Source organism: Polaromonas sp. DSP2-3-2b2, from assembly GCF_049895905.1.
In the GTDB taxonomy this organism is placed as follows: Bacteria; Pseudomonadota; Gammaproteobacteria; order Burkholderiales; family Burkholderiaceae_C; genus Polaromonas.
Map to the genome: position 1 here is coordinate 1 of NZ_JAFCTH010000013.1, position 57671 is coordinate 57671.

47 protein-coding genes, 1 tRNA gene and 1 pseudogene (1 of these 49 running past the window's edge) are annotated in these 57671 nt (G+C 62.3%); 22 read left to right on the top strand and 27 right to left on the bottom strand.

The genetic code is table 11. The features are described from left to right. A pseudogene (locus tag ACP7AD_RS12060) lies at positions 1-221 on the top strand (IS3 family transposase); the annotation flags it as partial. 6 nt (positions 222-227) lie between these two features. Here ACP7AD_RS12060 and ACP7AD_RS12065 read toward each other — a convergent pair. Then, positions 228-659 carry a hypothetical protein gene (locus ACP7AD_RS12065; RefSeq protein WP_426147825.1) on the bottom strand — a complete coding sequence of 144 codons (432 nt, stop codon included), beginning with the start codon at positions 657-659 and terminating at the stop codon, positions 228-230. A gap of 76 nt (positions 660-735) precedes the next feature. Between ACP7AD_RS12065 and ACP7AD_RS12070 the strand changes: the two genes are divergently transcribed. Beyond that, positions 736-924: a hypothetical protein gene (locus tag ACP7AD_RS12070; RefSeq protein ID WP_426147823.1), complete on the top strand. Its 189-nt coding sequence runs from the start codon at positions 736-738 to the stop codon at positions 922-924. Between the two features lie 180 nt (positions 925-1104). On the opposite strand, the gene guaA is transcribed toward ACP7AD_RS12070, so the two are convergent. Next, a complete protein-coding gene (guaA, locus tag ACP7AD_RS12075; RefSeq protein WP_426147821.1) occupies positions 1105-2727 on the bottom strand; it encodes a glutamine-hydrolyzing GMP synthase in 1623 nt (540 codons plus the stop codon). Between the two features lie 84 nt (positions 2728-2811). Further along, positions 2812-4281: an IMP dehydrogenase gene (gene guaB, locus ACP7AD_RS12080; protein WP_426147819.1), complete on the bottom strand. Its 1470-nt coding sequence runs from the start codon at positions 4279-4281 to the stop codon at positions 2812-2814. A gap of 143 nt (positions 4282-4424) precedes the next feature. Here guaB and ACP7AD_RS12085 point away from each other — a divergent pair, with 143 nt between their 5' ends. Then, on the top strand, positions 4425-4952 hold the full coding sequence (locus ACP7AD_RS12085) for a DUF4124 domain-containing protein (RefSeq protein WP_426147817.1): 528 nt from the start codon (positions 4425-4427) through the stop codon (positions 4950-4952). A 21-nt stretch (positions 4953-4973) separates the two neighbouring features. On the opposite strand, the gene ACP7AD_RS12090 is transcribed toward ACP7AD_RS12085, so the two are convergent. Together ACP7AD_RS12090 and ACP7AD_RS12095 are read right to left on the bottom strand one after the other, a co-directional pair. Further along, positions 4974-5339 carry an RnfH family protein gene (locus ACP7AD_RS12090; protein WP_426147815.1) on the bottom strand — a complete coding sequence of 122 codons (366 nt, stop codon included), beginning with the start codon at positions 5337-5339 and terminating at the stop codon, positions 4974-4976. Beyond that, entirely contained in the window at positions 5326-5772 is a 447-nt protein-coding gene (locus ACP7AD_RS12095; RefSeq protein WP_426147813.1) for a type II toxin-antitoxin system RatA family toxin, read from the bottom strand. The genes ACP7AD_RS12090 and ACP7AD_RS12095 overlap by 14 nt, the downstream gene beginning before the upstream one ends. A 71-nt stretch (positions 5773-5843) precedes the next feature. On the opposite strand from ACP7AD_RS12095, the gene smpB reads away from it, so the two are divergent. Next, positions 5844-6404 carry an SsrA-binding protein SmpB gene (smpB, locus tag ACP7AD_RS12100; RefSeq protein ID WP_426147811.1) on the top strand — a complete coding sequence of 187 codons (561 nt, stop codon included), beginning with the start codon at positions 5844-5846 and terminating at the stop codon, positions 6402-6404. Positions 6405-6583: 179 nt separating this feature from the next. Here smpB and ACP7AD_RS12105 read toward each other — a convergent pair whose 3' ends face one another. The 12 genes from ACP7AD_RS12105 to ACP7AD_RS12160 all read right to left on the bottom strand — a co-directional run bounded on the left by ACP7AD_RS12105 (position 6584) and on the right by ACP7AD_RS12160 (position 23209). Beyond that, positions 6584-7717 (bottom strand): enoyl-CoA hydratase/isomerase family protein, encoded by a 1134-nt coding sequence (locus ACP7AD_RS12105; RefSeq protein ID WP_426166150.1) that lies wholly within the window; start codon positions 7715-7717, stop codon positions 6584-6586. Continuing rightward, positions 7714-8589, bottom strand: coding sequence for a DMT family transporter (locus ACP7AD_RS12110; RefSeq protein WP_426147807.1), 876 nt, complete (start codon positions 8587-8589; stop codon positions 7714-7716). The genes ACP7AD_RS12105 and ACP7AD_RS12110 overlap by 4 nt, the downstream gene beginning before the upstream one ends. Before the next feature lie 268 nt (positions 8590-8857). Next, on the bottom strand, positions 8858-10681 hold the full coding sequence (typA, locus tag ACP7AD_RS12115) for a translational GTPase TypA (RefSeq protein ID WP_426147805.1): 1824 nt from the start codon (positions 10679-10681) through the stop codon (positions 8858-8860). A gap of 35 nt (positions 10682-10716) precedes the next feature. Beyond that, a complete protein-coding gene (gene truB, locus ACP7AD_RS12120; protein WP_426147803.1) occupies positions 10717-11766 on the bottom strand; it encodes a tRNA pseudouridine(55) synthase TruB in 1050 nt (349 codons plus the stop codon). Between the two features lie 87 nt (positions 11767-11853). Next, positions 11854-12222 (bottom strand): 30S ribosome-binding factor RbfA, encoded by a 369-nt coding sequence (rbfA, locus tag ACP7AD_RS12125; RefSeq protein ID WP_349281455.1) that lies wholly within the window; start codon positions 12220-12222, stop codon positions 11854-11856. A 77-nt stretch (positions 12223-12299) separates the two neighbouring features. Next, positions 12300-15293: a translation initiation factor IF-2 gene (gene infB / locus ACP7AD_RS12130; protein WP_426147800.1), complete on the bottom strand. Its 2994-nt coding sequence runs from the start codon at positions 15291-15293 to the stop codon at positions 12300-12302. A gap of 29 nt (positions 15294-15322) precedes the next feature. Continuing rightward, complete coding sequence (nusA, locus tag ACP7AD_RS12135; RefSeq protein ID WP_426147798.1) at positions 15323-16843, bottom strand: transcription termination factor NusA; 1521 nt, start codon at positions 16841-16843, stop codon at positions 15323-15325. A 22-nt stretch (positions 16844-16865) separates the two neighbouring features. After that, positions 16866-17474 (bottom strand): ribosome maturation factor RimP, encoded by a 609-nt coding sequence (gene rimP / locus ACP7AD_RS12140; protein WP_426147796.1) that lies wholly within the window; start codon positions 17472-17474, stop codon positions 16866-16868. A gap of 203 nt (positions 17475-17677) precedes the next feature. Further along, positions 17678-19282 (bottom strand): ABC transporter ATP-binding protein, encoded by a 1605-nt coding sequence (locus tag ACP7AD_RS12145; RefSeq protein WP_426147794.1) that lies wholly within the window; start codon positions 19280-19282, stop codon positions 17678-17680. Beyond that, positions 19279-20334 (bottom strand): ABC transporter permease, encoded by a 1056-nt coding sequence (locus tag ACP7AD_RS12150; RefSeq protein WP_426147792.1) that lies wholly within the window; start codon positions 20332-20334, stop codon positions 19279-19281. The genes ACP7AD_RS12145 and ACP7AD_RS12150 overlap by 4 nt, the downstream gene beginning before the upstream one ends. A 2-nt stretch (positions 20335-20336) precedes the next feature. After that, positions 20337-21371, bottom strand: coding sequence for a microcin C ABC transporter permease YejB (locus ACP7AD_RS12155; RefSeq protein WP_426147790.1), 1035 nt, complete (start codon positions 21369-21371; stop codon positions 20337-20339). A gap of 11 nt (positions 21372-21382) precedes the next feature. Next, complete coding sequence (locus ACP7AD_RS12160; protein WP_426147788.1) at positions 21383-23209, bottom strand: extracellular solute-binding protein; 1827 nt, start codon at positions 23207-23209, stop codon at positions 21383-21385. A gap of 113 nt (positions 23210-23322) precedes the next feature. On the opposite strand from ACP7AD_RS12160, the gene fabI reads away from it, so the two are divergent. Together fabI and ACP7AD_RS12170 are read left to right on the top strand one after the other, a co-directional pair. Next, positions 23323-24120 carry an enoyl-ACP reductase FabI gene (fabI, locus tag ACP7AD_RS12165; RefSeq protein WP_029524815.1) on the top strand — a complete coding sequence of 266 codons (798 nt, stop codon included), beginning with the start codon at positions 23323-23325 and terminating at the stop codon, positions 24118-24120. An 85-nt stretch (positions 24121-24205) separates the two neighbouring features. Continuing rightward, positions 24206-25084: a DNA ligase gene (locus tag ACP7AD_RS12170; protein ID WP_426147829.1), complete on the top strand. Its 879-nt coding sequence runs from the start codon at positions 24206-24208 to the stop codon at positions 25082-25084. Positions 25085-25171: 87 nt separating this feature from the next. Here ACP7AD_RS12170 and ACP7AD_RS12175 read toward each other — a convergent pair whose 3' ends face one another. Continuing rightward, positions 25172-27460, bottom strand: coding sequence for an Orn/Lys/Arg decarboxylase N-terminal domain-containing protein (locus tag ACP7AD_RS12175; RefSeq protein ID WP_426147786.1), 2289 nt, complete (start codon positions 27458-27460; stop codon positions 25172-25174). Between the two features lie 310 nt (positions 27461-27770). On the opposite strand from ACP7AD_RS12175, the gene ACP7AD_RS12180 reads away from it, so the two are divergent. From ACP7AD_RS12180 to ACP7AD_RS12200, 5 genes are all read left to right on the top strand, one after another. Further along, positions 27771-28199, top strand: coding sequence for an NfeD family protein (locus ACP7AD_RS12180; RefSeq protein ID WP_426147783.1), 429 nt, complete (start codon positions 27771-27773; stop codon positions 28197-28199). A gap of 72 nt (positions 28200-28271) precedes the next feature. Further along, positions 28272-29183 carry an SPFH domain-containing protein gene (locus tag ACP7AD_RS12185; RefSeq protein WP_426147781.1) on the top strand — a complete coding sequence of 304 codons (912 nt, stop codon included), beginning with the start codon at positions 28272-28274 and terminating at the stop codon, positions 29181-29183. 41 nt (positions 29184-29224) lie between these two features. Beyond that, positions 29225-29599 (top strand): DUF2237 family protein, encoded by a 375-nt coding sequence (locus ACP7AD_RS12190; RefSeq protein ID WP_426147779.1) that lies wholly within the window; start codon positions 29225-29227, stop codon positions 29597-29599. Between the two features lie 65 nt (positions 29600-29664). After that, positions 29665-29754 (top strand) — tRNA-Ser (locus tag ACP7AD_RS12195). A 285-nt stretch (positions 29755-30039) separates the two neighbouring features. Beyond that, complete coding sequence (locus tag ACP7AD_RS12200) at positions 30040-30234, top strand: Arm DNA-binding domain-containing protein (RefSeq protein WP_426147777.1); 195 nt, start codon at positions 30040-30042, stop codon at positions 30232-30234. A gap of 418 nt (positions 30235-30652) precedes the next feature. On the opposite strand, the gene ACP7AD_RS12205 is transcribed toward ACP7AD_RS12200, so the two are convergent. The 4 genes from ACP7AD_RS12205 to ACP7AD_RS12220 all read right to left on the bottom strand — a co-directional run bounded on the left by ACP7AD_RS12205 (position 30653) and on the right by ACP7AD_RS12220 (position 34263). Beyond that, positions 30653-31783 carry a branched-chain amino acid ABC transporter substrate-binding protein gene (locus ACP7AD_RS12205; protein ID WP_426147775.1) on the bottom strand — a complete coding sequence of 377 codons (1131 nt, stop codon included), beginning with the start codon at positions 31781-31783 and terminating at the stop codon, positions 30653-30655. Positions 31784-31961: 178 nt separating this feature from the next. Next, positions 31962-32279, bottom strand: coding sequence for a hypothetical protein (locus ACP7AD_RS12210; RefSeq protein ID WP_426166153.1), 318 nt, complete (start codon positions 32277-32279; stop codon positions 31962-31964). Between the two features lie 26 nt (positions 32280-32305). After that, positions 32306-32746 carry a DNA polymerase III subunit chi gene (locus tag ACP7AD_RS12215; protein WP_426147771.1) on the bottom strand — a complete coding sequence of 147 codons (441 nt, stop codon included), beginning with the start codon at positions 32744-32746 and terminating at the stop codon, positions 32306-32308. Beyond that, positions 32743-34263 carry a leucyl aminopeptidase gene (locus ACP7AD_RS12220; RefSeq protein WP_426147769.1) on the bottom strand — a complete coding sequence of 507 codons (1521 nt, stop codon included), beginning with the start codon at positions 34261-34263 and terminating at the stop codon, positions 32743-32745. Before ACP7AD_RS12220 ends, ACP7AD_RS12215 begins: the two co-directional genes overlap by 4 nt. Before the next feature lie 65 nt (positions 34264-34328). Between ACP7AD_RS12220 and lptF the strand changes: the two genes are divergently transcribed. From lptF to ACP7AD_RS12250, 6 genes are all read left to right on the top strand, one after another. Further along, positions 34329-35450, top strand: a complete 1122-nt coding sequence (gene lptF, locus ACP7AD_RS12225; RefSeq protein ID WP_426147767.1) for an LPS export ABC transporter permease LptF — start codon at positions 34329-34331, stop codon at positions 35448-35450. Further along, entirely contained in the window at positions 35447-36598 is a 1152-nt protein-coding gene (lptG, locus tag ACP7AD_RS12230; RefSeq protein WP_426147766.1) for an LPS export ABC transporter permease LptG, read from the top strand. The genes lptF and lptG overlap by 4 nt, the downstream gene beginning before the upstream one ends. A 52-nt stretch (positions 36599-36650) precedes the next feature. Further along, entirely contained in the window at positions 36651-37058 is a 408-nt protein-coding gene (locus ACP7AD_RS12235) for a sirohydrochlorin chelatase (RefSeq protein ID WP_426147764.1), read from the top strand. 73 nt (positions 37059-37131) lie between these two features. Next, the gene (locus tag ACP7AD_RS12240; RefSeq protein ID WP_426147763.1) at positions 37132-38076 is read left to right on the top strand and encodes a CysB family HTH-type transcriptional regulator; all 945 of its coding nucleotides are present in this window, start codon (positions 37132-37134) and stop codon (positions 38074-38076) included. A 2-nt stretch (positions 38077-38078) separates the two neighbouring features. Continuing rightward, a complete protein-coding gene (locus ACP7AD_RS12245) occupies positions 38079-39278 on the top strand; it encodes a pyridoxal phosphate-dependent aminotransferase (protein ID WP_426147761.1) in 1200 nt (399 codons plus the stop codon). Between the two features lie 90 nt (positions 39279-39368). Beyond that, positions 39369-39527 carry a DUF3309 family protein gene (locus ACP7AD_RS12250; RefSeq protein WP_084181217.1) on the top strand — a complete coding sequence of 53 codons (159 nt, stop codon included), beginning with the start codon at positions 39369-39371 and terminating at the stop codon, positions 39525-39527. A gap of 157 nt (positions 39528-39684) precedes the next feature. Here the strand turns inward: ACP7AD_RS12250 and hrpA are convergent, their stop codons facing one another. Both hrpA and ACP7AD_RS12260 read right to left on the bottom strand, forming a co-directional pair. Then, the gene (gene hrpA / locus ACP7AD_RS12255; protein ID WP_426147759.1) at positions 39685-43593 is read right to left on the bottom strand and encodes an ATP-dependent RNA helicase HrpA; all 3909 of its coding nucleotides are present in this window, start codon (positions 43591-43593) and stop codon (positions 39685-39687) included. A 26-nt stretch (positions 43594-43619) separates the two neighbouring features. Beyond that, entirely contained in the window at positions 43620-43838 is a 219-nt protein-coding gene (locus tag ACP7AD_RS12260; protein WP_426166156.1) for a hypothetical protein, read from the bottom strand. Between ACP7AD_RS12260 and argA the strand changes: the two genes are divergently transcribed. The 3 genes from argA (at position 43822) to ACP7AD_RS12275 (ending at position 48194) form a co-directional block, all read left to right on the top strand. Continuing rightward, complete coding sequence (gene argA / locus ACP7AD_RS12265; RefSeq protein WP_426147756.1) at positions 43822-45171, top strand: amino-acid N-acetyltransferase; 1350 nt, start codon at positions 43822-43824, stop codon at positions 45169-45171. The genes ACP7AD_RS12260 and argA overlap by 17 nt on opposite strands. 240 nt (positions 45172-45411) lie before the next feature. Next, entirely contained in the window at positions 45412-46116 is a 705-nt protein-coding gene (locus ACP7AD_RS12270; protein ID WP_426147754.1) for a dienelactone hydrolase family protein, read from the top strand. A gap of 14 nt (positions 46117-46130) precedes the next feature. Continuing rightward, positions 46131-48194 carry an erythromycin esterase family protein gene (locus tag ACP7AD_RS12275; protein WP_426147753.1) on the top strand — a complete coding sequence of 688 codons (2064 nt, stop codon included), beginning with the start codon at positions 46131-46133 and terminating at the stop codon, positions 48192-48194. A gap of 8 nt (positions 48195-48202) precedes the next feature. Here the strand turns inward: ACP7AD_RS12275 and ACP7AD_RS12280 are convergent, their stop codons facing one another. The 3 genes from ACP7AD_RS12280 to ACP7AD_RS12290 all read right to left on the bottom strand — a co-directional run bounded on the left by ACP7AD_RS12280 (position 48203) and on the right by ACP7AD_RS12290 (position 55798). Next, positions 48203-49600, bottom strand: a complete 1398-nt coding sequence (locus ACP7AD_RS12280; RefSeq protein ID WP_426147752.1) for a TIGR03862 family flavoprotein — start codon at positions 49598-49600, stop codon at positions 48203-48205. Positions 49601-49820: 220 nt separating this feature from the next. Next, positions 49821-53093: a UvrD-helicase domain-containing protein gene (locus tag ACP7AD_RS12285; protein WP_426147750.1), complete on the bottom strand. Its 3273-nt coding sequence runs from the start codon at positions 53091-53093 to the stop codon at positions 49821-49823. Further along, entirely contained in the window at positions 53090-55798 is a 2709-nt protein-coding gene (locus ACP7AD_RS12290) for a PD-(D/E)XK nuclease family protein (RefSeq protein WP_426147749.1), read from the bottom strand. The genes ACP7AD_RS12285 and ACP7AD_RS12290 overlap by 4 nt, the downstream gene beginning before the upstream one ends. Positions 55799-55966: 168 nt before the next feature. On the opposite strand from ACP7AD_RS12290, the gene trxA reads away from it, so the two are divergent. Both trxA and rho read left to right on the top strand, forming a co-directional pair. After that, a complete protein-coding gene (gene trxA, locus ACP7AD_RS12295; RefSeq protein WP_196864622.1) occupies positions 55967-56299 on the top strand; it encodes a thioredoxin TrxA in 333 nt (110 codons plus the stop codon). Positions 56300-56574: 275 nt separating this feature from the next. After that, positions 56575-57671, top strand: partial view of a transcription termination factor Rho gene (rho, locus tag ACP7AD_RS12300; protein WP_029524947.1) — the 5' portion only. Its footprint extends 166 nt past the window's final position; 1097 of the gene's 1263 nt are visible here — the first part of the coding sequence; it begins with the start codon at positions 56575-56577; the stop codon falls past the right edge of the window.

The window sequence follows — 57671 nt, forward strand, 5'->3', positions numbered from 1 at the left end:
ATCGCCACAGCGCCATCGGCTTCGTGACGCCGGCGCAGCGCCATGCCGGGCTGGACCGGGCCCTGCTTGAGGAGCGCGCGCTCGTTTATGAACGGGCACGCCAGAAAAATCCTCAACGCTGGTCAGGGCAAGCTCGCCAGTGGGCGCATGTCGATGTCGTTCACCTCAACCCAGAAATCCCACAAATAAAGGAGCTTCGAAACACGCAAAAAGCAGCCTGACTCACTTCACTTCAGGCGACAACTTCCTTGACAGCCACCGGAACGTAAGACCGTATTCGCATTGAGTCTGAGAGCATCCATGCTTTGAGCAAAAAGCTGCCGACTCCAACTTTCACTCGCAGCAGCAGTTGATGCGATTGTGAGTGCGCCCGATTTCCGCACAGCAACTCTCTTCCCCAATGTCTTTCGTGTCAGTACGCCGAATGGAAGAAGCAGAGTCGTATTTACCCCTTGGAGCGCGAAAATGTCTGCGATCTCCTCGCTAAATTTAGTTCCATAGACGAGCGCTACACCTACATCAGCTTTCAACTGCGCCAGTTCTGCCGAAATTGCTCGAAGTGCATGGAGTTCGCGCTTCCCCGGATTACGTGATGGCAGAAGCGCAATCCATTTGCGCAATAGGGTTGCAGGCGACTCCTCGGCCTGGAGCACCTGCATGGCGGTGCAGCGCTTCCTGAAAGAAAACCAAGGGCAGCTCGCACTGCCGCTAAGGCTCCAAGCAAGTACATCACCAATGAACAACGACATCATCCTCTGCGAGCTCGGACGACTGCAGGCGGCAGGCAAACCACACGTGCTCGACCTCTTCGCCGGCTGCGGCGACATCTCCCTCGGATGTGAAGCCGGGGGACATTCTGTAACCGAATCAGCCCAACGCGGACCTCGCCTAACCAATTTCCGCCGCGTCCTCCTCGTCCCCTGACAAAACGCGTTCGGCGTCCTGGGCCTGACATTCGGCATATGTGGCTAGCTTCGCGGATTTACATCCGCCGGCCTACCGGTTATTGATCTCCCAGATTCGATCAGAGAGCTGGCCCAAAACAATAATTTACCTCTCCATCCCTGCTACGCCCTGCCATGCTGCAGAACGCTGCAGTACCCCTCACTCCCACTCGATGGTTGCAGGCGGCTTGCTGCTGACGTCGTAAGTGACGCGGTTGATGCCGCGCACTTCGTTGATGATGCGGCCAGAGACCTTTTTGAGCAGAGCATACGGCAGCTCGGCCCAGTCGGCGGTCATGAAGTCGCTGGTTTGCACGGCGCGCAGCGCCACCACATACTCATACGTCCGGCCATCGCCCATCACACCGACGCTTTTCACCGGCAGGAAAACGGTGAACGCCTGGCTGGTCAGGTCGTACCAAGTCTTGCCAGTTTCCGCATCCTTGAAGTTGCGCAACTCTTCGATGAAGATGGCGTCAGCCCGGCGCAGCAGATCGGCATATTCCTTCTTGACTTCGCCCAGGATTCGCACACCTAGCCCCGGTCCGGGAAACGGATGGCGATACACCATGTCATGCGGCAGGCCCAGCGCCACGCCCAACTCGCGCACCTCGTCCTTGAACAGTTCGCGCAGCGGTTCGAGTAGTTTCAGGCCCAACTGCTCGGGCAGTCCGCCGACGTTGTGATGGCTCTTGATCGAGACAGCTTTCTTGCTCTTGCCGCCGCCCGACTCGATCACATCCGGATAAATTGTTCCCTGAGCCAGCCATTTCGCGCCCTTGTAAGTGCCGTCCAGCCCCGCCTTGAGCCGCGCGGCCTCGGCCTTGAACACCTCGACAAACTCACGTCCGATGATCTTGCGCTTGGCTTCCGGGTCGCTCACGCCGGCCAAGTGGCCCAGAAACTGGTCTGCCGCATCAACGCGAATCACTTTGGCGTGCAGCTTGCCGACGAACATTTCCATCACCATGTCGCCCTCGTTCAGGCGCAGCAGGCCGTGGTCGACAAACACGCAGGTGAGCTGGTCGCCGATGGCGCGGTGAATCAGCGCGGCAGCCACCGAGGAATCAACGCCGCCCGACAAACCCAGAATGACTTCCTCATCGCCGACCTGTTGGCGAATTCTCTCAACTGCCTCGGCGATGTAGTCGCCCATGACCCAGTCAGGACGCGTTGAGCAAATGTCCAGCACAAAGCGGTTGAGGATGGCTGCGCCCTGCCGGGTGTGCGTGACTTCGGGATGAAATTGCAGACCGTAGAAATGCCGTTCTTCGTCCGCGATGCCGGCAATCGGGCAGCTCTCGGTACTCGCCATGAGCTTGAAACCTGGCGGCATCTCTGTGACCTTGTCGCCATGGCTCATCCACACCGTGAGCATGCCCTGCCCTTCGGGCGTAGTGAAGTCGGTGATGCCTTCCAGCAATGCCGTGTGGCCGCGTGCTCGCACATCGGCATGGCCGAATTCGCGCTTGTGGCCGCCCTCGACCTTGCCGCCCAGCTGATGCGCCATGGCCTGCATGCCGTAGCAGATGCCCAGCACCGGAATGCCCAGCTCAAACACCGACTGCGGTGCCTTGTCAGTGGCTTCTTCGTAAATACTGGCGTGGCTGCCCGACAAGATGATTCCCTTCAGGGTACCGTCGCTGGCGTACTCGCGAACCCAATCATCGCTCACGTCGCAGGAATGAACTTCGCAGAAAACATGGGCTTCGCGGACCCGGCGCGCGATCAGCTGGGTGACCTGTGAGCCGAAGTCGAGAATGAGGATTTTTTGGTGTTGCATGAAGGACGCCTCGGGCGAAAAGTTCAGTCAAAAAAAAGAAAAAGGGCGTCTGCCACCAGACGCCCAGAAAGCATAGAACAAGCTTTACTCAGCGCGGTAGTTCGGCGCTTCCTTGGTGATCTGCACATCATGCACATGGCTTTCGCGGATGCCTGCGGAGGTAATCTCGACAAACTCCGAGTTGTTGTGCATGTCCTCGATCGTTGCGCAACCGCAGTAGCCCATGCTGGCGCGCAATCCGCCGGCCATCTGGTAAATGATGGCGACCATCGAGCCTTTGTAAGGCACGCGGCCTTCAATGCCCTCAGGCACCAGCTTGTCGGCGTTCGGGTTGCCTGTGCTCGACTCCTGAAAGTAGCGGTCGGCGCTGCCCTGCTGCATGGCGCCAATGCTCCCCATGCCGCGGTAGCTCTTGTAGCTTCTTCCCTGGAACAAAATGACTTCGCCGGGTGCCTCTTCGGTGCCAGCAAACATGCCGCCCATCATCACCGTGCCGGCGCCGGCCGCGATGGCTTTGGCAATGTCGCCGCTGTAGCGAATGCCGCCGTCGGCAATCAGGGGAACACCGGTGCCTCGCAGGGCGGTTGCCACGCTGTCGATGGCCATGATCTGCGGCACGCCGACGCCCGCGACGATGCGGGTGGTGCAGATGCTGCCCGGACCGATGCCGACCTTGACCGCATCGGCGCCAGCCTCGACCAATGCCAGCGCGGCCGCGCCGGTGGCGATGTTGCCACCGATCACGTCGATGTGCGGATAGTTCTGCTTGACCCAGCGCACCCGGTCGATCACGCCTTTGCTATGGCCATGCGCGGTGTCCACGACGATGGCATCGACTCCGGCGCGGACCAGCGCCTCGACGCGTTCTTCGGTTCCCTCACCCACGCCAACGGCAGCGCCGACCCGCAGTTTTCCGTGCAAGTCGCGCGCGGCATTCGGAAAGGTAGTCTGCTTGGTGATGTCCTTGACCGTGATCAGGCCCTTGAGCTCGAACTCGTCGTTGATCAGGAGCACGCGCTCCAGGCGGTGCTTGTTCAGCAGTGCCTTAGCGTCGGCCAGCGTGGCCGTGTCGGGCATGGTGATCAGGCGATCACGCGGCGTCATGATGGTGCTGACCGGCACGTCCATGCGCGATTCGAAGCGCATGTCGCGTCCGGTCACGATGCCAACGACCTTCCCGCCGTCAATCACCGGAAAGCCGGAAATACCCAGTTGTTCGCTCAGCGCCATCACCTGCCGCACGGTGTGCGTCGGGGTGATCACGACCGGGTCGCGCAGCACGCCGCTTTCGTAGCGCTTGACCTTGGACACTTCGGCCGCCTGCTGTTGGGGCGTGAGGTTTTTATGAACGATGCCGATGCCGCCCTCCTGCGCAATGGCAATGGCCAGGCGCGCTTCGGTGACCGTATCCATCGCCGCTGAAACGAGCGGTAGATTGAGGCGGATGTTTCGGGAAAACTGGGTGGAAAGAATGGCGTCCTTGGGCAGGACCTGGGAGAACGCTGGCACCAACAATACGTCGTCGAAGGTGAGCGCTTTGCCGAGTAGGCGCATAGAGAAAGCTCCAAAAATACGATTGTACCTTTGCCCCCGGTGTGCCCCATACTTACCCTGGCCCGCCACGTTTGCGAGTCTTCAAGGTTCAGCTTTGCAAGCAAAACGCACAGACCTTCGAAACACAGGGATACACTTTCACCATGGACTTCAAATTTCTGACACGAACCGTGGTTCTGGCAATGGCCGGCAGCGTATTGACGATTCCAGCCCTTGCCCAATGGCAATGGCTGGACAAGGACGGCCGCAAGGTATTCAGCGACCGGCCGCCACCCTCCGATATTCCGCAGAAAAGCATCCTGAAGGAGCCGGGGATCAAGGCGCCCAGTCCTCTGCAAGCCGTGGCAGCCATTACGCCAGCCCCGGCGGCATCAGCGCCTGCCGCAAAAGCCAGCATGCCCAGGCTTTCGGGCAGGGATGCAGAACTCGAAGCCCGGAAGAAGCAGGCCGATGCGCTAGAGGAAAGCAAAAAGCAGGCAGAGGCTGAAAAGCTTGCCAGCGCCAGAGCCGACAACTGCGAACGGGCAAAAAAAGGGCAGGCAACGCTGAAGTCCGGAGTTCGCATTGCACTCACCAATGCCAAGGGAGAACGCGAATTCATGGATGACGCCGCCCGGTCCATGGAAACCAAACGCCTCCAGGCGATTACCGAAAGCGACTGCGCCCACTAAGGCGCTTGGCTGCTTGCCAATTCAATAACCAGCTTTTGCGCCAGGCCGCTTTCGAGTGAACAGCCCTGCGCTTTTGGCACCCTGTCGGTCAAACCGCTCGCGCCTGGCGGTTTTCGGATCGACGCGCAAGGGACGGTAGATTTCGATCCGGTCCTTGTCTGCCAGCAGATGATCCAGCCGGATTCTTCGTCCCCAGATACCTGCCAGCGGCCTGTTTTCCGCAAGATCCGGAAATTCATCGAAAATGCCGCAACCCGCAAGCGCTTGGGCAACCGTTGCGCCGGGCTCAAGCTCAAACGTCCACTTCCTGACCTCGCGCGGGGCAGGTGAATAGACCAGCGTGATGTTCAGGCGCGATCCGTCCCGGGATGGTTCAGGCGTCGCCATAGACGTGCGAAGCCCGCTTGACGAAGGCATCCATCAGGCTGCCTGCGATCTTGTCAAACACCGGTCCGACCAGTGCCGCCAGTGTTCCGTTGTCAAAGTCGTAGCACAGGGTGAACTCGACCCTGCAAGCGCGCTGGCTGCCGTCGCCCAGCGGCAGAAAGTTCCAGTCGCCTTCCAACCGGGAAAAAGGACCGTTGACCAGCTTGAGGCTGACCCTCTGATCCAACTCGTGCCGGTTGCGCGTGGTGAAGCTTTGGCGGATGCCAGCAATGGAAATGCCGACCTTGGCCACCATGCCATGAGCAGTTTCTTCTTCCACCGAAGCGCGGTCGCACCACGGCAAAAATTGCGGATAGCTGACAACGTCAGTCACCAGCGCAAACATTTCAGCGGGGCTGTACCAGATAAGAACGGACTTGTGAACGGTTTTCATACAATCTAAGGCTGGGGGCAATTGTATGAGCCACAAGAGCTGCTTCGCCCCTTCGCTCCACTATCTTGATCATGGCCACCAAAGAAGCATCCACCATCAAAAAACCAGCAGCAGCATCTTCTTCCGGCAAGCCGGCAGGAAAACCCGCTGCCAGTCTCTCACCCAAAGCCGCGGCAGCGGCCGTGCGCATCGCCGATAACAAGAAAGCCGCATTCAACTACCACATCGAAGAGCGGTTTGAAGCCGGCATGGTGCTAGAAGGCTGGGAAGTCAAGTCGGTGCGCGAAGGCAAGGTGCAGCTGACCGACGGCTACGTGGTGATCAGGGGTGGCGAGCTGTTCATCATAGGCTGCCAGATCAACCCGCTGGGCACCGCCTCGACCCACATCCGGCCCGACTCGGTACGCACCAAGAAGCTCCTGATGCACAAGGAAGAGATTCGTCGGCTGATTGGCAAGACCGAGCAGAAGGGATTCACACTGGTGCCGCTGAACATGCACTGGAAGGCCGGCAAGGTGAAATGCGAGATCGGCCTGGCCAAGGGCAAGGCCGAGCATGACAAGCGCGACACCATCAAGGACCGCGAAGGCAAGCGCGAGGTGGACCGGGCCATGAAGTCGAGGAACCGATAAAGGTATGGCGCGAGGCCGGGCAGCTGTGGCTGCACGGCACACGCGCATTGCGTGCCTGACTCTTTATGTTGACACACAACTTTTATGTAAATAACATTCGCTCCAGAATTACCTGACGCAGCTGATTTACCAGCAGCGCAGAAGGACTGACAAAGCCAAGCCAGCAACCGCCAGCTCGCCTACAGGTCTCGCAAAGGGTGCGTTTGCGCACTCCACGGACTGGCGAAAAAAGCATCCGCCATGCCGGGCTTCACGTCCTCGATGCGCGCTGGCTTCCATTGAGGCTTGTAGTCCTTGTCCACCGCCAGCGCGCGAATGCCCTCGACGGTTTCACTTTCCGCACCTGGCCGCAGGTGAAAGCACTGGTGCACCATGTCGCGCTCCATGCGCAGGTCATCGGCCAGGGTCATGCCTCGGGCGCGGCGAATCTGCTCCAGCGTGACATGCAGCATCAGCGGTGAGCGCTTGCGCAGCACCGCCGCCATCCGTGCAGCCCAGCGGTCGTCCTTGGCTTTTTCCAGCGCATCGACGATGTGCTTGACCCGCAGCAATGAGAAAAATGCATCAATCTGGCCTGTAGCGCATGCTGGTCGGGCGCTATCAGCTATGAATTTTGAAGCAATCCACTGCTCAGCTTCGACCGCAGAAGCCCACGGCGTAGCGCCCAGTTCCGCCCAGAGCGCTGGCAGGGCGGCGGCGTCCAGCTTGAGGTCCGCCAACCCATAGCCAATCGCCTCATCGGCGCCAATCGTCTCGCCGGTCAGCGCCAGGTATTCGCCGACATGGCCGGGGCAGCGGCTCAGAAAATAACCGCCGCCCACGTCGGGGAACAGGCCGATGTTGGTTTCGGGCATGGCCATTTTGGTGTGCTCGGTGACGATGCGCACCCGCGCACCCTGGCTCAGGCCCATGCCGCCGCCCATCACCACGCCGTCCATGAAGGCAATGTAGGGCTTGGGATAGGTCTGGATCAGGTGGTTGAGTGTGTATTCCCCGGTGAAAAATTCGTCCAGTGCAGCATCGCCGGCCAGCGCTGCCTGATGAAAGAAGCGTATGTCCCCGCCCGCGCAAAAACCGCCAAACAGGCTTTCAGGCGTTCCGGGGCGGCCCATCTTGTTGGTGCCGCGAATGGCCACCACGCGCACGTCCGGATCATCCTGCCAGGAACGCAGTATCTTGAGCAGATCGCGCACCATGGGCAGCGACAGCGCATTGAGCGCCTTGGGCCGGTTCAGCGTGATCAGCCCGGCATTGCCACGGCGCTCGGCCAACACGTCACCGGTCGCATCGATTTTCATCATTTCCGTCGTCATGTTCTTTGTCTCCATCCAATCAATTCATTCACCACCAACGCGCCGATGACCAGCGAGCCGCCGGTCAACACACTGGACCCAGGCACCTCGCCAGCGCCTGTCCAGGCCAGCAGGATACCGAAAATCACTTCCAGCAAGGCCAGCAGCGCCACCTCAGGCGCCTTGAGTACGCCGGCGCACAACACCGCCAGCACGCACGGAATAGCCAACTGGAACAGGCCGAGCAACGCCAGCAGGCCGATGTCGTGCGGCGTCGCCGAAAAGGGAAACGCCAGCGGCAAAGTTGCCAGCGACGACAGCGCCGCCCCAACCAGCACCGCAGGCACCAGGTCGATCTTCTGGCCATGGGCGCCGCCATGCTGCACCACTGTCCAGTTGATGGCGCCCGCCACCGGCACCATCAACGCCACCAGCGTACCGGCCAACTGGCTGCCCAGGTCCATCTGGCCGCCATACATCCAGGCAATGCCAACGCTGGCCAGCGCAATCGCCACCCAGGTCCGCGCCAAAATCTTGTGGCCGATGAAAACACGCGCCATCAATGCCGTGATGAACGGGCCGAGCGCCAGCGTCACCAGCACATTGGCCACGGTGATCAGCGTCAGCGCCACCATGAAGGCGGTGAACATCACGCTCCAGCAAACGCCCGACAACCACAGCGCCTTGCCGCCATGGCGGATTTTCGAGAAAACCGCCCGCCCCTGGAAAAAAGGCAGGATCACCAGCAGCGACGCTAGCGTGAAAAAGCTGCGCCAGAAGGTCACCTCGAAACTGCGCGCCGCCTCCAGCTGCCGCGTCACCACGCCGGCGGTGGACCACAGCAGCGTCACCAACACCATCAAGGCCACCGCGCGGGAATGCGTTAACTTCATCAAAACCCCTGTCGCCAGTTAAAAAAAGGCCGCTGGCACATTTAGCGCGCAACGGCCGGTTTCTAGATAAGCCCCGCCTCTAAGGAGGTTGCACTGCAACTTCCCCTCCTTTACCAGCAGGGGCCGCGGAACTGGCTTTGCCAGGCCGCAGGCGCAGCACCCCCTTGGGGGGCAGCGCAGTACGCGAAGCGACAAGCGTGGGGGCATTTACTTCAGTGCCCCCTCGGGGGGCAGCGAACCACACGAAGTGGGGAGCGTGGGGGCTTGTTCAGCGGCCGAAGCGCTTGCGATCGCTTTCGGTCAGGTAGCGCTTGCGCAGGCGAATCGACTTGGGCGTGATCTCGACCAGCTCGTCGTCCTCGATGAACTCGACGCCGTATTCCAACGTGCATTCAATCGGCGGCGTGATCTTGATCGCGTCTTCCTTGCCGGACACGCGGAAGTTGGTCAGCTGCTTGGTGCGCGTGGCGTTGACCACCAGATCGTTGTCGCGGCTGTGGATGCCGACGATCATGCCTTCGTACACCGGATCGTTCGCCTTAACGAACATGCGGCCGCGGTCGTCGAGCTTGCCCAAGGCGTAGGTGAAGATTTCACCGGCATCCATGGAAATCAGCACGCCGTTCTTGCGTCCGCCGATGTCGCCCTTGTGCGGCTCGTAGCAGTCAAAAATGTTGGCGATCAGGCCGGAGCCGCGCGTCAGGTTCAGGAATTCATTGGTGAAACCGATCAGGCCACGCGCCGGAATGCGGTATTCGAGGCGCACGCGGCCACGGCCGTCCGGCTCCATGTTGACCAGTTCGCCCTTGCGCTCGCCCAGCGCCTGCATCACTCCACCCTGGTGCTGCTCTTCGATGTCGGCGGTCACTAGCTCGATCGGCTCGTGCTTGACACCATCGACGTCCTTGAGCAGCACGCGCGGCTTGGAAACCGCCATCTCGAAACCTTCGCGACGCATGTTTTCCAAGAGGATGGTCAGGTGCAACTCGCCCCGGCCCATCACTTCGAAAATGCCTTCCTCGCTGGTTTCATTGACGCGCAGCGCCACGTTGTGCTGCAGTTCCTTTTGCAGGCGGTCCCAGATCTGGCGGCTGGTGACGTACTTGCCTTCGCGGCCGGCCAGCGGGCTGGTGTTGACGCAGAAGTTCATCGTCAGCGTCGGCTCATCGACCTTGAGCATGGGCAGCGGCATCGGAGTGGCCGGGTCGGTGATGGTCACGCCAATGCCGATGTCGGTCAGGCCGTTGATCAGCACGATTTCGCCGGGGCCGGCTTCCGTGGCTTGCACGCGCTCCAGGCCCTGGAAGGTCAGCACCTGGTTGATGCGGCCCTTGACCGCCTTGCCGTCCGGGCCTTCCATCACGACCACGTCCATCATCGGCCGGATCGTTCCCTGGCTGATGCGGCCCACGCCGATACGGCCGACAAAAGTCGAAAAGTCGAGCGCGGAAATCTGCAGCTGCAGCGGCGCGTCTGGGTCGCCCTTCTGGGCAGGCACATGCTTGAGCACGGTATTGAACAGGGCCGACATGTCGGGGCCCCACTGCTCGCCTTGCGCGCCTTCTTCCATCGACGACCAGCCGTTGATGCCCGAGGCATAAACCACCGGGAAATCGAGCTGTTCATCGGTCGCGCCAAGCTTGTCGAACAGATCGAACGTGGCGTTGATCACCTTGTCGGGATTGGCGCCTGGCTTGTCCACCTTGTTCACGACCACGATGGGCTTGAGGCCCAGGGCCAGCGCCTTCTTGGTGACGAAGCGGGTCTGGGGCATCGGGCCTTCCTGCGCATCGATCAGCAGCACGACGCCGTCAACCATGGACAGCGCGCGCTCGACTTCGCCGCCGAAGTCGGCGTGGCCCGGGGTATCGACGATGTTGATGTGCGTGCCTTCCCAGGTCACGGCGCAGTTCTTGGCCAGGATGGTGATGCCACGCTCTTTTTCGATGGCGTTGTTGTCCATCACGGTGTCGACGACCTTTTCGTGGTCGGCGAAGGTGCCGGACTGGCGCAGCAACTGGTCAACCATGGTGGTCTTACCATGGTCAACGTGGGCAATGATGGCGATGTTACGGATCTGTTTATGACTCATGGTGGACTTTCTGGGAACTTGAAACGGTAGTTGGATTAATGTTGAAAAAAACCGGCTTCCGTGGGTTCGGAGGCTGCGGCCGTGGAAACTGGCGATAAAACTTCAATAGCTTGTGTTGTGTGCCAGGCCGATTCCAGGATGTCCTGGACTTCAACCGGGCTCAGCAGGCGCTGGGGAATCAACTCGTCCGCGCAGATATGGGCAGAACCCAGAAATGCGGCAGGCTCACTGCCATAAACCTGCACCAGCGGCGCATCGGCGCCCCACTGGCCCCGGCGGCGCAGGCCGCTCAAAAATCGTCCTGCATTATCGGCATCCAGTGTGACAGACGGGTAAGCCGCCACCAGCGACTGCGGCGCCAGCAAACAAGCGTCGCGCCCGGCTTCGGTCATCGCTTCGAGCGCGGCCAGTGTCACGCATTGCGCACCCACAAAGCCGCCGGTCTCGATCCGGCGCAGCGAGCCCAGGTGCGCACCGCAACCCAGCGCCTCGCCGATGTCTTCGCCGAGCGTGCGAATATACGTTCCCTTGCTGCAGCTCACTATTATTTTAATAGCTGCTGGCGCCCGTGGATCATGCGCAAGAGCCATATTTAGCTTAAAAACCGTGATGTGGCGCGCTTCCCGCTCGACCTCGATGCCCTTGCGCGCATATTCATACAGCGCCTTGCCGTCTTTCTTCAGCGCTGAATACATCGGCGGCACCTGCGCCAGCGGGCCAGTGAAGCGCCGGGTCATGGCTTCAAGCAGTTCGGGCGTGATCTCGGGCACCGGCCGGGTTTGAATCACTTCGCCTTCGGCATCGGCCGTGCTGGTCTTCTGGCCCAGCAGCAGCACCGCCTCGTAAGTCTTGTCTGCGTCTAACTGCAACTGGCTGAACTTGGTGGCCGCGCCAAAGCACAGCGGCAGCACACCCGTGGCCAGCGGATCGAGCGTGCCCGTATGGCCCGCCTTTTCCGCGCGCAGCAGCCATTTAGCCTTTTGCAGCGCCTGGTTGCTCGACAGGCCCAGCGGCTTGTCGAGCAACAGCACGCCGTGAACGGGACGTCGCTGGATTTTCTGGCGGGGAGAAGAAGGTTGCGTCATAAGGCTCCGACAGGCTCTGCGCCGGGCCTGCCCGAACGCTGGTTGGCACCGTTGTCCCCGAACCTGTCAAGGGGAAACGGCGCGAACTCAGTCGTCCTGGGCGCGGGAAGAAACCGCCTTGGCAATCAAGGCGTTCAGGTCAGCCGCACGTTCGGTGGTCTGGTCGAAATGGAAATGCAGCGTAGGCACGGTGTGCGTCATCAGACGCTTGAACAGGCCATTGCGCAGGAAGCCGGCGGCTTGGTTGAGGGCAATTTCGCACTCTTTCGGGTCGCCAACCAGCACGCTGAAGTAAATCTTGGCATGGGCATAGTCGGGCGTGACTTCGACCGACTGGACCGTCACCATGCCGACGCGCGGGTCTTTCAACTCGCGCGCGATCAGTTCCGTCAGATCGCGCTGGATCTGGTCGGCCACGCGAAAGCTGCGGTTGGGGGTGGATGATTTTTTACGCATGAAATTGGGGTCTGAAGTTGCAGTCCTGGTTTGAACCGGCCGTTCGCCGACCCTGGGGGTGGCGAACGGCCATGTGCTTACAAGGTCCGGGCCACTTCCTTGATTTCGAAGAACTCCAGGATGTCACCGACTTCGATGTCGTTGTAGTTCTTCAGGTTCAAGCCGCACTCGAAGCCTTCCTTGACTTCCTTGGCATCGTCCTTGAAACGCTTGAGCGAGTCGAGTTCACCGGTGAAGATGACCACGTTCTGGCGCAGCAGGCGCACCTTGGCGGAGCGGCGAACCACACCGGCGGTGACCATACAGCCGGCAATCGAGCCGATCTTACTGACCTTGAAGATGTTGCGAATCTCGGCATTGCCGATGATTTCTTCCTTCTTGTCGGGCGTCAGCATGCCGGACATGGCGGCCTTGAGTTCGTCCACAGCGTCGTAAATGATGTTGTAGTAGCGAATGTCAATGCCGTTGTTCTCGGCCTGCTTGCGCGCCTGGGCGTCGGCCCGGGTGTTGAAGCCGATCAGCACGGCCTTGGAAGCAATCGCCAGGTTGACGTCGGATTCGGAAATACCGCCGACACCGGAATACACCAATTGCACCTTGACCTCGTCGGTCGAGAGCTTGAGCAGCGACTGCGCGAGCGCTTCCTGCGAACCCTGCACGTCGGCCTTGATGATGATCGGCAGCAGCTTGACTTCGCCTGCGTTGATGTCGGCAAACATGTTCTCCAGCTTGGACGCCTGCTGCTTGGCCAGCTTGGTGTTGCGAAACTTGCCGGCGCGGTAGGTGGCGATTTCACGGACACGGCGCTCGTCGGTCATGACCATGAAGTCATCACCGGCCTGCGGCACTTCCGTCAGGCCCTGGATTTCGACCGGAATCGACGGACCGGCAGTCTTGATCGGCTTGCCGTTTTCGTCGAGCATGGCGCGCACGCGGCCATAGGTCGAGCCCGCCAGCACCACGTCGCCGGCCTTCAGCGTGCCGGACTGAACCAGCACGGTAGCGACCGGGCCGCGGCCCTTGTCCAAGCGCGCCTCGATCACCAGGCCCTTGGCCAGGGAATCGACCGATGCCTTGAGTTCAAGCACTTCAGCCTGCAGCAGCACCTGTTCGAGCAGTTCGTCGATGCCGGCACCGGTGTGGGCCGAGACCGGCACGAACGGTGAATCACCGCCGAACTCTTCGGGCACCACGCCTTCGGTGACCAGTTCTCCCTTGACGCGCTCCAGGTTGATGCCGGGCTTGTCGATCTTGTTGATCGCCACGACGATCGGAACGCCGGCGGCACGGGCGTGCTTGATGGCTTCCTTGGTCTGCGGCATCACGCCGTCGTCAGCCGCGACCACCAAGATCACGATGTCGGTGGCCTGCGCGCCACGGGCACGCATGGCGGTGAACGCCTCGTGGCCCGGGGTGTCGAGGAAGGACACCATGCCGCGCGGGGTTTGCACATGGTAGGCGCCGATGTGCTGGGTGATGCCGCCGGCTTCACCGGACGCCACCTTGGCCCGGCGGATGTAGTCGAGCAGCGAGGTCTTGCCATGGTCAACGTGACCCATGACGGTGACCACCGGTGCGCGTGGCAGCGCTTCGGCCTGCTGGCCTTGCACATCGTCGTCGGTGAACGCTTCCGGATCGTCCAGCGCGGCGGTCAGTGCCTTGTGGCCCATTTCTTCCACCACGATCATGGCGGTGTCCTGGTCCAGCGGCTGGTTGATGGTGACCATCTGGCCGAGCTTCATCAAATGCTTGATGACCTCGGACGACTTCACGCTCATCTTGTGCGCCAGTTCGCCCACGGTGATGGTTTCGGGCACATGGACCTCGATCACCTTGAACTCGGTCGGCGCAACAAAATTCGACTCCGGCCGCACGTCGCGTCCGCCGCTGCGGCGGCCACGCGGGCCCGCGCGGAAATTGCCTCGGCCCGGCACCACCGGAGCGCCACGGCTCGGGATGCCCTTTTTCTTGGCCGCGTCGTCTTTCCAGGTCGAAGACAGGTTCTCGGACTTGACTTCCTTCTTGCCGGCGGCCCCTGGGGCAGCGGGAGCGCCAGCAGCGCCCGGCGCAGCAGGCTTGACGGCACCCGGAGCAACAACCGGCTTGTGCAGCGTTCCCTTCATCGCGACCTTGGGGTCGACGTGGGGAACCAGGACACGCTTGGGCGCGGACAGCATGGCGCGAATGCCGGCGGCTTCTGCCTCGGCCTTGCGGCGGCGTTCCTGCAGGTCAACAGCCTTGGCCGCATCCGCCTGGAATTCAGCGGTTGCCTTGGCTTTTGCCGCGGCCTGCAGGCTTGCAGCTTCTGCGGCCTTGGCGCTTGCGGCCTCGGCGGCCTTGCTGATTTTTTCTGCTGCGGCAGTGTCCACGATCTTTTGTGCTTCCACGGTAACAGTTGCAGCCACCGGAGCAACAATGGGCGCCGGTTTGAAGATTTTGCCAATGGTGGGCTTGGGCTTTTTCGCTGCTTCGGCAGCAGCGGCGGCGGCTTGGGCCGCCACTTGTGCTTGCGCCTGGGCATGGGCTTCAGCTTCAGCTTTTTGGGCAGCAGCTTCGCGCACCTGCTCGCGTGCCGCTTCCTGCGCAGCCTGCTCGTCGCGCAAACGACGCTTTTCCGTCAGTTCTTCTTCCTGGCGGCGCAGCAACTCGGCATTGCGGTTCGCCTCGTCTTCGCGGCGGACCAGTTCGGCATCTGCGGCGGCCTGAATCTGCGGAGCAACCGCAGCCGCATTCGGCTGGGTTTCTTCAGCCGGCAGACCCATTTCATCCTCACGCCTGATGAAGGTGCGCTTCTTGATGGTCTGGACGGGAATGGTGCGGGCTTTGCCGCTGGAATCAGCCTGCTTGATTTCGGAAGTGGACTTCTTCATCAAGGTGATCTTTTTTCGATCGGCCGCGACGGTGCCATGGCTGGCATGAAGGTAGCCGAGCAGCTTTTGCTTGTCGGATTCCGACAAGGGATCGCTGGCCTGCGACTTGGCAACGCCTGCGCTGGTCAATTGCTCGATCAGGGTGGCGGGAGATTTATTCAATTCAGCTGCGAATTCAGCGACGGTAGTGGTACTGGACATATTTGGTTTTCCTGACTGGCCTCCATGATTCAATGCTCTTGGGCTGCTGCGGGTGCAGCAGCGTCGCCAGCGTCATCGGTAAACCAATGGGCGCGTGCAGTCATGATCAGGGCTTTGGCCTCGTCCGCAGACTGGCCGGTTATATCGGTAAGCTCATCCACGGCCAGATCGGCCAGGTCGTCACGGGTGGCAACACCCGCGTCAAGCAACTTTTCAATCAGCTCGGGCGTCAATCCGGCAACGTCGCGCAGGTTCTGCGAAACACCACCAGCATTTTCTTCCAGGGCGATTTCCATGGTCAGGAGAGCGTCTTTGGCGCGTGTGCGCAGTTCATTGACGGTGTCTTCGTCGAAGGACTCGATTTCCAGCATTTCCTGCAGCGGCACATAAGCCACCTCTTCCAGGCTGGTGAAGCCTTCGGAAATCAGGATGTCGGCGATTTCCTCGTCCACGTCGAGCTTGGCCATGAACAGCTTGCGGCTGCTGTCGGTTTCGCTGGCCTGCTTCTGGGCCGACTCGTTGGCATCCATGATGTTGATCTTCCAGCCGGTCAGCTCGGACGCCAGGCGCACGTTCTGGCCGCCACGGCCAATGGCGATGGCGAGGTTTTCCTCGTCCACCACCACGTCCATGGCATGGCGCTCTTCATCAACCACGATCGACGACACATTGGCAGGCGCCAGCGCGCCGATCACAAACTGGGCCGGGTCTTCGCTCCACAGCACGATATCGACGCGCTCGCCGGCCAGCTCATTGGTCACGCCGTTGACACGGGTGCCGCGAACGCCAACGCAGGTGCCGATCGGATCGACGCGCTTGTCATGCGACAGCACGGCAATCTTGGCGCGCGAGCCGGGGTCGCGGGCGCAGGTCTTGATTTCCAGCAAGCCCTGCTCAATCTCGGGGACTTCCTGGCGGAACAGCTCGATCATGTATTCAGGCGAGGTGCGCGACAAGATGATGGGCGCGCCACGCAGCGTGGTGTCAACTTCCATGATCATGGCGCGGACGCGGTCGCCGGTGCGCAGGTTTTCCTTCGGAATCATGTCGCTGCGGCGCAAACGGCCTTCGACGCGGCCGGACTCGACGATCAGGTCACCCTTGTCCATGCGCTTGACAGTGCCGACAAAAATCTTGTCTCCGCGCGACATGAAGTCGTTGAGCAGCATTTCACGCTCGGCGTCGCGGATTTTCTGCAAAATGACCTGCTTGGCCGCCTGCGCGCCAATGCGGCCAATCGGCAGGCTTTCGACCGGTTTTTCGATGTAGTCACCCTCTTCGATGTCGGCAATTTCGTCCCGGGCATCGGTCACCAGCTCTTCGGCTTCCGGGTTTTGCAGGCCGGCTTCGTCGGCGACGACCAGCCAGCGGCGGAAGGTCTCGTATTTGCCGCTGTCTCGGTCCACCGCGACACGGATGTCCACGCCGTCCGCATAAACCTTCTTGGTCGCCGAGGCGAGCGCAAGCTCGACAGCGCCGAATACAACGTCGCGCTCAACGTTCTTTTCACGCGAGATGGCGTCAACCAGCATCAACAGTTCGCGATTCATTTCACAAGCCTGCCTTTCTAAATTATGTTTCTATGGATGTGTCGGCAACAGACTTGGGTCTGCGACCCTTGAAATCGACCACGGGCGCCAAACGCGCCTGTTGGATTTCATCCAGCGTGAACCCCAGCGCCTGAAGGGGCGCGGGAATTCGTTTCTTGCTAACCTTTTGACCAGGCTTGACAGCAGGCTCATCGCTCCAGACGATTTGCCATGCGGGCTGACCGCCAACAGGCTCGGCCCGTTCCAGCGTTCCGCGAAATTTCTTGCGGCTGGCAGAAACCGTCGAACCCGCACTGGCAGCCACGCCAATCGGCGCCTTGAGGGTGATGTCAATCAACTCGCCCGCAAAACGCTCAAAATCTTTTTCATTGCGCAGGGGCCGGTCAATGCCGGGGGAACTGACTTCCAGGCGCGAATACTCGGCACCTTCGACTTCAAGCACGAACTGAAGCTGACGCGTCACCTTCTCGCAGTCTTCAGCATTGATGAACTGCACGGCGTCAACCGGTGTTCCGGCAAGGTAAGGCATGTCGATCGTGACACGCAGCAAGCCGCCGCTGGTTCGCTCGATTTCGACCAGTTCGTAGCCCAGTCCCGTTACCGTTTGCTCAATCGTCTCTTGCAAAGCCATTCAGTCTTTCGTTCCTTTTAACTTCTCGCCAACCGCTCATTTGCCCTGTGCAAAAACAAACGCCCAAAAAAAATGGGCGGTAAAAACCCGCCCATTTGGTCGTGTGAAGCGCGTATTCTAGCGCACGAGACACCATAACGCAACTATTTTTGTGCAGGTTTGGCCATCAAGGCCCTGCAAATTCACTCAGACCGGGCCATGACTCAACCCTGCGCGACCAGGATTTTCGTGTAGGGATGCTGCGGTGCATCGAGCACGGACTGAACAGGGCCTGATTCGACGATGTCGCCATCTTTCATCACCATCACCTCGTGGGCCATGGCGCGAATCACGTCGATGTCATGCGTGATCAAAAGATAGCTCAGGCCGCGCTCCCGCTGCAGCCGCTGCAGCAGCCCGAGCACCTGCTTTTGAATCGTCACATCGAGCGCACTCGTCGGCTCATCGAGCACCAGCAGACTGGGATTGACGATCAGCACCCGGGCGATGGCCAGCCGCTGGCGCTGCCCGCCCGAAAATTCATGCGGATAGCGCCGCAACAGCCCCGGAAACTGCGCTTCGCCCATGCCCACATCGGCCAGCGATTGCTCGACGCGCACCCGTCTTTCACCCTGGCTCAGCAAAGGCTCATGCACCAGCAGGCCTTCTTCCACAATTGCTTCCACCGTCATGCGCGGCGACAGCGAAGAAAAAGGGTCTTGGAACACCACCTGAACCACCTTGCGAATGGCCTTGTTGCCAGCGGCCTGTCGGCTCCACGACTGCCCCGCCGCCTGCAGCTGGCCGGAGAACTTCAGCAACCCCAGGCTGGCCAGCGCCAGCGTGGACTTGCCCGAGCCCGACTCGCCCACGATGCCCAGCGTTCTTCCCGCCGCAATGGCAAAGCTTGCATCCTTGACGGCGACAAACTCACCGCTTTTAAACCAGCCCCGCAGGCCCGCAATAGCCACCGGATAGGCGACGCGCAACTGGCTGGCCCGCATGACTGGCGGGAGTTGCTTGGCTTGCGGGCGGGCTTCATCGACATCCCGCACCGGTTTGCTGTCGATCAGCTTGCGGGTGTAGGCATGCTGTGGCCGGGAAAACACGTCGGCCACCTTGCCCTGCTCGACGATGTGGCCGTTTTCCATGACCGCCACCCGGTCGGCAAAGCGTCGCACCAGGTTCAGATCGTGGGTGATCAAGAGCACGGCCATGCCGTTTCGCCGCTGCAAATCACCGAGCAAGTCCAGGATCTGGCCGCGCAGCGTGACATCGAGCGCCGTGGTCGGCTCATCGGCCAGCAGCAGCCTGGGACGGCACGCCAGCGCCATGGCAATCATGGCGCGCTGGCGCTGGCCACCCGACAACTGATGCGGAAAGGCATTGGCTCGCCGCTCAGGCTCGGGAATCCCCGTACTTGCTAGCAATTCAATAGCTGCTTGCGCAGATGCAGCCTGCGTCACACCCTCTTTTAGCTGTAAAACTTCGGCAATCTGGTCGCCCACGGTGAACAGCGGGTTCAGCGCCGTCATTGGCTCCTGAAAAATCATGGCGATGTCCCTGCCGCGAATACTCAGCAGCGCGCGTTCAGGCATCGACAACAAATCGCCCTGGCCGCCGGGCGCTTCAAACAGCGCCCGCCCGCTGATCCCCGCATCCTGAACCAACCGAAGCAGACTCAGCGCCGTCACCGTCTTGCCCGAGCCTGACTCGCCGACCAGCGCCAGCTTTTCGCCGGATGCGATGGAAAAGTCGATGCCGCGCACGACGTCCTTACCGGCGAAGGACACGCGCAGGTCTTTGACTTCCAGCAGCGGGCGGGTCATTGGTCGATCTTTCTGGGGTCCAGCGCATCGCGCAGCGCATCGCCCATAAAGGTCAGCAGCAGCAAGGTGATCACCAGCACCGCGAACGTGGACAGCGAAATCCACCAAGCGTCGATGTTGGCCTTGCCTTGGCTCAGCAGTTCGCCCAGCGAGGGCGTTCCCGGCGGCACGCCCAGCCCCAGAAAATCGAGCGAGGTCAGCGCCAGGATGGCCGCGCTCATGCGAAATGGCAGAAAGGTCACCACGGGCGTCAGGCTGTTGGGCAGGATATGCCGCCACATGATCTGCAGATTGCTAACGCCCAGGGCTTTCGCGGCCCGCACGTAGTCCATCTGGCGGTTGCGCAAAAACTCAGCGCGCACATAGTCCGACAGCCCCATCCAACCAAACAGGCTGAGCAGCACCAGCAGCAGCGCCACGCTGGGCGCAAAGATGGCGCTGAAAATGATCAGGAGGTACAGCTCGGGCATGGAACCCCAGATTTCCATGAAGCGCTGGCCGACCAGGTCGGTCTTGCCGCCCGCGTAGCCCTGAATGGCGCCAGCAATCACGCCCATGACCACGCCGATGGCGGTCAGCGCCAGGCCAAACAGCACGCTCAGGCGAAAGCCGTAAATCAGCTGGGCCAGCAAATCACGCCCCCGGTCATCGGTGCCGAAGAGGTTGTCACGCGACGGGGCCGAAGGATTGGGTTCCCTGGCGAAGTAATTGATGGTGCGCGGTCCATAAGGATTGGGCGGGTAGATCGCCCAGTTGCCGCCCTGCGTCAGCTTGTCACGGATGAACGGGTCGAGGTAATCGGCCGGCGTGTCAAAGTCGCCATCGAAGGTTTTCTCCGAATAGTCCTTGACGAGCGGAAAGTACAACTTGCCCTTGTAATTCACCACCAGCGGCTTGTCGTTGGACAGCACCTCGGCGAACAGGCTGAACACCACCAGCAGGCAAAACAGCACCAGGCTCCAGTAACCCAGCCGATTGCGCCGAAAACGCTGCCAGGCACGGCGGGAAGGTGAAACCGAGGGCGGCGACACAGACGCAGAACTAATTTCCATGCTCAATCAAACTTCACGCGCGGATCAACCCACACATAACAAAGGTCGCTGACCAGCTTGGTCACCAGGCCAATCAGGGTAAACAGATAAAGAGTTCCCAGCACCACAGGGTAATCGCGACGGATCACGCTTTCATAGCTGAGCAGCCCCAGCCCGTCGAGCGAAAAAAGCGTTTCGATCAGCAGCGAGCCGGTGAAGAAGGCGCCAATGAAGGCCGCCGGGAAGCCGGTGATGATGGGAATCAGCGCATTGCGAAACACATGCTTCCACAGCACCTGGCGCTCGGCTAAACCCTTGGCGCGGGCGGTCAGCACGTACTGCTTGCGGATTTCCTCCAGGAACGAGTTCTTGGTCAGCACCGCCGTCACGGCAAAACTGCCCAGCACCATGGCGGTGACCGGCAGCGTGATGTGCCAGAGGTAATCGGTGATGCGGGCGCCCCAGCCAAGTGTTTCCCAATTGGCCGAGGTCAGCCCGCGCAAGGGAAACCACTGCAGCTGCCCGCCAAACACCACCAGCAGCGCCACGCCCAGCACGAACCCCGGAATCGCATAGCCGACCAGCACCACCAGCGTGGTCACGAAGTCGAAACGGCTGCCGGCCCTGACCGCCTTGGCCACGCCCAGTGGCACGGCAATCAGGTAGCTCAGAAAAAAAGTCCACAGCCCCAGGCTGACCGACACCGGCAGCTTTTCCTTGACCAGTTCCCAGACATCCTTGTGCTGGTAAAAGCTGTTGCCCAGGTCAAAGCGGGCAAAGCGGCCGAGCATCTGCAAAAACCGCTCAAGCACCGGCTTGTCGAAACCATACAGCGCCTTGATTTCCTCGATGCGCTCGGCATCCACGCCCTGCCGCCCCCGGTAGCCGGCACCGCTGCTCGCTGCGCGCTCGCCACCCGAATCGCGGCCCTGCAGTTGCGCGACCATCTGCTCGACCGGCCCGCCCGGAACGAACTGCACCATGGCGAAGGTCAGCAGCAGCACGCCGAACACGGTCGGAATCATCAGCAGCAGGCGCTTGAGGATGTAGCTGGCCATCAGTGTCTTTCTTATTTGTTGGACGCGGACGCCCACCAGGTGCTCATGGCCCAGGTGTCAGGCTGGTAATACGGCGGGATGACGGCGGGCAACACAAAGGGACGTGGCCGGTAGCCGATCAGGAAAGCATCGCCGTAATACTGCGACACTGAATAAAAACCATGGGTCAGCACCCGGTCCAGCGCCCGCATCGCCGCGCCGAGTTCGGGACGCGTCCTGGCCGTCACGACCTTTTGCAGCAGCGCATCGACCGCCGGATCGGCGATTCCCCAGACATTGGATGACCCTGGCGTCGTGGCGGCCTTCGAGCCAAACAGTTCGAGCAGTTCTCCGCCGGGCGCAGTACTGCCCGGCAAGCGCAGCGTGCTGATCTCGAAGTCAAACGCATCCATCTTCTGCTTGCCCAGGGAGAAATCGACGATGCGGTAGGTCATGGTGATGCCGAGCTTTTCCAGCGCCTTCTGGAACGGCCCGACGATGCGCACCAGCGAGGGCTGGTCGTTCAAAAACTCGATGGTGAAGGCTTCACCCTTGCTGTTCCTCAACGCGCCGTCGCGGTAGGTCCAGCCGGCTTCGCGCAGCAGCGCCTGCGCCTGGCGCAGGTTTTCCCTCAAGCTGCCGGGTGGCGTGGTGCTGGGCGACACGGGAACAGGACCAAAGATTTCGGGCTTGAGCCGGGCGCGCAAGGGTTCGAGCAAGGCCAGCTCATCGGCTTTCGGAAAACCCTCGGCATGGAATTCGCTGTTGGGAAAATAACCGTTGACGCGCTTGTACAGACCGTAGAACAGTTGCCGGTTCATCCATTCGAAATCCATCGCCAGGCCAATGGCGCGCCGCACCCGCGCATCCTGGAACTTGGGGTTGCGCAGGTTGAACACATAACCCTGGAAATCGCCAGGGTTGCGGTTTTCAAAGGCACGCTTGACCAGTTTGCCCGAGGTGAAGGCCTTGCCGGTGTACTGGCGCGCCCAGTTGCGCGAGATGAATTCACGCAGGAAATCGAATTCGCCCGCCTTCAGCCCCTCAAAGCGAGAGGTTTCATCGAGGTAGATCTTGAAGCTGATGCGGTCGAAGTTGAACTGGCCCTTGCGGCTGGGCAAGTCGGCGCCCCAGTAAGCCGGGTCGCGCACATAGGTGATGTCGCGGCCCATGGCCGGACTGGCGATTTTGTACGGCCCCGAGCCGATGGGAATGTCGGAAACGATCTTGTCGAAAGGCTTGGGCTGACCATTGACCACGCCCCAGTCGCGGCTGAACACCGGCATGCCGCCCACGACCAGCGGCAGTTCGGGGTTCGGCGTCAGGAAATCAAAGCGAACGACCCGCTCCGACACCACCGTGACGCCCTTGACCTCCGCATAAATCGTGCGGTACTGCGGCGCGGCCAGCTTGCTGGTGAGCTGGGTCCAGGAATGCAGCACATCGGCGGCCAGTACCGGCGCCCCATTGTGAAAGCGCGCCTTGTCATTCAGGCGGAATGTCGCCGAAAGTTGATCGGGCGCAACCGCCACGTCGTCGGCCAGCAGCCCGTAGGCCGTGGTCGGCTCTTCCGAATTGCCCGTCAGCAGGCTTTCGATCAGCAAGATGCCCAGTCCATAAGGCGCGGTGCCGCGCAGGGTGAAGGGGTTGAACTTGTCGAAGTTGGTCGGGCGCGTCGGCGGCACCATGCGGATTTCGCCGCCCTTGGACGCTGCCGGGTTCACATAATCGAAATGCGTGAAGCCCGCTGGATACTTGATGTCGCCAAACTGCGCATAGGCATGGGCGGCCCGGCTTTGCGGGGCAAAGGCTGCCACGCAGACCAAGACCCAGGCCCGTAAAAAAATCAAATCCCGCATGCGACAATTCTGCCCTACTTAAATCAGCAAGCTCTTGCAGCCCGCAGGTACATTACTGGCACGTTCCTGCAAGACGGTTTGCCGGTTCACACGAACACACTGGAGCACAAAAAATGGGTTTTCTCACCGGCAAAAAACTGTTGATCACGGGCGTGTTGTCCACCCGGTCCATCGCCTACGGCATTGCCAAGGCCTGCCACGCACAGGGCGCCGAACTGGCTTTCAGCTATGTGGGCGAGCGGTTCAAGGATCGCATCACCGAATTTGCGGCCGACTTCGACTCCACCCTGATCTTTGACTGCGATGTCGGCTCCGACGAGCAGATCGACCAGCTGTTTGCCGACCTGTCCAAGACCTGGCCGACCTTTGACGGCTTTGTCCACAGCATCGGCTACGCGCCGCGCGAAGCCATTGCGGGCGACTTCCTCGACGGCCTGTCGCGCGAGAACTTCCGCATTGCCCACGACATCAGCGCCTACAGCTTTCCAGCCATGACCAAGGCCGCCCTGCCCTACCTGAACCCGAAATCGGCCGTGCTGACGCTGACCTACCTGGGCGCGGACCGCATCATTCCGCACTACAACACCATGGGCCTGGCCAAGGCCAGCCTGGAAGCGTCGGTGCGCTACCTGGCTGAATCGCTCGGCCCCCGGGACATGCGCGTCAACGGCCTGAGCGCCGGCCCGATCAAGACCCTGGCCGCCAGCGGCATCAAGGACTTTGGCAAGCTGCTGGGCATGGTGGCGGCTGCCTCGCCGCTGCGCCGCAACGTCACGATCGACGATGTGGGCAATGTGGCCGCGTTCCTGCTGAGCGATCTGGCCTCCGGCATGACCGCCGAGATCACCTATGTCGATTGCGGTTTCAACGCCACGGCGGGCGCCAGCCGCGACAGCGAGTCGGTTTCCTGAGATTTATATACAAAATATGCCTTTCCCGCATGTGCAGCATTCGTTTCAAGCTATTGATAACATAGCATAAATCAGACAACTCATGATGCAGCGACGTTTTCTTTTGACCCTGGCCAGCTCTGTCTTCGCCGCTTCGCTGCTGCCAGCGGCGGCGCCTGCCCAGTCGCTCCCGCCTTCGCCCGCGCCGTCATTGATGCTGGCCAATGTGTACCGCGACGGCACAATCCTGGCCGATTACTGGGTCAGTGAAAAGTACGACGGCGTGCGCGGCTACTGGGACGGCCAAGCCTTGTGGACGCGCGGCGGCGAGCGCGTGGCCGCCCCGACCTGGTTCACGGCCGGCTGGCCGAAAGAGCCCATGGATGGCGAACTCTGGGCAGGGCATGGACAGTTCGCCAGAGCCGTTTCCACCGTGCGCCAGCAAACGCCTAATGATGCCGCCTGGCGCACGCTGCGTTTCATGGTGTTCGACCTGCCCGCGCACGGCGGCACGTTCACCGAGCGGATTCCGGCACTAAACGGCCTGGTCAGCCGGATTGACCAGCTCTGGGTGCAGGCAGTCCCGCAGTCGAAGGTGGCCAGCCCGCAGGCACTGCGAAGCCTGCTTGACAAAACGGTAAAAAATGGCGGCGAAGGCTTGATGCTGCACCGCGGCGCCTCCTTGTACAAGGGTCTGCGCAGCGACGACCTGCTCAAGCTCAAGACACACGAAGACAGCGAAGCGCAGGTCGTGGCGCACCTTCCCGGACAGGGCAAGCATGCCGGCAGTCTGGGCGCGCTGCTCGTGGAAATTCCGGCGGCAGACGGCAAGCCGGCGCAGCGCTTCAAACTGGGCACCGGATTTAGCGATGTCCAGCGGCAAAATCCGCCCGCCATCGGCGCACGCGTTACCTATCGCTTCCGGGGGCTGAACGACAGCGGCATTCCGCGTTTTGCCAGCTTCATGCGGGTGCGGGAAGACTGAAAAGTCTGCACCCATGAAAAAGGCCGGCGCCACCATGGAGCCGGCCTTTTTTTTCTTCAAGCCAGCCCCACAAGCTGGCGACTGATGCTACAGCTTGACGCAGTCCGCGTAGTAGCGGGTCTTGCCCTTGGCATCCGTCTGCTCGACCAGGCCATGGATGTCGGTCTCGAAACCCGGGCACTGCGCATTGAACTCGCGGGAGAACTTCAGGTAGTCAACAATTTTCTTGTTGAACACTTCGCCAGGGATCAAGAGCGGAATGCCCGGCGGGTATGGCGTGACCAGGCCGACGGTGATGCGGCCTTCCAGATGGTCGATTTCCACCCGCTCGGTGGTGCGGTGGGCGATGTGGGCAAAGGCATCGCTCGGCTTCATGGCTGGCGCCAGATCGCTCAGGTACACATCGGTGGTCAGGCGGGCAATGTCGTACTTGGCGTACAGCGCATGAATGTGCTGACACAGATCGGCCAGGCCCATGCGCTCGTACTTCGGAAACTTCTGGCAGAACTCGGGCAGGATGCGCCACATCGGCTGGTTCTTGTCGTAGTCGTCCTTGAACTGCTGCAGCGCCGTCAGCAGCGTGTTCCAGCGGCCCTTGGTGATGCCAATGGTGAACAGGATGAAAAAGCTGTAGAGACCCGTCTTTTCCACGATCACACCGTGCTCGGCCAGGAACTTGGTCACGATGCTGGCCGGAATGCCGGTCTTGGAAAACTTGCCGTTCAGGTCCAGCCCGGGCGTGACGATGGTCGACTTGATCGGGTCGAGCATGTTGAAGCCGGTGGCCATCTGGCCAAAACCGTGCCAGTTGGTGGCGCCGTTCTTCGCCGTCTTGGCGCTGCGCGACTCGCCCTTGATGATCCAGTCCTCGGCGCGGCCAATGCCCTCGTCCACCAGCTTGTCCGGTCCCCAGACCTTAAACCACCAGTCGGCGCCGTATTCCTCGTCGATCTTGCGCATGGCGCGGCGAAAGTCCAGCGCTTCGGCAATGCTTTCCTCCACCAGCGCGGTGCCACCGGGCGGCTCCATCATGGCGGCAGCCACGTCGCAGCTGGCGATGATGCTGTACTGCGGCGAGGTTGAGGTGTGCATCAGGTAGGCCTCGTTGAACAGGTGCCGGTCGAGCTTGACGTTTTGCGAATCCTGCACCAGCACATGGCTGGCCTGGCTGATGCCGGCCAGCAGCTTGTGGATCGACTGCGTGGCGTACACCACGGCGTTTTTCGGCCGGATGCGGTTCTTGCCCATCGAGTGGTAGGTGCCGTAGAACGGATGAAAAGCGGCGTGCGGCAGCCAGGCTTCATCGAAATGCAGGTTGTCGATATAGCCGTCGAGCATGCCCTTGATGGTTTCGGTGTTGTACAGCACGCCGTCGTAGGTCGATTGCGTCAGCGTCAGCACGCGCGGCTTGACCTTTTCGGCATCCACACCCTTGAGCAGCGGATTGGCCGCGATCTTGGCGCGAATGGCGTCGGGCTCAAATTCGCTCTGCGGAATCGGGCCGATGATGCCGAAGTGGTTGCGCGTCGGTTTCAGGAACACCGGAATCGAGCCGGTCATGATGATGGCGTGCAGGACGGACTTGTGGCAGTTGCGGTCCACCACCACCACATCGCCCGGCGCCACGGTGTGGTGCCAGACCATCTTGTTGCTGGTCGAGGTGCCGTTGGTCACGAAAAAGCAGTGGTCTGCATTGAAGATGCGCGCCGCATTACGCTCGCTCGCGCCAATCGCACCGTCGTGGTCGAGCAACTGGCCGAGTTCCTCGACGGCGTTGCACACGTCCGAGCGCAGCATGTTCTCGCCGTAGAACTGGTGGTACATCTGACCGACCGGGCTTTTCAGGAAAGCCACGCCGCCCGAATGGCCCGGGCAATGCCACGAGTACGAGCCGTCTTCGGCATAGTCCAGCAGGGCCTTGAAAAACGGCGGCTGCACGCCTTCGAGATAGCTTTTGGCTTCGCGGATGATGTGGCGCGCGACGAACTCGGGCGTATCTTCGAACATGTGAATGAAGCCGTGCAGCTCGCGCAGGATGTCGTTGGGAATGTGCCGCGAGGTCTTGGTTTCGCCATAGACGTAAATCGGCACGTCCAGGTTTTTGCGACGCACCTCGGCAATGAACTTGCGCAGGTCGAGCACGGCAGGGTCCAGGTCCGGACCAGGCGTGAACTCTTCGTCGTCAATCGACAAAATAAAGGCGCTGGCACGGCTTTGCTGCTGCGCAAACTGCGACAGGTCACCATAGCCGGTTACGCCCAGCACCTCGAAGCCCTCGGTTTCAATGGCTTGGGCGAGCGCGCGAATACCCAGCCCAGAGGTGTTTTCAGAACGGAAGTCCTCGTCAATGATGACAATCGGAAAGCGAAATTTCATGGCGTATGCAGATGTTGAGGGCGCCCAGAACCTGTCGGAGGGCATGAAAATAAACGTTCAGAAGGCATAGACAGGTTGAGCCCGAACGGTTTGACGAAGGAAAGCGCCATGCGCCAACTGGCTGGCAAGACAAGCAGCGCGATCTCTTGCGCGAACAGTGCACGATTTTCACTCATTCCGAAAACTGTTCATTTTTCAAGGCGCAAAGACTTTTTTCAGATTCCGAAGTGTAAGGATGTATTGTGTCCAACCGGTTGCACCGCGTTTATCTGGCCCAAAATAGGGCAAATCACTGACAAAAGGAAAAATCATGGGTGAAGCAGGCATCTGGTGGCTGCTGGCAGGCGCGGCCATCGCTGCGGAACTGGTGACAGGCACGTTTTACCTGCTGATGCTGGCTGCCGGGCTGGTGGCTGGCGCGCTGGCGGCGACGCTGGGCATGGCCCTGACAGGCCAGATGCTGCTGGCGGCGGCCATTGGCGGCGGTGCCGTAGCGGCGTGGCGTTGGCGCCGCAGCCAGCATCCAGCGCCCATGCCGGCTAGCTCCAACCCGGACGTCCATCTCGATATTGGCGACATGGTGCATGTGGCGCGGTGGAATGCCGATGGCACGGCCAGCGTACATTTCCGCGGTGCCCAGTGGACCGCCATTGCGGCCAGCCCCAGCGAGACATCAAGCCCGGGAAACTTCCGGATCAAGGAAATGCGAGGCAACCGCCTGGTCATTGAACCGCTTTAAAAAGGCATATGGGTCAGACCCAGGGCCACCCACGCAAGGCCCCTCACTTCAATCTGAAACAAGGGATATTTCATGGAAATAGCAGTCGTCATCCTCATACTGGCGGGCATCTTTATCGTGCAGAGCATCAAGGTAGTGCCGCAGCAAAACGCCTGGGTGGTGGAGCGTTTGGGAAAATACCTCGGCACCCTGACGCCGGGCCTGAACTTCCTGATTCCTTTCGTCGATCGCGTGGCCTACAAGCACAGCCTGAAGGAAATCCCGCTGGACGTGCCCAGCCAGGTCTGCATCACCCGCGACAACACGCAACTGCAGGTGGACGGCATCCTGTATTTCCAGGTCACCGACGCGATGCGGGCCAGCTACGGTTCGTCCAACTACATCGTGGCGGTCACGCAACTGGCCCAGACGTCGCTGCGCTCGGTCATCGGCAAGCTGGAACTGGACAAGACCTTTGAAGAGCGCAACATCATCAATGCGCAGGTGGTCGCCGCGATTGACGAGGCGGCGCTGAACTGGGGCGTGAAGGTTCTGCGCTACGAGATCAAGGACCTGACGCCACCCAAGGAAATCCTGCATGCCATGCAGTCGCAAATCACGGCGGAACGCGAAAAGCGCGCGCTGATTGCCGCATCCGAAGGCAGAAAGCAGGAACAAATCAACATCGCCACCGGCGAGCGCGAGGCCTTCATTGCCCGCTCCGAAGGCGAAAAGCAGGCCGCCATCAACAATGCGCAGGGCGAAGCCTCCGCCATCCTGGCCGTGGCCGAGGCCAACGCCCGCGCCATCGAAATCGTCGCCATGGCGATCCGCCAGCCCGGCGGCGAACTGGCGGTGCAGCTGAAGGTGGCGGAAAAAGCGGTTGCGGCGTATTCGCAGGTCGCCAGCGATGCGACGACGACGCTGATCGTTCCCAGCAACATGACCGAAGTCTCCGCGTTGATCACCTCGGCCATGAAAATGGTGCAGTCCAGCAAGGCCTGAGCGCTGGCCGGTCAGGTTTTTTTTACAAAGGCAAGATAAACATGAATGCAAAAAACGTTCTCGGCACCGAGCTCGCGTCATGCTCGTATGACCCACTCACCGGTTATTTTCGCGACGGCTGCTGCAACACCAATGCCAGCGACCATGGCTCGCACCTGATTTGTGTTCGGGTGACGGCAGAATTCCTGGAGTTTTCCAAGGCCATGGGCAATGACTTGATCACACCCATGCCTCAGCACCGTTTTTCCGGCTTGAACCCGGGTGACCGCTGGTGCCTATGCGCGCTTCGCTGGCGGGAGGCAAGGGAGGTCGGGGTTGCACCGCCCGTGATCCTGGAAGCCACGCATGCGAATGCGCTTCAGTTCGTGACCATGGCGCAGCTCGAGAAGCACCGCTTTCAGGGCACGGTGCATTAACAGGTAATTTCCTGCGACGGGCCGGCCAAGCCGCTTCGGGCGACTGCTATAATTTAGAGCTTCGCGGAAGGGTGGATGAGCGGTTTAAGTCACACGCCTGGAAAGCGTGCGTAGGGTTATACCTACCGCGGGTTCGAATCCCGCCTCTTCCGCCAGTATTGAGTGCAATGACAGAATGAATAGCCCCGCCAGTCGGGGCTTTTTCATGTCTGCACATCCAACGACATTTTTAAAATCCGTCACTTTTCGGTGGTACCGAAGGTGGTATCTTTTTTCAGCGGTGGTGTCGCGGAGTTCAGTTTTAAAAGGCTGCCATGCCGCTCGCTGACATCACTGTCAAAAAATCCAAACCAACCCTGAAGACCTACCGATTAGCTGATTCGAGAGGCTCCTTTTTGTAGATCACGCCTGCTAGCGGCAAGGGCTAGAGATGGAAATATATGGTCGATGGCAAACAGAAGTTGATGCCTTTTGAACTCTACCCAGACGTCAGCCTGGCTCAAGCGCGAGAGCTGCGCGACGCAGCCCGCAGACAAAAGAACAAAGGCGTCGACTCAATGGCGCAGCGCAAGACCTTCAAGTTCGTGCTGCGCGTGGCATCAGAGAATTCCTTCGAAACGGCCGGCAAGGTTTGACTCATACAGTGTAGATGCGACCGGAATGCACGCCATGCTGACTAAGCGCTTTTCGGAAAGTCAATTGAGCCACTCCATGATTTCAGGCCCCCGCGCGCAATGCCGATGGCCTGCGGGTCATCCACAGCAGGACATCAAATAACATCCCACACGCCCCGCCGGGACGACAACCGCTTGCAAAGCGGCATGGACAGTTCGATACGCTGCTTTCCTCATCGGTGAAATTGTGGCGTGCATGGGGCATTGTGGCCAAATCAGATGATCAGAGCGCATCAATATTTGGGCCTCAGACTTTCCGAACAGCGCCAAAATAAAACGCCCTGCGCAAGAAGTTTGCGCAGGGCGTTTTAGGCAGATCTATTGCCAGTTCCTGACCGTCTTCTGGCATCCAGGGGCCAGGAGACGGTCAGGACAGGTATTAGTTCAGAGCCGATTTCTTGCCGTCTTTATAGACATACAAAGTAATGGCCGGATTCTTCAACTCGCCGTTCGGCTCGAAACCGATGGTGGTCGTGACACCCTTGAAATTCGACTTGATCAGCTCAGGCGTGTACACCTTGGGATCGGTCGAATTGGCGCGTTTCATGGCGTCGACCAAAAGATAGGTTGCGTCATAGGTGTATGGGCTGTAAACCTGGAACTGGCTGGGGTACTTGGCGTCGTAACGCTTTTTCCAGGCTTCGCCGCCTGGCATTTTGACCAGCGATGCACCGCCTTCAGCACAAACCACGTTGCCAATAGTTTTTGCGCCGGCAGCCAGCTTGGCCAGTTCTGCGGTGCAGATACCGTCGCCGCCGAAATACTTGACGTTGCTCATGCCGAGCTGCTCCATCTGGCGCAACATCGGACCGCCCTGGGGGTCCATTCCGCCGAAGAAAATCGCATCGGGGGCCTTGGACTTGACGGCCGTCAGGATGGCCATGAAGTCGGTGGCTTTATCGGTGGTGAACTGCTCGTCGACCACGGTCATGCCCTTGGCCAATGCCGTCTTCTTGAACACTTCGGCAACGCCCTGGCCGTAAGCCGTGCGGTCATCGATGATGGCGACTTTTTTCAATTTCAGCGCATCGGCGGCATAAAAAGCCAGACCCGCGCCGAGTGCGTTGTCGTTGGCGATGATGCGGTAAGTGGTCTTGTAGCCTGGCTTGGTCAGGTTGGGATTGGTGGCTGCACCGGTCACCATGGGAATGCCGCAGTCGTTGTAGACCTTGGAAGCAGGAATCGTCGTGCCCGAATTCAGGTGTCCGACCACGCCCGAAACTTTGGAATCGCACAGTTTCTGTGCAGCAGCCGTGCCCTGTTTTGGATCAGCAGCATCGTCTTCAGCCACCAGTTCGAACTTGATTTTTTTACCGCCAATAACAATGTTCTGGGTGTTCAACTCTTCAACAGCCATGCGTGCGCCGTTTTCGTTGTCTTTTCCATAGTGGGCCTGTGAACCGGACATCGGTGCCACATGACCAATTTTCACGACAGCCTCTTGCGCCGAAGCCAAGCCCGCCACCATCGCAAGGGCTGCCAGCGCTGTCAATTTCAATTTCATCTGCATAAAAAAACTCCGGTTAGAAAATTACCTGTGATGGTTGAGAACATTTTTTTAACTCAACGGGGCAGAACATAACGCAATTTTTAGGCCTGCACCATAGCAACGCCCCTAGGTTCTGTTTGATCAAAGGGTTTGCCCTGATATGGCGCAATTTTTTGCAAAAATTTCATGCTGACAGAGGTCACGACAACCCAGGTTTCTGGCGGTCGGGCTGCCCCTGAGATGCAGACATTTCACGTTCAAATGCCTGGTCTACCGATTCACGCACAACCCGTTCAATTTCATCGAGCAACTGCGGCAGCAGGGCCTGGAGATGCTCGCGGATCAGTTGCTCGGTAGCTTCGCGCAAGCGCGTTTCAAGCACCCTGTCGATATGCCGCAAAACCCGCTGAACCATCAACTCTTGCAGGTCTATTGCAGCGGCCATTTCGGCCATCACGCTTTCATTCGCTGTATCTCTGGAGGCCGCTGAAGGAACGATTTCGGTCAGCGTGGGCACGTACGCGGGCGGCCCTGGCAAACGGCTCATGCTGTGCCGACGGCCCGATGGGCCAGGTCATGTCTTTGCAGGGTATAGCCGCGCGCAGCGTAATGCTTCCAGCGGCTGCGCCCGGCCTGCGCATCTTCGGGGAACAGCGAAACCACTTCAACCAAACGCTCAAACCCCTCGAACCCTGCAGGAAGGTCGTGCCCCAGGTTCACCAGGATGCCCTGCTGCGAATAACCGGCAGGCGAAGCCGCCAGCACGACCGGCGTGAGCGCCAGCGTGGCGGGCAATGCGGCCGTCGTGCAGTGGGGCACGAAATCATGCGCGGAAAAAGCCCACAGCAGCGTATCGAGTTCGGCCAGCACGGCGGGCTCTGCCGTGACTGCCACCTTTGCGCCGCTCAAATAGATTTTTCTCAGCAGCCGGCAGCCGTAAGCCAGTTTGTCAGGCACGTTGAAATGAAAGGCAATGTCAGTCATGCCCGGGTTTTGGCGGAAGGTGCGCGTGCTTTTGTGGATCGTGCCTTGGGAGCCGCTGGCGTCGTGGATGAGGACGTCGCCTGGGCCAGCAAAAAGTCAAGCAGCAGCGGCACCGGACGTCCGGTGGCGCCTTTGGCATGGCCGCTTTTCCAGCCTGTGCCGGCAATGTCCAGATGCGCCCAGGCAAAGTCGGCAGCAAAGCGCTGCAGGAACTTGGCGGCCGTCACCGCGCCACCGGCACGCCCTGCCACGTTGGCAACGTCGGCAAAATTGGTTTTCAGGCCTTCCGCGTAGTCGTCGTCCAGCGGCATACGCCAGCACAGGTCGAGCGAGGAGTCGCCGGCCCGGGCCAGAGATTCGGCCAACGCTTCGTTGCTTGAAAAAAGCCCGCTCCGCACACCGCCGAGCGCCACCACGCAGGCGCCCGTCAGCGTGGCGATGTCCACCACGGCCTTGGGCTTAAAGCTCGCCGCATAGGTCAACACGTCGCACAGCACCAGCCGCCCTTCCGCGTCGGTGTTGAGGATTTCGATGGTTTGCCCGCTCATGCTGGTCACCACGTCGCCGGGCTTGATGGCTTTGCTGCCCGGCATGTTCTCACAGGCCGGGATCAGCCCCACCACGTTGAGCGCGGGCTGCAGTTCGGCCAGCGCCCGGAACGTGCCCAGCACGCTGGCAGCGCCGCACATGTCGAACTTCATTTCGTCCATTTCGGCGGCCGGCTTGATCGAGATGCCGCCGGTGTCAAAGGTGATTCCCTTGCCGACCAGCACCACCGGCGCTTCGTTTTTGGCGCCGCCCTCGTAGCGCAGGATGATGAAACGCAGCGGTTCGGCAGAGCCCTGCGCCACCGCCAGGAAGGCACCCATGCCGAGCTTTTCGACCTCCTTGTGCCCCAGCACCTCGGTCTTGATGCGGCGCAGCTTTCCAAGCTCCTTGGCAGCGCCTGCCAGCAAGGAAGGCGTGGCATGGTTGGCCGGCCGGTTGGCCCATTCCTTGGCCAGCTCGATGCCCTTGACCAGTCCGATGGCCTTGTCAAAACCCGCCTGAACATTGACAAGACCGTCAACCGCGATCACCACCTGCTGCAGTTTTGCCGCAGCGGGCTTGGATTTGGTCGTGGTGTAGGCATAGCTGGCATCGGCGCAGGCGACAACGGCGGCGCGCACCAACTCGGGCTGGCCGCTGGCCAGCAGGCCAAGACAAAGAACGGCGCGCTGCGCATTGCTGGTCTTCAAGGCGCCCATGGCGGCATTGACGGCCGTACGGATATTTTTCTCGCTGGCATCGCCTGCGCCGACCAGCACCACGCGCGTTGCCGCGATCCCGGGCGTACGGTAGGCGCTCAGCAGCTTTCCGGGCGTGATTTCCAGATCGCCTGACTTGATAGCCAATGCGGCAAGGACTGACAAAGCGTCGTCCCCCTCCGCAAAGCCTTCAGGGACCAGCACCATCAGCGCATCGGCTTTTTCACTGCAGGCAAGGGCACGGTTCAGGGTTTTAAGTTCAAAGTCCATAATTCACGGTTGGGTAGAAAAACCAGCTTACACAAATACAGTCGAGCAAAGCAGCCATCCAGTCAATGTTATTCCAATCTTCAATACGCAGGGAACTGGCGCGCAGTTTCGGCGCCACGCTGGTGGTGCTTCTCACCATCATCATGACCATCGTGCTGATACGCACCCTGGGCCAGGCCTCCAAAGGTTCGATCAGTCCCAGTGACGTGATGCTTTACATGGCGTATTCAGGCTTGGGGCGCCTGCCGACCATCCTGACGCTCGCCCTGTTCATTGCCCTGGTCAGCACCCTTTCGCGCATGTACCGTGACAGTGAAATGGTCGTGTGGTTCACCAGCGGCCAGGGGCTGGCCGGCTTTTTGCGGCCGCTGTTTCACTTTGCCTGGCCGGTGCTGATGGTCATCAGCCTGATGGCGATTTTTGTCTGGCCGTGGACCAACCAGCAGACCCTGGACATGCAAAGCCGCTACCAGCAGCGCGGCGACCTGGACCGCATCACACCCGGCGTCTTTCAGGAATCCTCCAGCGGGAACCGGGTGTTTTTCATCGACCGCGACCTGGCCGGCGAACAGGCCAGCAACAATGTCTTCATTGCCGCCACTGAAAAGGGAAAAAACTCCGTCACCACCGCGCAGTCCGGCCGCATTGAAACCCGGGGCGATTCGCAGTTCCTGATGCTTTCCAACGGCCAGCGGCTGGAGAACGAAATTGGCAAGTCGGCCCTCAAGATCAGCGACTTCAAGGAGTACGGTGTCAAGATCGGCAGTTCCGGATTGCTGGGCGCAACGCCTCCGGAGGCCAAGCTGATGTCCAGCCGCGCGCTGATCAAGGAGCCGACGCGCAGAAACCTGGGCGAACTGGCATGGCGGCTGGGCTTGGTCCTTTCCGCCATCAACCTGGTGGTGGTGGCGCTGGCGCTGTCCAGCGTCAACCCGCGCGGCGGGCGCGGCAGCAGCATGATTGCTGTTGTGCTGGCCTTCGTGGTCTACAACAACCTGGTCAATCTCGGCCAGAACTGGATCTTTGTCGGACTGATCGGTTTCGGCCCTCTTTTGCTGGCCCTGCATGGCGGCGTCCTGCTGCTTGCGCTGGCATGGCTGGCCAAGCGGCACATGAACTGGCGCTTCGGGCGCAGGCAGCGCGCGCGCGCTCCGGCATCCCCGGTTCAGGCCGGAGGCCAGGCATGAAGACCATACGGCGCCTTATCTACCGCGAAGCCCTGACTTCGATTGCGCTGGTGGCATTGGGTTTTCTCGCCCTGTTCTTCTTCTTTGACCTGGTTGACGAACTGCAGTACCTGGGAAAAAACAACGGCCTGGTAGGCGAGAACACCTACCAAGTCAAGCATGCATTGCTGTACGTCACCCTGCTGATTCCCAACCACCTGTACGAGCTTTTGCCGATCTCGGTGCTGATTGGCAGTATTTTTGTCATGGCGCGCCTGGCTCAAAGTTCGGAATACACGATCTTGCGCACCAGCGGCCTGGGCCCCTGGCGGGCACTCAAGCTGCTGCTGTGGCTGGGCGCATTTTTCGTCGCGCTGAGCTTCGTTGTGGGCGACTACATCTCGCCCGTCAGCGAGCGCGCTGCGCAGTTGCTCAAGGCGCGCTACCAGAGCAAGATCACCGTGGGCCAGACCGGCGCCTGGCTGAAAGAAAAACAGGCCAGCAGCAGCTTCATCGTGAACGTTAGCGAGTTGTCGCCTGACGGTGAGATGCATGGCGTGCGCATTTACGAGTTCGACGACAAAGGCCTGATCGTCTCTGCGACCGAAGCACCGGTAGCCGCGTTTTCATCGAATACCGCCTGGCTGCTGCGCGATGCCACGCGAACAGAGTTTGCGGTGTCCGCCGGTGCAAACGGCGCCGGCAATGCCAACGCCTCCCCGCAACAGGCCCGGGTCAACCGCGCCGGCGTTGCCAGCTTTCGCTGGCCCACCGAGATCAGCACCGAAATGGTGTCTGTCGCGCTGCTGCGGCCCGACCGGATGGCCACGATCGACCTGTTCAATTACATCCGCCATCTGGAAGCCAATGGACAGACCTCCCAGCGCTACGAAATCGAGTTCTGGCGCAAGGTGTTCTATCCGCTCAGCTGCCTGGTCATGGTGATGCTGGCCCTGCCCTTTGCCTACCTGCACTTTCGCTCCGGCGGCATCACCGGCTATGTGTTTGCCGGCGTCATGATCGGCATCAGCTTTTTCCTGCTCAACAATGTATTTGGCTACATCGGCAACCTGCGCAACTGGCAGCCCTGGCTGGCCGCGGCAACCCCTGGACTGATCTACATGGCGATTTCCATGGGTGCATTCGGCTGGCTGGTGCTCAGGCGATGACCTGGCCGATCCGTTTCTTTCCTTTCCTTTCCTTTCACTTTTCCAACGACTTATGACTGCCATATTCCCCGCGCTGCGCGGCATTGTCTTGTTTGCCCACGGTTCGCGCGATCCGCTGTGGCGCCTGCCGATCGAAGCAGTCGCCGCGCAGATCAGCGCACGGCAGCCCGGCACCCTGGTGCGCTGCGCCTACCTGGAAATCTGCGCGCCGTCGCTGCCGGAAGCAGCCGACGAACTGGTCGCCGCAGGTGCGCGCCAGCTGAGAGTTTTTCCGCTGTTCCTGGGCGTGGGCAAGCATGCGCGCGAAGACCTGCCGCTCCTTGTCGAACAGGTCAGGAGCGCGCATCCCGATGTCGCCATTGAACTGCTGCCGGCGGCCGGCGAAGATGTGCGGATGACCGCCTTGATGGCCGACATCGCACTGGCCTGTGGCGCGAGCGAAGCGCTTCAGGAGCGCTGAAAACGGTGGCTCCAGCCGGCTCTCCTTAGTACGTTTCAGGCATAATAAATTTAAAAATAAGCATGAAAATCATATGAACCTGCACCAATTCCGCTTCGTCCAGGAAGCCGTCCGCCGCAACCTGAACCTGACCGAAACCGCGCGAGCGCTGCACACCTCGCAACCCGGCGTTTCCAAGGCCATCATTGAGCTGGAAGAAGAACTCGGCGTCGAGATCTTTGCCCGTCACGGCAAGCGCCTCAAGCGTGTCACCGAGCCCGGCGAGCATGTGCTCAAAAGCATCGAGCTGATCATGCGGGAAGTCGGCAACCTGCGGCGCATCGGCGAGCAGTTCTCGGCGCAGGACAGCGGCACGCTGTCTATTGCGACCACCCATACGCAGGCCCGCTATGTGCTGCCGCAGCCGGTTGCCCGCCTGCGGGAAGCCTTTCCCAAAGTCAATGTCAGCCTGCACCAGGGCTCGCCCGACCAGGTGGCGCGCATGGTGCTTGAAGAAGTCGCCGAGATCGGGATTGCCACCGAATCATTGAGCCAGTACGACGGTCTGGTGACGCTGCCCTGCTACGAATGGCAGCACATGCTGGTGGTGCCCATCGACCATCCGCTGGCCAAAAAAGAGCACATCACGCTCGAAGACCTGGCGCAGGAGCCGCTGATCACCTACCACCCGTCGTTCACCGGCCGCACCAAGGTGGACCAGGCGTTTGCCGCCAAGCACCTGCATCCGCGCATTGCCCTGGAAGCGATTGACTCCGACGTGATCAAGACCTATGTGCGGCTGGGCTTGGGCGTGGGCATCGTGGCCGAAATGGCGGTTCGGGAAGACGGCACCAATACCGACCTGATTGCCTTGCCGGCGGGCCATCTGTTCGGCGTGAACGTTGCCCGCGTGGCCTTCAAGCGCAGTGCCTACCTGCGCAATTTTGTCTACAAGTTCACTGAACTGCTCAGCGACAAGCTCAACCGCGACCTGGTGGCCAGGGCCATGGCGGGTCGCCTCAATGACGACGAGGTTTGAACATGGTGACGGATGCGTCCACGACGTTCCCCGCCGGCGCGGCGCACACGCCAGCGCTCGTCAGCCGGCTGCCACGCGTCGGCACCACGATTTTTACCGTCATGTCGGCGCTGGCCCTTGACAAAGGCGCGGTCAATCTCGGCCAGGGTTTTCCGGATTTCGACTGCGACCCGCAACTGGTCGATGCCGTGACTGGCGCCATGCAGCGCGGCCTGAACCAGTATCCGCCCATGGCCGGCGTGCCGGTGCTGCGCGAAGCCGTCGCGGCTAAGCTGGCCGCGCTGTACGGCCGCAGCTACGACCCCGGCAGCGAGATCACCATCACCGCCGGCGCCACACAGGCCATCCTCACCATCATCCTGGCCATCGTGCATTCGGGCGACGAGGTCATCGTGCTGGAGCCGTGCTACGACAGCTACGTGCCGAACATCGAGCTCGCTGGCGGCACGGTGGCGCGCGTGCCCTTGACGCCGGGAACGTTTCGGCCGGATTTCGAAAAGATCAGGGCTGCCCTCAGCCCCCGCACGCGCGCCATCATCGTCAATTCGCCGCACAACCCGAGCGCGACGGTCTGGACCGAAGCCGAGATGCTGACGCTCCAAAGCATCCTCGCCCCCACCGATGTCCTGCTGATCAGCGACGAGGTTTACGAGCACATGGTGTTCGACGCCGCCCAGGGCCGCATCCACCAGAGCGCCGCGCGCTTTGCCGGACTCGCGGCGCGCGCCTTCATCGTCAGCAGCTTTGGCAAGACCTACCATGTCACGGGCTGGAAGGTCGGCTATGTGGCCGCACCAAGCAGCCTGATGGCCGAATTCCGAAAGGTACACCAATTCAACGTGTTCACCGTCAACACGCCGGTGCAGCACGGCTTGGCTGCGTACATGGCCAGCGACCGGCCTTACCTGGACCTGCCGGCTTACTACCAGCGAAAGCGCGACCTGTTCCGCAGCGGCCTGGAAAAAACGCGCTTCAAGCTGCTGCCCAGCGAAGGCAGCTATTTCCAGTGCGTCGATATTTCGGATGTCAGCAACCTGGGCGAGGCCGATTTCTGCCGCTGGCTGACCACCGAGATCGGCGTGGCGGCGATTCCTATGTCGGCGCTTTACGTCGACGGGTTTGACCAGGGTATCGTGCGCTTTTGCTTTGCCAAGAAAGACGAAACCCTACACGTGGCGCTGGACCGCCTGGCCCGACTGTAGGCAACTCCTGACGCCTGTTTTAGCCGCCTTCCTGCTTGACACAGGGAACCTGGCGGCAAGAATACAGGCATACATAACAAGGAGTCTTTCATGTCCCTCTCGCTCATCCTGCTGATCGTCCTGATCCTGATACTGGTCGGCGCGCTGCCCAGCTGGGGCCACAGCCGCAACTGGGGTTACGGTCCCAGCGGCGGTATCGGCCTGGTGGTGATCATCCTCATCGTGCTGCTGCTGATGGGCCGCATCTAACCCGGACCCACTCCGCAAAAAAGGGACCTTGTTTTCAAGGTCCCTTTTTTCGTTTATTCCGTTTCCAGATCAATCCGAGATTAGGCGCGAAGCTGCAGACAGTGCTGTAGCACGGCAAGGCGAAACAACGACATATCGGTTTGATCCGGAAATGAAATCAGCTGTTTACCTGCGCCCACAGCTTGTCCAGCCGCTTGATGCTGACCGGTTGTGGTGTGCGCAGCTCCTGCGCGAAAAAGCTGACCCGCAACTCCTCCAGCAGCCAGCGGTATTCCTGCATGCGCGTATCCACCAAGCCCTTGCGCTCGACGAGCAGCCGCCAGTAGCGCTGCTCGTGCGGCCGCAATTCGGCCAGGCGGGCGGCGTCACGGGCCGGATCGGCGCGCCACTTCTCCAGCCGCAGCGTGATCGCCTTGAGGTAGCGGGTGAAATGCTGCAACTGGCCGTAGGGCGTGGCCGTCAGGAATTTCTTGGGCATCAGGCGCTGCAGCTGCTGCGCGGCGTCCTGCGCCGCCTCCAGCGCGTTCTTGGTGTCCTTGATCTTTCGCTGCGCCACGGCGAACTCCGTCAGGATGCCGGCCGCCATCCGCGCCACTTCGCTGGCAATCAACGTCAGGCGGCCGCGTCCCTCCTCCACACGCTTTTTGAAATCAGCCTCGCAGGTCGGCAGGGGTTCGAGCAAAAAGGCCCGGCTTAGCGCGACCTCAATGATCTGCTGGCGCAGCTCGTCCACCGTGCCGCCGCCCGAGTTGTCGGCGCTGCGGCCCACCAGCATGTAGGACGTGATCATTTTCAGCAGGTCGGGCAGGTTTTTTTCCAGGTACTTCAGCGCGTCCCTGATCTGCAGCGAGAACAGCCGCCGCAGGCCGGCACGGTGCTTGACGGCGGCGGCATCGGGCTCGTCGAAGACCTCGATGGTCACAGCATCGCCCAAGTCGATCAGCGCCGGAAAGCCGATCAGGGTCTGCTTGCCCTTGCCGATTTCCATCAGTTCGGGCAGTTCGCCAAAGCTCCAGCTGGTGTAGCGATCCGGAACCTTCGCCACTATCTTTTCAGGAGCTGCCTGCGCCCGTCCTGCTTGCGCAGAATGCCTATTTGATGCTCTATTTTGGTCTGAAGCACCGGCCGGGACGGTGTCAAGCGCAGGCGGCGCCGCCCGGCCCAGGTTCTTCAGCCCCGCCAGCGCTTGGAAAGCGCCGCGCGCCTGCGAGCCCAGTTCGCCCTTGAGCGCGCCCAGGTTGCGGCCCGCGCCCAGCTGGCGGCCGTGCTCATCGACTACCCGGAAGTTCATGAACAGGTGCGGCGCCAGCATGTCGAGCTTCAGATCGCCGCGCTTGATGTCGAGCGACGTGGCATCACGCACCCATTTCAGCACTGCGTCGGTCAGCGAGCCCGCGCCGAATTTCTCCGCCGCCATCAGCTCCTGCGCCATGCGCGCGGCGGTGTCGGGCAGCGGCACCAGTCGCGAGCGCGGGCGCTGGTGCAGGGTCTTGATCAAGGCCTGGATCTTGTCCTTGAGCATGCCGGGCACCAGCCATTCGCAGCGCTCCTCGTTGACCTGGTTCAGCGCGAAGATTGGCAACTCAACCGTCACGCCGTCGCGTGCGTCGCCGGGTTCATGCAGGTAGGTCGCCAGGCAATCGACACCGCCCAGCCGCAGCGTCTTGGGAAACGCCTGCGTGGTGATGCCGGCCGCCTCGTGGCGCATCAGCTCGTCCTGCGTCAACAGCAGCAGCTTCGGCTGCGTCCTCACCTCGGCCTTGAACCAGCTCTCAAAGCCGGCGCCGGTGCAGATGCCGGCCGGCAGCTGCTGGTCGTAAAAGGCGTAGATCAGTTCGTCATCGACCAGCACGTCCTGCCGGCGCGCCTTGTGCTCCAGGTCCTGGACATGGGTGATCATCTTTTCGTTGGAGGCCAAAAAGGGCAGTTTGGTGTCCCAGTTGCCGGCCACCAGTGCCTCGCGGATGAAGATTTCGCGCGACGTGACCGGATCGACCCGGCCGAAGTTGACGCGCCGGCCGTTGTACACCACCAGCCCGTGCAGCGTGGCGCGCTCCAGCGCCGTGACCTGCGCGGCTTTTTTCTCCCAGTGCGGGTCGAGCAGCTGCTTTTTCAACAGATGGCCGCCGACCTGCTCGATCCACTGCGGGTCGATGTTGGCAATGCCCCGGCCGAACAGGCGCGTGGTCTCGACCAGCTCGGCCACCACGATCCAGCGGCCCGGCTTCTTGCTGAGCTTGGCACCGGGGTGGCGGTAAAAGCGGATGCCGCGCGCGCCCAGGTACCAGTCGTCTTCCTCGCTTCTCAGGCCGATGTTGCCCAGCAGGCCGCACAGCAGCGACAGGTGCAGCTGCTCGTAGCTGGCGGGCTGGGTATTCAAATGCCAGCCCTGCTCACCCACCACCGCCTGCAGCTGCGAATGGATGTCGCGCCATTCGCGCACCCGGCGGATGTTGACGAAGTTCTCGCGCAACAGGGTTTCGTACTGGCGGTTCGTCAGTTTATGGGTCGCGTCATGGCCGCCGCGCGAATCGCCCAGCCATTTCCACAGCTTCAGGTAGCCAACAAACTCGCTTTTCTCGTCGTCGAATTTCGTATGCGCCTGGTCGGCCTGCGCCTGCTTGTCCATGGGACGGTCGCGCACGTCCTGCACGCTGAGCGCGCTGGCAATCACCAGGACTTCATCCAATGCCTGCCGGTCCTTGGCTTCCAGGATCATGCGGCCGACGCGCGGGTCCAGCGGCAGCTTGGCCAGCGTCCAGCCGACCGGCGTGAGTTCGTTGTCATCGTTCACCGCGCCGAGTTCGGCCAGCAGCTGGTAGCCGTCGGCAATCGCGCGGCCCTGCGGCGGCTCGATGAAGGCAAAGCTTTCAATCGTTCCCAGGTGCAGCGACTTCATGCGCAGGATCACCGACGCCAGCGAGCTGCGCAAGATCTCGGGGTCGGTAAAGCGCGGCCGGCCTGCAAAGTCGGGCTCGTCGTACAGCCGGATGCAGATGCCGTCGGCCACCCGGCCGCAGCGCCCTGCGCGCTGGTTGGCGGCCGACTGCGAGATCGGCTCGACCATCAACTGCTCGACCTTGTTCCGGAAGCTGTAGCGCTTGACGCGCGCCGTGCCGGCGTCAATGACGTAGCGGATGCCCGGCACGGTGAGCGACGTTTCAGCCACGTTGGTCGCCAGCACAATGCGCCGGCCGCTGTGGCCGTCGAAAATCCGGTCCTGCTCGGCCTGGCTCAGGCGGGCAAACAGCGGCAGGACCTCGGCATTGCGCGTCAGCGGCTGGTGCGCCAGGTGCTTGCGCAGGTGGTCGGCGGCTTCGCGGATCTCGCGCTCGCCGGGCAGGAAAATCAGGATGTCGCCGGCGCTGTGCGGACTCATCCAGAGTTCATCGACCGCATCGGCCATCGCGTCGTTCAGACCGTAGTCGCGCGATTCCTCGAACGGACGGTAGCGCTGCTCGACCGGAAACATCCGGCCCGACACCATGATGACCGGCGCCGGCCCTTTGGCCGAGGCAAAGTAATCGGCAAAGCGCTGCGCGTCAATCGTCGCCGAGGTGATGACCACCTTCAGGTCGGGCCGGCGCGGTAGCAACTGGCGCAGGTAACCCAGCAGAAAATCGATGTTCAGGCTGCGCTCATGCGCCTCGTCAATGATGATCGTGTCATAGGCGCGCAGCAGCGGGTCGGTCTGCGTTTCGGCCAGCAGGATGCCGTCGGTCATCAGCTTGACCGAGGCATCGCGGCTCAGCCGGTCCTGGAAACGCACCTTGTAGCCAACCACGTCGCCCAGCGGCGTTTTCAGCTCTTCGGCGATGCGTTTGGCCACGCTGGACGCGGCAATGCGGCGCGGCTGGGTGTGGCCGATCAGCTTGCCCTGGCCGGGCGGGTAGTTGAGCTTGCCGCGCCCCAGAGCCAGGGCGATCTTCGGCAGTTGCGTGGTTTTGCCCGAGCCGGTTTCACCGCACACGATGATGACCTGGTGCGCCGTGAGCGCCGCAGCGATGTCGTCGCGCTTGGCGGAAACCGGTAGCGACTCGGGAAAGGTGATGGCCAAAGGAGACAAGGAAGGAAGCAAGGCAGGCCCAGCAGTCAAAACTGCTGATTATCGGCGCTCTGCCTGTTCAAGGCTTGGCTGGCGGGCTTTCGAGCGCCGGGCAGCCCGCCGACGTAGGGGTACTCCCTTACACTGACTGCAATTTTTTGTTTGCGGGGAAATGCAGCCAGCACCGAATCCGGCATGGCCCGACGTTTCCCCAGTTCCAGCCCCAGCCCCGAACCCCGAAAGCGCACCATGTCCACGGTCTTCAATTTCACCTTTGTGCCCTGGTTTCGCTCGGTGGCGCCCTACATCCACAAGTTTCGCAACCAGACCTTCGTGGTCGCCATCTGCGGCGAGGCGATTGCCGCCGGCAAGTTGCCGCACCTGGCGCAAGACCTGGCCATGATCCAGAGCATGGGCATCAAGGTGGTGCTGGTGCATGGCTTCAGGCCACAGGTCAACGAGCAGCTGCGCGCCAAGGGCCATGAAGCCAAGTATTCGCACGGCATGCGCATCACCGACGAAGTGGCGCTGGACTGCGCGCAAGAAGCCGCCGGCCAGCTGCGCTATGAAATAGAGGCCGCCTTCAGCCAAGGCCTGCCGAACACGCCCATGGCCGGCTCGACGATTCGCGTGATCTCGGGCAACTTCATCACCGCCCGGCCGGTCGGCATTGTCGATGGCGTGGACTTCCAGCATTCGGGCCTGGTGCGCAAGGTCGATGTGGCCGGCATTTCCCGCACGCTCGACTTCGGCGCGATGGTGCTGATCTCGCCCTTCGGTTTTTCGCCGACCGGCGAGGCCTTCAACCTGACGATGGAAGAAGTCGCCACCAGCGTGTCGATTGCGCTGCAGGCCGACAAGCTGATCTTCGTCACCGAGATTCCGGGCATCCGGAGCAAGCCCGACGAGCCCGTCAGCGAAGACAACCCCATCGACACCGAATTGCCGCTGGCCGCCGCCGAAAGCCTGCTGGCCCAGGTGCCCGCCGGCCAGCGCCCGAGCGACACGGCGTTTTACCTGCAGCACTGCGTGAAGGCCTGCAAGGCCGGGGTGGAGCGCAGCCACATCATCCCGTTTGCCATCGACGGCGCGCTGCTGCTGGAAATCTATGTGCACGACGGCATCGGCACCATGGTGGTCGATGAAAAGCTCGAAGAACTGCGCGAAGCCACCGCCGACGACGTGGGCGGCATCTTGCAGCTGATCGAGCCGTTCGAACAGGACGGCACGCTGGTCAAGCGCAGCCGCACCGAGATCGAGCGCGACGCCGACCACTACACCATCGTCGAGCACGACGGCGTGATTTTTGCCTGCGCGGCGCTCTACCCCTACGCCGAAGCCAAGACCGCCGAGATGGCCGCGCTGACGGTGTCGCCGCAAAGCCAGGGCCAGGGCGACGGCGAGAAAATCTTGAAGCGCATCGAGCAGCGCGCGCGCGCCGCCGGCCTGCAAAGCATCTTCGTGCTGACCACGCGCACCATGCACTGGTTCATCAAGCGCGGCTTCGTGCAGGTAGACCCGGACTGGCTGCCCGACGCTCGCAAGCGCAAGTACAACTGGGACCGCAAGAGCCAGGTGCTGGTCAAAAAGCTGGGCTGAGCATGAGCCATTGCACCGCCGGGTGCGCCCTGCCGCCCGACAGGCAGGATTGCGGTCTGGCGCAGCGGATCTATCGAATTCTATTTTGATAGCAGCAAGCGCATACAGGACATGCGCAAACACCGGTTTTTGCTCAAAATTTCTTGCTGCACAAGCCTGACTACAGAAAAATAGAAAAAATCCGATAGACCAGCACGCCGGATTCTTATAGGCTGACGCTTCCATTTTCTGGAGCTCGCCATGAACCCGAACGTACAAGTCCCTGCCGCGCTCGAAGTCCGCATTCCCTGCGGCGACACCTGGCTCTACGGCGACCTGACGCTGCCAAGCGGCGCCTTTGGCGTGGTGCTGTTCGTGCATGGCAGCGGCAGCGGCCGGCACAGCGCGCGCAACCGGCTGGTGGCGCACAAGCTGCAGCAGGCCGGCATTGCCACGCTGCTGTTCGACCTGCTCACCGCGCAGGAAGAGCAGACCGACATTCACACCCGCGAGCACCGTTTCAACATCGCGCTGCTCACCCGCCGCCTGCAGGACGCGACCACCTGGGCCGTGGCGCAGCCCGGCCTGCAGCAGCTGCCCGTCGGCTACTTCGGCGCCAGCACCGGCAGCGCCGCCGCCATCATTGCCGCCGCCCGGCTGGGCCGGAGAATTGCCGCCGTGGTGTCGCGCGGCGGCCGGCCCGACCTGGCTGGTCCGGTGGCGCTGGCGGCCGTCACCGCGCCGACGCTGCTGATCGTCGGCGGAGCCGACCACGGCGTCATCGAACTCAACGAGGATTCGCTCGCGCACCTGACCTGCGAAAAGCGCATGACGATCGTCGAGGGCGCAACCCACCTGTTTGAAGAAAAAGGGGCGCTGGAGGCGGTGGCCGAACTGGCGGCTTCCTGGTTCGGCACCCATCTGGCCCACCGGGAACCGGGAAACGCGCCAGCCATCAAAGCCTGAAGAAGGAATTCACCATGCATGAAATCACCTTGCCGCTAAATGATCGCCGCCATGCCGGAAGGGTGCTGGCGGACCAGCTGGCCCACTACGCCGGCCAGGCCAACCTGCTCGTGCTCGGCCTGCCGCGCGGCGGCGTTCCGGTGGCCTTTGAAGTGGCGCGCGCGCTGCAGGCGCCGCTGGACATTTTCGTGGTGCGCAAGCTGGGCCTTCCCGGCCACGAGGAATACGCCATGGGCGCGATCGCCAGCGGCGGCGTTCGCGTCATGTCGCCCTTGCCTGGCCTGGACGTCGCGCCCTCAGCAATCGCCGAGGTCGTGGCCCGCGAGCAGGATGAGCTGGTGCGGCGCGAGCAGCTTTACCGGGGCCAGCGCCCGCCGATCAGCCTGGAAGGCCGCACGGTCATCGTGGTCGATGATGGCCTGGCCACCGGCGCCAGCATGCGCGCGGCCGTGCTGGCCATCCGGCAGCAGCGCCCTGCCCGGCTGGTGGTGGCCGTGCCGGTCGGCGCGCAGGACAGCTGCCAGGCGCTGCGCGAAGATGCCGACGAGGTGGTTTGCGTCGCCATGCCGCATCCGTTTCGCGCCGTCGGGCTCTGGTACAAAACCTTTGGGCAGACCAGCGATGAAGAGGTCATCAGCTTGCTCGATGAAGCCCGCCGCACGCATGAAGAGGCGCTGAAGGCCAACCTGGTCCGGGAAAAAGCCTGGCAACAAAACCCGTCGCCCGAGCCGCAGGCAGGCCCTCCTCAACCCGCCAACGCCCTGATCCATAGCCTGCAGCAGCATTTGCAGCCGCTGGACGGAGATGAAAACGACTACGACGCGCTGCTCGAACTGATCGGCCCGGCGCGCTTTGCCCTGCTCGGCGAAGCGTCCCACGGCACGCAGGAGTTCTACCGCGAGCGCATCGCCATCACGCGCCGGCTGATCACCGAGAAAGGCTTCACCGCGATTGCCGTTGAAGCCGACTGGCCCGACGCCTGGCGCGTGAACCGCTATGTGCGCGGCCTGGGCAGCGACGCCGATGCGGAATCGGCGCTATCGGGATTCAAACGCTTTCCGGCCTGGATGTGGCGCAACACCGAGGTGCGCGACTTTGTCGAATGGCTGCGCGACTTCAACACCGGCCGCAGTCCTGACACCCAGGCCGGGTTTTACGGCATCGACCTGTACAGCCTGTTTTCATCGATACAGGAAGTGCTGGCCTACCTGGACCGGGTCGATCCCGAGGTCGCGCAGCGCGCCCGCGACCGCTACAGCTGCTTTGACCATGCGGGCGGGGACAGCAACGCCTATGGCTACGCTGCCAGCTTTGGCATGGCGCCGAGTTGCGAGGATGCGGTGGTGCAGCAGCTGCGCGATATGACCCGGTGCGCGGCCGAACTGCCGCACACGCCCGGGCTGAAGCACGACGAGGCCTTCCATGCCCAGCAAAACGCCCGCCTGGTGCGCAACGCCGAGGAGTACTACCGCACCATGTTCCGCGCCAGGGTGTCGTCCTGGAACCTGCGCGACAGCCACATGGTCGAGACGCTGCAGGCGCTGGACCGGCACCTGGGCGCCGCCGGCACGCCGCCGCGCATCGCCGTGTGGGCGCACAACTCGCACCTGGGCGACGCCGGCGCCACCGAGATGAGCGACCGGGGCGAATGGAACGTCGGCCAGCTGATGCGCGACCGCTATGGCGCGGACGCCGTGCGCGTCGGTTTCAGCACCCACCATGGCTGGGTGACGGCAGCGTCGGATTGGGACAAGCCGCCGCAGCGCAAGCGGGTGCGTGACGGCCTGCACGGCAGCTGGGAAGACGTGTTCCACCAGACCGGCACGAAACGCTTTTTCCTCGCCCTGCGCGACCATGCCGCGCTGCGCCAGCTGGCCGAGCCGCTGCGGCTGCAGCGCGCCATCGGCGTCATCTACCGGCCCGAAACCGAGCGCCAGAGCCACTATTTCCACACCCGCCTGGCCAGCCAGTTCGACGCCATGATCCACATCGACGAAACCAGCGCGCTGGAGCCGCTGGACAAAGGCCCGGTCTGGAGCGCTGGCGAAGCGCCCGAGACCTTCCCGTCGGGCATCTAGCAAGCCGCTCAGGCGACGGTCGGCAGCGCTTGCCCGAAGTGCTTCAACACGCCCTGCCCGGCCGCGCGGCCGGTGGCGAAGCAGGACGTCAGCAGGTAGCCGCCGGTGGGCGCTTCCCAGTCGAGCATTTCCCCGGCGCAAAACACCGGCGGCCTGAGGTCGGCCGGTGCGGTGATGCGCAGGTTCGCATCCAGAGCCTCGAACCGGACGCCGCCGGCGCTGCTGATGGCTTCGTCGATGGGCCGGACCGCCACCAGCCGCAGCGGCAGCGCCTTGATGCCGGCGGCCAGCTTCACCGGGTCGGCCATCGCTTCCTTGCCCAGCAGTTCGTAGAGCATGCCGGCCTTGATGCCGTCCAGGTTCAGGCGGCTTTTCAGATGGCTTGACAGCGAACGCGAGCCGCGCGGATGGCGCACTTCGACCAGCACCTGTTCGGGCGTCTTGTCGGGCAGCAGGTCGAGCAGCAAGGTCGCGCTGCCCTGGGCCGCGATCTCGTCCCTCAGCAGGCTGGACGCTGCATAAATCAGGCTGCCTTCGACGCCGGTCGCCGTGGCGACGAATTCGCCCTTGCGGCTGAAAGCGCGGCCTTGCGAATCGGTGAAACGGATCGCCACCGACTTGAAGGGCTGGCCGGCAAAGCGGCTGGCAAAGTGTTCGCTCCAGCCCGGCTGGGGCTGCGGCGCTTGGCCGACCAGTTCGCGGAAGAAATCGCGCCGGGTCTCGCCGTGGCCGGCGGCGTCCAGCGCGGGCCGGGCCGCCACATCAAAGCCGCAGTTCGACGGCTGCAGCGGCGCCACCGCCACGCCGCGCTCTTGCAACAGCGGCACCCACGTGCCGTCGGAGCCCAGGCGTTTCCAGCTGCCGCCGCCCAGCGCCAGCACCACGGCGTCAAACCGGGCCAGCACCTCGCCGGCGGGCGTTGAAAATTTCAGCGCGCCGTCCTCGGCCCAGCCCAGCCAGCGGTGCCGCATGGAAAACCCCACGCCTGATTGGCGCAGGCGGTGCAGCCAGGCGCGCAGCAGCGGCGCGGCCTTCATGTCCGTGGGAAACACCAGCCCCGAACTGCCGACAAAGGTTTCCACGCCCAGTGCTTCGGCCCAGGCGCGCAGTTCGGCCGGGCCGAAGTCGGCCATCAGCGTCTGCAGCGGCCCGCTGTGCTCGCCGTAGCGCTTGAGGAAAATCTCCGCTGGCTCGGAATGCGTCAAGTTCAGCCCGCCCTTGCCGGCCAGCAGGAACTTGCGGCCGACCGAGGGCATGGCGTCAAACACCTGCACCGAAACCGCAGGGCCGGCGCTGGCCAGCGCTTCGGCCGCCATCAGGCCGGAGGGACCGCCGCCAATGACGGCAACGCGCAGCGGCCGGGCCGGGTTCAGGGTAGGGCTGGCAAGAGAGTCGATGGTGTTCACAGGAAAAATCCGTCCGCACGAAGGTGCATTTCGAGGTCAAAAAAGGGGTGGCCATCAGGGGCAAGCTACCCGGCGCATCCTATCAGCTCTGTTTTTAATAGCTGTAGGTGGCCGTCCATAGTGCGCAAAGAGGTCATTTAGCTTGTAAATCAAGCATGGGCCATCGTCCAGAAAACAATGATGGCCAAAACGCCGCGTGCGGGAATGCATCGCATCTGACTCACGATTCCACTACCGTACCCAGCCCTGTCAGGAAGGCCGCTTTCACCGTGGCGCCCGGATAGATTCGCTGCACGGCGGCTCGGTAGATCCGCATCTTCACGATCAGCTCGGGCTGCAGTTCGGGTTCGGGGGCCGACTTGTAGTCGAGCACCCACCACTGGCCTTCATGGCCTGCGTCCTTGCGCCTGACCAGCCGGTCGAGCCGCAAGGCCTGGCCCTGGAACACCAGGTCCACTTCGTTGCCCTGCCAGGCCAGCAGATCTTCTTGCCAGGCCCAGGCACCGTCGCCCTGGATGATGCGTTGCGCCAGCACGGACGCCTCGGCTGCCTGCGCCGGACTGAGCCGGAATTCGCGCGCCACCGCGCCGGCATGCTCGGCCGACGACGGCCCGCCCCATTCGAGCAGGCGGTGCATGGCTTTGCCGATGCGGGCATTGGCCGGGTCTTCGTCCGCCGGTGTTTCTGCTGCGGGTTTGGGCGGCCGGGTGTCGGGCAGCGCCGCAAACTCGGCCAGATAAAACACGCCGGGCGCATCCGGACTGTTGGCCGGCACGCCGTTGGGGCTCGGCGCGGCCAGCGGCGGCAGCAAGCCCTGCATGCGCTGCCACCAGCTGTCGGTGGTGGTGCGGTGCGGCTCGATCGACGAAATCGCCAACGTATGCCGGGCGCGCGTCATGGCGACATACAGGGCATTGAGTTCCTCGCGCTTGCGGGCCGCCTGCTCGGTGGCCAGCGCTTCCTGCGCGCAGGCCGGCGGCTTGCCTTCGCTGACCAGGAACACCAGCTTGCGCGGCTCGGTGGCTTCGCCGGGCCAGTCGATCAGCACACCCATGCTGTCGGCATTGCGCTCCACCGTGTCGGTGTCGAGCAACAGCACCGCTTCGGCTTCCAGGCCCTTGGCGCCGTGGATGGTCAGCAGCCGGACCGCCTCGTCGTTGGCCGCCGCCGGCGCCAGCAGGCCGCCGGCCTTGAGCGCGCGCACCAGGCCGTAGGGCGTGGCATAGCGTCCGCCATCGCGCCCCAGCGCCACGCCGAGCAGTGCGCGCAGGTTGGCGAGCACCGCCAGGCGCCGAGTGGCGGGCGCCGCAGCCGCAAAACGCGCCAGCACATCCCCATCGTCGTAGATGCTTTGGAGCGCATCGTGCGGCGGCAAGCTGTCCAGCCAGCCTTTCCATCGGTTCAATATGGCCGCCAGCCCTTGCAGCTCGGGCGCCAGCAGCTCTGTTTTTTGTAGCAGGTCGTGCCACGGCAGCTTGTGCTCGCGTTGCAGCAGCGCGATCTGCACCAGGCTGGCGTCCGCCAGGCCAAACAGCGGCGAGCGCAGGGCACGCGCCAGCGACAGGTCGTTGTGCGGCGACACCAGCACGTCGAGCAGCGCCACCATGTCGAGCACTTCGCAGCAGTCGATCAGGTCGGTTTTCTCGCCGATCTGCGCCGGGATGTGCAGCGAGCGCAAGGCTTCCTGCACCGGCAGCAGGCCGGCCCGCTTGCGCGACAGCACCATCACGCTTGACGGCTTCAAGCCGCCGGCGATCTGTTGCGAAATCCAGGCGGCGGCTTGGCGGGCTTCGAGCGTTCGCAGCGTTTCCTCGGGCAGCTCACGCGGCGTGGTCAAGCTGTCGCGCCAGCTTGATTCCGGCGATGCCTGCGCGTCGGCATCGGCCTTCAGCCGGGGAATCGCCGGCAGGCAGCCGGTGGCGCCGGCCTTGCTTGAGTCGGTGCTGTGGTCGCGAAAGCCGTCGTAGCCATCGACCTCGCGGGCATGGCCCATGACGGCGTTCACCGTGCCAATGACCGCCAGCGCATTGCGCCGGGTGTGGTCGCAGCTGAGCAAATCGCCGCCCAGCCCCTCAACAACAAAAGCTTGAGCGGCGCGAAACACCTGCGGCTCGGCGCGGCGAAAGCGGTAGATGCTCTGCTTGGGGTCGCCGACCAGGAACACGCTGGGCGCCGCGCCCGCGCCGCCATAGCCGCTGAGCCAGCTTGAGAGCGCCTGCCACTGCAGCGGATTGGTGTCCTGGAACTCGTCGATCATCAGGTGCTTGATGCGCGCGTCCAGCCGTTCCTGCACCCAGCCGGCCAGCACCGGGTCGCTGAGCAGGACCAGCGCGGCGCGCTCGACATCGTTCATGTCCACCCAGCCATGCTCGCGCTTGAGCTGGGTGTATTGCGCGATCAGCAGCCGGCTCAGGCGCGCCATGCGCTGCTGGTGCAACCAGGCTTCATGCTGCTGGCAGGCCGCCTGCACGCGCAGCACCAAGTCCTGCGCCTGGCGTACGGTGTCGATGCCAATGATTTTTTCGCCGAACTTGCGCGGCGTTCCCTTGTCGGTCAGCAGCGCGCAAAAAATGCCGGGCAGGTCCTGGTCGTGCAAGGCCTGCTCCAGTTCGGCGCCCTTGGCTGAAAACGACGGCGCACTGGCGCGGCCCAGCACCGTGGCGGCCTGGACCAGCAAGGCGTGGCCAGCGCCGGCAGGCGCCAGGCAGTCCTGCGGCGCGGCCAGTCCGGCGAACTCCGGAAACTGCAGCGCGAAGGGCTGAACCGACGCATCGACCACACCTTTTTCATCGGCCAGCACAAACTCGGTCCGCTTGTCGAGTGCGGCCTTCAGCGCCTTGTCGGCCTGGAAGCGGCCGTGGTCCAGCACCAGCGCCTCAAAGTCGGCCTGCAGCGCCGGCTCGCCGGCCAGCGCCGCATAAAAGCGCCGCCACACCAGCGCCCGGGCCGGCGCATCGTCTTCCAGCAGCTGGTAGTTCACCGGCATGCTAAGGCGGTGCAGCACCGCCACCGGCGCGCTGCGCAGCAAGGCGGCAAACCAGCCATGAAAGGTGCGTATCTGCACCGAGCGGCCGCCAGCCAGCATGGAACGGTATAAATTTGATAGCTGCCGGCGCATGTCGGCATTGGCCTGCAGGCTCTTTTGGCTTGAAACGCCGCGCATGATGAGTTCCTGGCGCAGGGTTTCATCGTCGGCATGGGTGAACTTTTTGAGCCATTCGTCAAGCCGCTCGCGCATTTCGCCGGCCGCCTTCTTGGTGAAGGTGATGGCGAGGATTTCATGCGGCCGCACCGCTTCACGCGGACTGCCATCGGCATGGTCCGGTGCATTGGCGCCGTCCAGCAGCGCCCGCACGATGCGCGAGACCAGCATCCAGGTCTTGCCCGCACCGGCGCAGGCCTCGACCGCCACACTGCGGCGCGGATCGCAGGCGATGGCGTAGAAGGCGTCGGCGGAAACCGGCTGGCCGTTGCATTCGTAAGCGGCGGTCACAGGGCAGCTCCATCGTTTTGTCGCGCGGTGGACGTGGGGGCCAACGGATGCTGCGTGTCGGCGCCGTGTCCGTGCAAGTTCCCGTCGTGGAACTGGCTTCGCCAGGCCGCAGGCGGGGCGGCCCCCTCGGGGGGCAGCGAACCACACGCAGTGGGGAGCGTGGGGGCTTCACCCTCACTCCAGAAGTCTTTGCGGCACAAGCCGCGCGCCGCGCAATAGGCGCAGCCCTTGCCTTCGCCCAGCGCGGGCAGCGCGGCACCCTGCGCGATGCGTTGCATGTCCAGCAAGATGCCGTCGATCAGCGCATCGCGAAGTTCCACGATGTCGGGCTGGTCGTAGGTGCGGGTCGGCTCCTTTTCGCCCAGGTTGACATAAGCCGCCGCCAGCGTGTCGTCGGCGCTCAGGGCCGCATAAAAGGCCAGCTGGGTGTCCTCCAGACCGTTTTTGACGCGTTCGGCGGTGGTGGCGCGCGGCTCGGTCTTGTAGTCGATCAGCAGCAGTTCGCCGCCCGGCTGCCGGTCGATGCGGTCGATCTGGCCGATCAGCGTCAGCTCGCCCAGCGGCATTTCACGCCACTGCTCGGCGCTGTCGAAGCGGGCGCCGGCGGCCTCGTGCGCGGCCAGCCAGGCCAGGTAGCCGTCGCGCACCGGCCCCCAGGCGGCGGCGAACGGCAAGAATTCGCTGCTGCTCAGGCCGAGCTTTTTCGTGGCTTGCTCAGCCGCTACATTAATCATAGCTATCCGTGTAGGCTGGTCCTGCGCAGGAGCCTCTTTCAATGCTTCATGGAAGGTGCAGAGCAGGCTGTGCAGCCAGTTGCCAAAATCGCGCTTGCCGAGTTCGCTTTCCAGCTCGTCCGATTCACTCAGGCCGAGCTGGCGCAGCGCAAAAAAACGGTAGGGGCAGGCGCGCAGGTCGCCATAGCTGCTGGCCGACAGCCGCGTGACCGGCAGCGCCTCGCCGCTGGGCTGCGGCCGGGGCGTCGGGCAGGCGGCCACGGCGCGCAGGCTGCGCGGGTCGGTGGCCAGGTCCGATGGAAGGTTGCGGCCCAGCAGCAGTTCCTGCACGAAACCACTGGGCATCAGGTGCTCGCCGGCTTCGCTGCGGCGCCACAGCAGGTCCACATGCAGCAGCTGCAAGGCATAAGCCCAGGCACGCCGCGACACCCGGGCCAGCGCCTCGCGCGATGGCAGGCCGAGCAGCTCGCGCTGGCTGGGCGTCCACTGGCCTGGCGGGTCGGGCGACACCGGCAGGCGGATCTCGTCGCAGCCGGGCAGCACGACGGCCTGCATGGCCCGGCCCAGCAACTGCGCCAGCGGCAGGATCACGACCAGTTCGTCCGTCGGATGCTCGGGAGAAAACGTTTGCGCTTCCAGCGCCTGATTGACCCAGCTGGTGAATTCCCTGAGCTTCATGACCGGGGCATCGGCAAACTCGCTGTCGGCGCCTTCGTGCAGGCGAAGCGTCTCCAGCACCCGCTGGCCGGCCTCGTCGCGCGCAAGCCCTTCCCATTGGCCGGCCGATTGGAGGGCGGCGCGCAGGTCGCGCAGCCAGGCGGCCAGCAGGCGCGGGCGAACCAGACTATCACGCAGCCGGTTTACCTGCAGCGCCAGCGGCTGGGCGGCGGCCAGCGACTCCAGCGGCGCCGCCGGCAGGTCGCGCCACGCCCGCATGCCGAACTTGCGCAGCTCGGCTTCAGCTTTCGTGACGCTGGCGGCGGCAAAGGCCGGCGAATGTTTCAGCCAGTCAAGCACGGCGTCGGTGGACGCATCCCAGGGCAAGGCGTGCAGCAGGCTCATCAGGCTGGCCGCCGCGCGCGAGGTGGACAGCTTCCAGCCGGTTTCATCGCGCATGGGAATGCCGCGCTCGGCCAGCATCGCGGCCACGCGCCGGGTCAGCTGGCGGTCCTGCGCGATCAGCGCCACCGGGCTGCGGCCTTGCGCCAGGTGCGCCAGCACGCAGGCGGTGGCGCGGCCGGCCTCGTCTTCGGCGTCAAGCGCGGCATGCAACGCCGGCAGCGGCGCGCCGGAGGCATCAGGCTCGTCCTCGGGAAGGCACAGCGCAATCGACAGCGCCCGCGCGCCCAGATGCAGCCTCAGCGCCTCGGTCACCGGCTCGGCCTGGAAACCCTCGACCACCACCAGCAGCGCCGGCTCGGCCCGGAACAATCGGTCCGACGCGTAGCCCGAGGCCGCGACCCAGGCCAGCGCGATGCGCCCAACGGCCGCTTCGAGCGCCAGCACCGGCGAGTCCAGGCCGACGCCCAGCGCCTCGGCCACCGACTCGCTCCAGGCCTGGCGTTCAGCGGGCAGCACGGCGGCGGCCACGCGGGCGAGGCTCCAGGCGGCCTCGACAAGCCGGCCAGCCAGCGCATCCTGCTGGGCTGTCAGACCAGCTTGGCCAAGCAGCGCGGCGGCGGTCAGCATGTCCACCGAAACGTCCATTCGCAGATCGACGCCCGAGGGCGTGAACATGCCCAGCGTGCCGCCCAGGCCGCTGGCCCAGTTCATGGTGGTTTCAAAACGCGGCACGAAAAAAGTGCCGCCGGCATTTTCAGCCCAGGTCTGGCGCGCCTGCTGGATCAACTGGGCGTAAGGCAGCAGCACGACCACCTCGGAAGGATGAAGACCGCGCGATGCAATGGTCTCGGCCAGCCGCTGCATGGCTTGCTGCCAGCAGCGGGCGAAAAGAGAAGAAGAAATGGTCATGGAGGGAAAAACGAGGTTTTTTTCAATCAACAAAACAGCAGCCAGTGCTCCGGAGCGGCCATCTATCGGCGCAATAGCGGCCCGCCAGCGCCCGTGGCCCTTGTTTCTGCCACAATAAACGCAACGTTTCTCACACTTTCTTATCGTAACCAGACCCAAGGAGCCGTCATGGCCAATGAACTAATCAAACATACCACCGATGCCACCTTTGACGCCGACGTGCTCAAGTCCACCACCCCCGTGCTGGTCGATTACTGGGCCGAATGGTGCGGCCCCTGCAAGATGATTGCGCCGATCCTTGACGATGTGGCCACGGGTTACGAAGGCAAGCTTAAGATTGCCAAAATGAACGTGGATGAGAACCGCGAAATCCCCGCCAAGTTCGGCATTCGCGGCATCCCGACGCTGATGATCTTCAAGGACGGCGAACTGGCCGCCACCAAGGTTGGCGCGCTGAGCAAGTCGCAACTAACCGCCTTCATCGACCAGCAACTGGCTTGAATCGTTCACGCAGCCGGAAAAAGCCCTGGCGGCTTGTTCCGGCTGTTTTTATTTATCCTCTCCTTTTTTTACCCTCCCCAACGTCCTTTCCCTGCTGACGCCCCTGGCAAACCCCAGCGTCAACGCGTTAATTTCCTGTCATAATTAGTCTTATTCACCCGACGGTTGCTGCCAGCGGGTTCGAGTTTCCGGTTTGTTAGCCTTCTTTTCAAGAAGCGGCTTCTTTTCAAACCTCCCCCCGTTTTTTCTAAATCAACTCCGCGAGGAGTCATCCCATGCACTTAAACGAACTCAAGGCGCTGCACGTGTCTGAAGTCCTCAAGCAGGCCGAAGCCCTTGAGATCGAAAACGTCGGCCGCATGCGCAAGCAGGAATTGATGTTCGCCATCATCAAAAAGCGCGCCAAGACAGGTGAAACCATCGTGGCCGATGGCGTGCTGGAAGTGCTACCCGACGGTTTCGGCTTTCTGCGCGCGCCCGATTCAAGCTACACCGCCAGCACTGACGATATCTACATCAGCCCCAGCCAGATCCGCCGCTTCAACCTGCACACCGGCGACATGATCGAAGGCGAAGTCCGCACGCCCAAGGACGGCGAGCGCTACTTTGCGCTGAACAAGCTCGACAAGATCAACGACGGCCCGCCGGAAGACAACAAGCACAAGGTGATGTTCGAGAACCTGACGCCGCTGTTCCCGCGCGAGCAGTTCAAGTTAGAGCGCGACATCAAGGCCGAGGAAAACCTCACCAGCCGGATCATCGACATCATCGCGCCCATCGGCAAGGGCCAGCGCGCCCTGCTGGTGGCGCCGCCGAAGTCCGGCAAGACGGTGATGATGCAAAATATCGCCCACGCCATCGTTGCCAACTACCCCGAAGTGGTCATGATGGTGCTGCTGGTCGATGAGCGGCCCGAAGAAGTGACCGAGATGCAGCGCAGCGTGCGCGCCGAAGTCATTTCATCGACCTTTGACGAACCCGCCGCACGCCACGTGCACGTGGCCGAAATGGTGATCGAGCGCGCCAAGCGCCTGGTCGAACTCGGCAAGGACGTGGTAATTTTGCTGGACTCGATCACCCGCCTGGCACGCGCTTATAACAATGTATTGCCCTCATCGGGCAAGGTGCTGAGCGGCGGCGTCGATGCCAACGCATTGCAGCGGCCCAAGCGCTTCTTCGGCGCCGCCCGCAAGATCGAGGAAGGCGGCAGCCTGACCATCATCGGCACTGCGTTGATCGACACCGGCAGCCGCATGGACGAAGTGATCTTCGAGGAATTCAAGGGCACCGGCAACTGCGAAATCCACCTGGACCGCCGGCTGTATGAAAAGCGCGTGTTCCCGGCGATCAACCTCAACCGCAGCGGAACCCG

Coding starts and splice junctions, on each gene's coding strand:
- ACP7AD_RS12065 (WP_426147825.1), bottom strand. CDS start 659: ATGCAGGTGCTCCAGGCCGAGGAGTCGCCTGCAACCCTATTGCGCAAA.
- ACP7AD_RS12070 (WP_426147823.1), top strand. CDS start 736: ATGAACAACGACATCATCCTCTGCGAGCTCGGACGACTGCAGGCGGCA.
- guaA (WP_426147821.1), bottom strand. CDS start 2,727: ATGCAACACCAAAAAATCCTCATTCTCGACTTCGGCTCACAGGTCACC.
- guaB (WP_426147819.1), bottom strand. CDS start 4,281: ATGCGCCTACTCGGCAAAGCGCTCACCTTCGACGACGTATTGTTGGTG.
- ACP7AD_RS12085 (WP_426147817.1), top strand. CDS start 4,425: ATGGACTTCAAATTTCTGACACGAACCGTGGTTCTGGCAATGGCCGGC.
- ACP7AD_RS12090 (WP_426147815.1), bottom strand. CDS start 5,339: ATGGCGACGCCTGAACCATCCCGGGACGGATCGCGCCTGAACATCACG.
- ACP7AD_RS12095 (WP_426147813.1), bottom strand. CDS start 5,772: ATGAAAACCGTTCACAAGTCCGTTCTTATCTGGTACAGCCCCGCTGAA.
- smpB (WP_426147811.1), top strand. CDS start 5,844: ATGGCCACCAAAGAAGCATCCACCATCAAAAAACCAGCAGCAGCATCT.
- ACP7AD_RS12105 (WP_426166150.1), bottom strand. CDS start 7,717: ATGACGACGGAAATGATGAAAATCGATGCGACCGGTGACGTGTTGGCC.
- ACP7AD_RS12110 (WP_426147807.1), bottom strand. CDS start 8,589: ATGAAGTTAACGCATTCCCGCGCGGTGGCCTTGATGGTGTTGGTGACG.
- typA (WP_426147805.1), bottom strand. CDS start 10,681: ATGAGTCATAAACAGATCCGTAACATCGCCATCATTGCCCACGTTGAC.
- truB (WP_426147803.1), bottom strand. CDS start 11,766: ATGACGCAACCTTCTTCTCCCCGCCAGAAAATCCAGCGACGTCCCGTT.
- rbfA (WP_349281455.1), bottom strand. CDS start 12,222: ATGCGTAAAAAATCATCCACCCCCAACCGCAGCTTTCGCGTGGCCGAC.
- infB (WP_426147800.1), bottom strand. CDS start 15,293: ATGTCCAGTACCACTACCGTCGCTGAATTCGCAGCTGAATTGAATAAA.
- nusA (WP_426147798.1), bottom strand. CDS start 16,843: ATGAATCGCGAACTGTTGATGCTGGTTGACGCCATCTCGCGTGAAAAG.
- rimP (WP_426147796.1), bottom strand. CDS start 17,474: ATGGCTTTGCAAGAGACGATTGAGCAAACGGTAACGGGACTGGGCTAC.
- ACP7AD_RS12145 (WP_426147794.1), bottom strand. CDS start 19,282: ATGACCCGCCCGCTGCTGGAAGTCAAAGACCTGCGCGTGTCCTTCGCC.
- ACP7AD_RS12150 (WP_426147792.1), bottom strand. CDS start 20,334: ATGGAAATTAGTTCTGCGTCTGTGTCGCCGCCCTCGGTTTCACCTTCC.
- ACP7AD_RS12155 (WP_426147790.1), bottom strand. CDS start 21,371: ATGGCCAGCTACATCCTCAAGCGCCTGCTGCTGATGATTCCGACCGTG.
- ACP7AD_RS12160 (WP_426147788.1), bottom strand. CDS start 23,209: ATGCGGGATTTGATTTTTTTACGGGCCTGGGTCTTGGTCTGCGTGGCA.
- fabI (WP_029524815.1), top strand. CDS start 23,323: ATGGGTTTTCTCACCGGCAAAAAACTGTTGATCACGGGCGTGTTGTCC.
- ACP7AD_RS12170 (WP_426147829.1), top strand. CDS start 24,206: ATGCAGCGACGTTTTCTTTTGACCCTGGCCAGCTCTGTCTTCGCCGCT.
- ACP7AD_RS12175 (WP_426147786.1), bottom strand. CDS start 27,460: ATGAAATTTCGCTTTCCGATTGTCATCATTGACGAGGACTTCCGTTCT.
- ACP7AD_RS12180 (WP_426147783.1), top strand. CDS start 27,771: ATGGGTGAAGCAGGCATCTGGTGGCTGCTGGCAGGCGCGGCCATCGCT.
- ACP7AD_RS12185 (WP_426147781.1), top strand. CDS start 28,272: ATGGAAATAGCAGTCGTCATCCTCATACTGGCGGGCATCTTTATCGTG.
- ACP7AD_RS12190 (WP_426147779.1), top strand. CDS start 29,225: ATGAATGCAAAAAACGTTCTCGGCACCGAGCTCGCGTCATGCTCGTAT.
- ACP7AD_RS12200 (WP_426147777.1), top strand. CDS start 30,040: ATGGTCGATGGCAAACAGAAGTTGATGCCTTTTGAACTCTACCCAGAC.
- ACP7AD_RS12205 (WP_426147775.1), bottom strand. CDS start 31,783: ATGCAGATGAAATTGAAATTGACAGCGCTGGCAGCCCTTGCGATGGTG.
- ACP7AD_RS12215 (WP_426147771.1), bottom strand. CDS start 32,746: ATGACTGACATTGCCTTTCATTTCAACGTGCCTGACAAACTGGCTTAC.
- ACP7AD_RS12220 (WP_426147769.1), bottom strand. CDS start 34,263: ATGGACTTTGAACTTAAAACCCTGAACCGTGCCCTTGCCTGCAGTGAA.
- lptF (WP_426147767.1), top strand. CDS start 34,329: ATGTTATTCCAATCTTCAATACGCAGGGAACTGGCGCGCAGTTTCGGC.
- lptG (WP_426147766.1), top strand. CDS start 35,447: ATGAAGACCATACGGCGCCTTATCTACCGCGAAGCCCTGACTTCGATT.
- ACP7AD_RS12235 (WP_426147764.1), top strand. CDS start 36,651: ATGACTGCCATATTCCCCGCGCTGCGCGGCATTGTCTTGTTTGCCCAC.
- ACP7AD_RS12240 (WP_426147763.1), top strand. CDS start 37,132: ATGAACCTGCACCAATTCCGCTTCGTCCAGGAAGCCGTCCGCCGCAAC.
- ACP7AD_RS12245 (WP_426147761.1), top strand. CDS start 38,079: ATGGTGACGGATGCGTCCACGACGTTCCCCGCCGGCGCGGCGCACACG.
- ACP7AD_RS12250 (WP_084181217.1), top strand. CDS start 39,369: ATGTCCCTCTCGCTCATCCTGCTGATCGTCCTGATCCTGATACTGGTC.
- argA (WP_426147756.1), top strand. CDS start 43,822: ATGTCCACGGTCTTCAATTTCACCTTTGTGCCCTGGTTTCGCTCGGTG.
- ACP7AD_RS12270 (WP_426147754.1), top strand. CDS start 45,412: ATGAACCCGAACGTACAAGTCCCTGCCGCGCTCGAAGTCCGCATTCCC.
- ACP7AD_RS12275 (WP_426147753.1), top strand. CDS start 46,131: ATGCATGAAATCACCTTGCCGCTAAATGATCGCCGCCATGCCGGAAGG.
- ACP7AD_RS12290 (WP_426147749.1), bottom strand. CDS start 55,798: ATGACCATTTCTTCTTCTCTTTTCGCCCGCTGCTGGCAGCAAGCCATG.
- trxA (WP_196864622.1), top strand. CDS start 55,967: ATGGCCAATGAACTAATCAAACATACCACCGATGCCACCTTTGACGCC.